Below are 56,608 nucleotides of genomic sequence, written 5' to 3' on the forward strand. Positions count from 1 at the left end.
ATCCGGTTGATGGCGTTCACGCCACCGCCGCCGATGCCGACGACCTTGATGACTGCGAGGTAGTTCTGCGGTGCTGCCACGTCGAAGGCCTCTCGCCTCGAGTTACGTGTCGTCGCCGCACTTTGCGTGTGGACGCCGACTGATGCCGATGGGACGGTCCGTATCGCCGACCCGAACCCTAACGTTGAAGTTTAGGGTTATCTGTGCCTGTGTTCCTTGGTTCCATAGTCCCTTTGGAACGAGACACTAAGTCGACAAGGCGCGCCCGTTCAACGAACACGCCGAACCTCCCGTTTTTCTTTTCACCCTATGTGATCACCCATAGTCGTAGCCATCCAGGGTGCTGGCCTGCGACTTGGTACGTCAACTCCCCGACACCGCAGGGGCGCTGGGGACCGAGACGTCGAAGTGCCGGGCGGCACCGGCCGCTTTCAGCAGCGCGACCAGCACCTTCGCCTTTTCGGCGCCCTGTTCGCGGCTGCCCCAGGCGACCGTGCGTCCGCCGGCCAGTTCGACGCTGATGGCGTCGTATGACCGTACTCGGACCTTGCGTACGTCTTTGCGTACGACTGGGGGCAGATCCTGAGTGACCTCGACTGCGGCGCGCCGCAACCGGTCGATACCGAACCGGTGCGCACTCGGAGAGTCGGAAACGGACATTTCCAGAAGGGGGACACCCTTGGGCGCGGTGCTGACGGTGGCGAACCGGACGCCCTCGACGTCCACTTCGGCAAACTTTCCGCCCGTTTGCATCAGCAGTTCCGGGGTTCTTTCCGTCACTTTGAGACTGATGGTGTGCGGCCAGGACCGTTCCACGTCAACGCTCTTGATGCGCGGCAGCCGGGCCCGCAGCCGGTGTGCGAGGGCGTCGGTGTCCACCGAGATCAGCGGGGCGTTCATCGGGGCGTGCGCCGCCGCGACGACCTCACGCGGGGTCAGGACGTCGGTGCCGGTGGCCCGGACGCGCCCCAGCCGCAGCCAGTCGGAGGCGTAGAGCGCCCAGACGCCGAACGCGCCGAGCAGCACCGCGAGAACCAGGGTGATGATCAGACCGCGGCGGCCCGGCGCGCGACGGGGCAGGCGCACCCAGCGGAGTCTTCGCCCGCACACCTCCGCGGAGGAGGGCGGGCCGGACGGTGACTTCTTCTCGCCTCGCCGGGCGGTTGTCGGTCCGGCCACGCTCCCTGCCTTCTCTCGTGCGCTACTTGCGGTGCTGCTCGATCGCCTCGTACACCATGCCGACCAGCAGCTCGTCGGCGTCCCGGCGGCCGAACTCGGAGGCCGCGCGGGACATCTCGTACAGCCGGTGCGGATCGGCCAGGACCGGGAGCACGTTGCCCTGCACCCAGTCCGGGGTCAGCTGGGCGTCGTCGACCAGCAGGCCCCCGCCGGCGTTGACCAGCGGCTGGGCGTTCAGCCGCTGCTCGCCGTTGCCGATGGGCAGCGGGACGAACGCGGCCGGCAGCCCGACGGCGGACAGCTCGGCGACGGTCATCGCGCCCGCGCGGCAGAGCATCATGTCCGCCGCGGCGTACGCGAGATCCATCCGGTCCACGTACGGTACCGGGACATAGGGTGGCATCCCGGGCATGTTGTCCGCATGCGGCAATTCGTTCTTCGGACCGACCGCATGGAGCACCTGGATGCCGGCGCGCTGGAGGGCCGGCACGGCGGCCTGGATGACCTCGTTCAGCCGGCGGGCACCCTGCGAGCCGCCGGACACCAGCAGGGTCGGCAGGTTCGGGTCGAGACCGAACGCGGCCCGCGCCTCGGGGCGGACCGCGGCCCGGTCGAGGGTGGCGATGGTGCGGCGCAGCGGGATGCCGACGTAGCGGGCGTTGCGCAGCTTGCTGTCGGGGGTGCTGACGGCGACGAAGTGGGCGTACCGCGAACCGATCTTGTTGGCCAGGCCGGGGCGGGCGTTGGCCTCGTGGACGATGATCGGCACCCCGAGCCGCTTGGCGGCCAGATAGCCGGGCAGCGCCACGTAGCCGCCGAAGCCGACCACGCAGTCGGCCTTGGTGCGCTCCAGGATCTGCTCGGCGGCCTTGATCGTGCCGCGCAGCCGCCCGGGGACGGTGATCAGTTCGGGGGTGGGCTTGCGCGGCAGCGGTACGGCCGGGATGAGACCCAGCTCATAGCCGCGCTCCGGGACGAGCCGGGTCTCCAGGCCCTTCTCCGTACCCAGTGCCGTGATCCCCACGGTGGGGTCCTGCCTCCGCAGTGCGTCCGCGAGGGCGAGCGCGGGCTCGATGTGGCCGGCGGTCCCCCCACCGGCGAGTACGACATGCACCGAAATTCACCGCTCTCCGGACGGCCGCTTCTTGACGCGCCGTCTCATCGTCTTCCATCTCACCCCAGCCGGTTTCCTGCCGAAAACCGGCTTCCGCGTAGCCAGCGCGGCCAGCGCCGCCCGTGCGGCGGGCTCGTCACGCGCGAAGGCGATCAGCAGCCCGACGGCGAACATCGTCGGCAGCAGGGCGGAGCCTCCGTAGGAGAACAGCGGGAGCGGGACACCGGCGATCGGCAGCAGGCCGAGCACCGCACCGATGTTGACCACGGCCTGGGCCGTGATCCAGGTGGTCACGCCTCCCGCGGCGTACCGTACGAAGGGGTCCTCCGTGCGTCCGGCCACGCGGATACCCGCATAGCCTAGAGCCGCGAAGAGGGCGAGGACCGACAGCGTCCCCGCCAGACCCAGTTCCTCCCCGGTGATGGCGAAGATGAAGTCGGTGTGCGGTTCAGGGAGTTCACCCCATTTTTCCATACTTGCGCCGAGGCCGGAACCGAAGAATCCGCCGGAGGCCAGGGCGTAGATCCCGTGCACGGCCTGCCAGCACTGATCACCGGGGCCAGGATCGGTCGCGCCGATGCAGGCCAGCCGGGACATCCGGTTGGCGCTGGTCTTGATCAGCAGCGCGCCGATCACCATCGCGGTGCCCAGCACGCCGACGAACAGCCGGGTCGGCGCACCGGCCAGCCACAGCAGCCCGAAGAGGATCGCCGTGAGAATGATCGCGGTGCCCATGTCGCCGCCGAGCATGATCAGGCCGAGCAGCAGGAACGCCACCGGGATCAGCGGCACCAGCAGGTGCTTCCACTGCACCAGCAGCTTCTTGTCGTGCTTGCGGGCCAGCAGGTCGGCGCCCCACAGGACCAGTGCGAGCTTGGCGAACTCGCTCGGTTGCATCTGGAAAGGGCCGCCGAGGTTGATCCAGTTCTGGTTGCCGTTGACCGCGACCCCTATGCCCGGAATCTGCACCAGGCACATCAGGAAGACCGAGACCGCGAGCAGCGGATAGGCCAGCGTACGGTGCAGCCGGACCGGCATCCGGGTGGCGATCAGCAGCAGTCCGCCGCCGAGGACGGCCGCGAGCAGCTGTTTGCGGAAGAAGAACGACGGGGCGAGGCCGGACTGCAGCGCCTTGATCTGGGACGCCGAGTAGACCATCACCAGGCCCAGGACGGTGATCAGCAGACTGCCGCCCAGGATCAGGTAGTACGCGGTCAGCGGACGGTCCCAGGCGCGCTGCAGCCGGTTCAGCAGCCGCCGGGGGCCACCGGCCACCGGACGGCCGCCGCGCGCCGGACGCGCCGTGGCGGGCCGGCGAGGCGGACGCGCCGGGACGGATGATCCCCCGCGCGGTCTCGCGGACGGCCCTCCGCCCGATCTCGCGGACGCTCCCCCGCCCGATCCCGCGGAGGATTTCCCGCGCGATCTCGCGGAGGAGTTCCCGCCCGATCTCGCGGAGGAGTTCTTGCCCGCCCGCCCTGCGTCTGCCGATCGGGCCGTCATCCTCGTCCCCTCCAGGTGAGCTCGCCGCCGGCTGCCGGCGGCCACGGGGAGAAACGGTCTACTGGTCCCTCGCGGTCAGCTCGCGGACCGCGTCGGCGAAGGCGTCGCCCCGCTTGTTGTAATTGACGAACATGTCCATCGAGGCACAGGCCGGGGCCAGCAGGACGGTGTCGCCGGGCTCGGCCAGACGGGTCGCTTCCCGGACGGCCTCGGGCATCGCCCCAGTGTCGGTCCGGTCGAGGTCGACGACCGGGACCTCGGGGGCGTGTCGCGCCAGGGCTTCGCGAATCAGCGCCCGATCGGCGCCGATCAGCACCACCCCGCGCAGCCGGGCCGCCGCCGTCTTCACCAGCTCGTCGAAGGTCGCGCCCTTGGCGAGCCCGCCGGCGATCCACACGATGTGCTCGTACGCCGCCAGGGACGCCTCGGCGGCGTGGGTGTTGGTGGCCTTGGAGTCGTCGATGTAGCGGACGCCGTCGATCTCCGCGATGTGCTGGATGCGGTGCGCCTCCGGGTGGAAGGCGCGCAGTCCCTCACGGACCGCGGCCGGGCGGACGCCGTAGGCCCGGGCCAGCGCGGCGGCGGCGAGGGCGTTGGCGACGTTGTGCGGGGCGGCGGGGCCGGAGCCGGGGGCGATGTCGGAGATCTCGGCGAGCTCCTGGGCCTGCTTCTGCCGGTTCTCGACGAAGGCGCGGTCGACCAGGATGCCGTCGACGACGCCGAGTTCGGAGGGGCCGGGAGTGCCGAGGGTGAAGCCGATGGCGCGGCAGCCCTCCTCGACGTCGGCCTCGCGCACCAGGTCCTCGGTCGCCTTGTCGGCCACGTTGTAGACGCAGGCGACGCGGTTGCCTTCGTAGATCCGGCCCTTGTCGGCGGCGTACGCCTCCATCGAGCCGTGCCAGTCGAGGTGGTCGGGCGCGATGTTGAGGACCGCGGCGGAGTGCGCCCGCAACGACGGAGCCCAGTGCAGCTGGTAGCTGGAGAGCTCGACGGCGAGCACGTCGTAGGGGCGGGCGCCGTCCTTGCCCTGGTTCAGGACCACGTCGACGATCGGGGTGCCGATGTTGCCGACGGCCATGGTGTGCAGGCCCTCGGCCTCCAGGATGGCGGCGAGCATCCGGACGGTGGTGGTCTTGCCGTTCGTACCGGTGACCGCCAGCCAGTCCGCGGAGTCCGGACCGCGCAGCCGCCAGGCGATCTCCACGTCGCCGACGACGTCCACGCCGGCTGCCGCGGCCGCCGCGAACAGCGGGCTGTCGGGCTTCCAGCCGGGCGAGGTGACGACCAGCTCGGTGCCCTCGGGCAGGGTCTCGCCGTCGCCGAGGCGGACGGCGATCCCGGCCGCCTGAAGCTCGCGCGCGGTGTCCTGCTGCTTGGCTCCCGCGCCGCCGTCCACGACGGTGACGCGGGCGCCGAGGCCGGCCAGGGCGCGGGCGGCACTGATGCCGCTCACGCCGAGGCCGGCGACGGTGATCTGCATGCCGGCGAACCCCTCGGGGGTCCGGTCCGGGTCGGGCGTGGTCACTTCGCTGCCTGCCAGCCGCCGTAGAAGATGCCGAGTCCCACGATGACGCACATGCCCTGGATGATCCAGAACCTGACCACCACAAGGACTTCGGACCACCCCTTGAGTTCGAAGTGGTGCTGTAGTGGCGCCATCCGGAAGACCCGCTTACCGGTCATCCGGAAGGATCCGACCTGGATGACCACGGACATGGTGATCAGGACGAACAGACCGCCGAGGATCGCCAGCAGCAGCTCCGTGCGGGAGCAGATGGCCAGACCGGCGAGCGCGCCGCCCAGGGCCAGCGAGCCGGTGTCACCCATGAAGATCTTGGCGGGTGAGGTGTTCCACCACAGGAAGCCGAAGCAGGCACCCATCAAGGCGGAGGCCACGACCGCCAGGTCGAGGGGGTCGCGGACCTCGTAACAGCCCGGTCCGGCGGTGATCTGGTTGGCGCAGGACTCCTGGTGCTGCCAGATGCCGATGAACGTGTACGCGCCGAAGACCATCACCGAGGCGCCGGTGGCCAGGCCGTCGAGGCCGTCGGTGAGGTTCACGCCGTTGGACATCGCCAGGATCATGAACAGCGCCCAGATGACGAAGAGCACCGGGCCGATCTGCCAGCCGAAGTCCTGGGTGAACGACAGCCGGTCCGAGGCCGGGGTCTGTCCGCGCAGGTCCGCGAACTGCAGCGAGAGCACGGCGAAGGCGATGCCGACGATCAGCTGGCCGGCCATCTTCGCCTTGGCCCGCAGGCCCAGCGAACGCTGCTTGACGATCTTGATGTAGTCGTCCAGGAAGCCGACCAGGCCCATCCCCGCGAAGAGGAAGAGCACCAGCACGCCCGAGAACGTCGGGTCGCTGGAGGTGATCACCTTCGTGATGACGTAGGCGATGATCGTCGCCAGGATGAAGGAGATGCCACCCATGGTGGGCGTCCCCTTCTTGCTGCCGTGGGTGCGCGGGCCGTCATCGCGGATGAACTGCCCGTACCCCTTCTTGGCCAGCAGTTTGATCAGCAGCGGGGTGCCGATCAGCGTCAGGAAGAGCCCGATCATTCCGGAGAAGAGGATCTGCTTCATCGAGTTCATCGGGCTGCGGCTCCACCCTCGGCGCCCGCGGCGCCCGACAGCCCTGCGTCATCCAGCAGCGCTGCGGCGACCCGCTCCAGCCCCACCGACCTGGACGCCTTCACCAGCACGACGTCTCCCGGCCGCAGCTCGCTGCGCAACAGGTCGACCGCCGCCCGCGTGTCGGACACGTGCACCGACTCCTCACCCCACGAACCCTCGTTCTTGGCGCCCATGTCGAGCCAGGCCGCTTCCCTGCCGCCGACCGCCACGAGCTTGCTGACGTTGAGCCGGACGACCAGCCGCCCGACCGCGTCGTGTTCGGCGAGTGACTCCTCGCCGAGCTCGGCCATCTCACCGAGCACCGCCCACGTCCGCGCCCCCTTCGCCTTGGCGGCGGCGCCCATCGCGACCAGCGCGCGCAGCGCCGCTCGCATGGACTCGGGGTTCGCGTTGTAGGCGTCGTTGACGACCGTCACGCCGTCCGCGCGCTCGGTGACCTCCATGCGCCAGCGGGAGAGCGTGCCGGCTTCGGAGAGCGCGGTGGCGATCTCGTCTACGGGCATGCCCAACTCATGGGCGACGGCGGCCGCGGCGAGCGCGTTCGACACGTGGTGCTCACCGTACAGCCGCATGGTCACATCGCTGCACCCGGAGGGTGTGTGAAGCGTGAAGGCGGGCTGTCCGAGCTCCGTGAGCCGGACATTCTCGGCGCGTACGGCGGCGTCCTCGGCCTCGCCGAACAGCACCGTGCGGGCCTTGGTGCGGGCCGCCATGGCGCGGACGTACGGGTCGTCGGCGTTGAGGACCGCGACACCGCCGTCCTCGGCGGCGGGCAGCGCCTCGACGAGTTCGCCCTTCGCCTCCGCGATCTGCGCGCGGCCGCCGAACTCCCCGATGTGCGCGGAGCCGACGTTGAGCACCACGCCGATCCGGGGCGGGGTCAGCGCGGCGAGGTAGCGGATGTGGCCGACGCCGCGAGCGCCCATCTCCAGCACGAGGTGACGGGTCGTCTCATCGGCGCGCAGCGCGGTCAGCGGCAGCCCGATCTCGTTGTTGAGGTTGCCCTCGGGCCAGACGGTCGGGCCGTGCCGCTGCAGCAGCTGGGCGATCAGGTCCTTGGTGCTGGTCTTGCCGGCCGAGCCGGTCAGGCCGACGACGGTGGTGCCCAGCCGCTCGACGACGGCGCGGGCGAGCGCGCCGAGCGCGGCGGTGACGTCGTGCACGACGATGGCGGGAACGCCGACGGGACGGGCGGCGAGTACGGCCACCGCGCCGGCCTCGACGGCGCCGGGGGCGAAGTCATGGCCGTCGGCGCGTTCCCCGGCGAAGGCCACGAACAGGCTGCCGGGGCGGACCGCCCGGGAGTCGGCGACGACCGGTCCGGTGACCTGGCGGTCGGCGTCCGGTATGTCGTACTGCTGCCCGCCGACGATGCTCGCGATCTCGGCGAGGGACAGGGAGATCACAGGTCACCCCCGGCGAGCGGCGGTCGGTGACGGGGAATCGGTTGTGCGCGCATGGCGGAGTGTCATCCCTGGTGTTTCGGGTGCGGTGACGTCAAGGAAGCCTCGATGGCCTCGCGCAGCACCTGGCGGTCGTCGAAGGGGCGTACCACTCCGGCGATGTCCTGGCCCTGCTCATGGCCCTTGCCCGCGACGATCACGGTGTCGCCGGGCTCGGCGCGGGCGACGGCGGCGGCGATGGCGGCGGCCCGCTCTTCTTCCACCAGGACCGTGCCGCGTTCGTGGATCGGCACCTCCGCGGCGCCCGCCAGCATGGTGGCGAGGATCGCGAGCGGGTCCTCGCCCCGCGGGTTGTCGGAGGTCAGAACGGCCGTGTCGGCGAGGCGGGCGACCGCGGCGCCCATGGGGGCGCGCTTGTGCGGGTCGCGGTCGCCGCCGCAGCCGAGGACGGCGTGCAGCTTGCCGTCGGTGACCTTGCGCAGCGCGCGCAGCACCGACTCGACGGCGTCGGTCTTGTGGGCGTAGTCGACGACCGCCAGGTACGGCTGGCCGGCGTCGACGCGCTCCAGGCGGCCGGGGACGCCGGGCACCGCGGCGACGCCGTCGGCGGCGGTCTGCGGGTCGATGCCGGCGACGACCAGCGCGGTGATCGCGGCGAGCGCGTTGGCGACGTTGAACGGGCCGGCGATCGGGGAGGCGGCGCGCAGCGTCTGTCCGTCGGGGCCGTGCACGGTGAAGGTGGAGCCGAGCGCGCCGACCTCGACGTCGGAGGCGCGCCAGTCGGCGTCCGGGTGGCCCTCGGCGGAGAAGGTGGTGACCGGGACCTCGGACTCGCCGTCGGCCAGCCGGCGGCCGTACTCGTCGTCGAGGTTGACCACGCCGGCCCGGCTGCGGGCCTTGGTGAACAGCTGCGCCTTGGCCTGGAAGTAGTCCTCCATCCCGGAGTGGAACTCCATGTGCTCCGGGCTGAGGTTGTTGAAGATCGCGACGTCGAAGACGCAGCCGTCGACCCGGCCGAGGACCAGGGCGTGGCTGGAGACCTCCATGGCGAGGGCGCGGACGCCGCGCTCGCGCATCACGGCGAACAGCGCCTGCAGGTCGGTGGCCTCGGGGGTGGTGCGCTCGGACTTGATCCGCTCGTCGCCGATCCGGGTCTCCACGGTGCCGATCAGGCCGGTCAGTCCGCCGTCGGGGCGCTTCGCGGCGGCGGCCCGCAGTCCGCCCTCGATGAGGTAGGCGGTGGTGGTCTTGCCCGAGGTGCCGGTGATGCCGATCTGGAGCAGGTCCTCGCCCGGCGCGCCGTAGATCGAGACGGCCAGGGCGCCCATCCGTCCGCGCGGGTTGTCGACGACGAGGACCGGCAGGCCGGTGGCGGCGGCGCGGTCGGCGCCGGACGGGTCGGTCAGGATCGCCGTGGCGCCGAGGTCGGCGGCCTGGGCGACGAAGTCGGCACCGTGCAGCCGGGCGCCGGGCAGCGCGGCGTAGACGTCGCCGGGGCGGACCGCCCGGGAGTCGTGCGTGATGCCGGTGACGTGGGCCTCTGCGTACTCGGGGGCGAGGGCCGGGGTGCCCAGCTGCTCGGCGAGATCCGCCAGGGGGGTGGGGCGGACGTGGTCAGGGCGCGGCGCTCCCGGGTAGGTACCGGGGCCACCCTTCTGAGCGTGCGGGGCGTTCGGGGACTGATCAGCATGTGACACGGCGGTGAGCGTACCGGGCCGATCGGGCTCGGGGCGAAGTGAGGGCCGTGTGGGGGCGCGGTCGGCGGGCTCGGGGAGACCGTCGGGGGTGATGGTCGTCACGGCGGGATTGCCTCGATTTCATTGGCCTGGCCTGAAGGTGACCGGCAGGCGTGGGGGATTTGCGCCGGTCGGTGGTACCTGGAGGGTCTTCAGCGCGAAGGCCATGACCTGCTGGTAGATCGGGCCGCAGACCTGGCCGCCGAAGTAGCTGCCCTTGGTGGGATTCTGCACCGCGCAATAGACCGTGATGCGCGGTTTGTCCGCGGGGGCGAAACCGGCGAAGGACGCGGTGTAGCCGTGGTAGCGGCCGGTCTTGGGGTCCACCCGGTTGGAGGTGCCGGTCTTGCCGCCGACCCGGTAGCCGTCGATCTTCGCCTTCGCGCCGGTGCCCTCCTCGTCGTCGACCACCGACTCCAGCATGGTGGCGAGGGTGCGGGCCGTCTTCCGGCTGACCACGCGGGTCTTCGCGGGCTTGGGCGCCGGGACGAAGCGGCCGTCCGGCCCGGTGCTGCCGCGGACGAGGGTGGGGGCGATCCGCTCGCCGCCGTTGGCGATGGTGGAGTAGACGGAGGCGGCCTGTACGGCGTTGAGGGACAGCCCCTGGCCGAAGGGGATCGTGTACTGCTGCGAGGTGTTCCAGTCCTGCGGCTTGGCCAGGATGCCGTCGGTCTCGCCCGGGAAGTTCAGCCCGGTCGGCCGGCCGATGCCGAATTTGCGCAGGTAGGAGTAGAGGACGCGGTTGGCCTCGGGCTGGCTCCGGCCGAGCTGGCCGGCCGCGAGGATGGTGCCGATGTTGCTGGACTTGGCGAGGACGCCGTTGAGCGTGAGGTGCCAGGTCTCGTGGTCGACGTCGTCGGCGAAGAGCCGGTCGCCGCGGTGCAGCCGGTTGGGGACGGTGACCCGGGTGGCCGGGGTGGCGACCCCCTCCTCCAGTACGGCGGCCATCGACATCAGCTTGCTGGTGGACCCCGGTTCGAAGGCGTCGGACAGCGCGGCGTTGCCGAGCGCCTCCGGCTCCGCCTCGGCGATGTCGTTGGGGTCGAAGGCGGGGGCGTTGGCCAGGGCCAGGATCTCGCCGGTGCGGGTGTCCTGGACGACGACGTAGCCGCGGTCGGCCCCGGACTTCGCCACCTGTTGGGTGATGGCCTGCTGGGCCGCCCACTGGATGTCGCGGTCGAGGGTGAGCTCCATGTCGGCGCCGGGGACGGCGGGGTGTTCCTGGGTGTCGGCGGTGGGCACCCGGCGGCCGCCGGACTGGGCGTAGACGAGCTTGCCGTCCTTGCCGGCGAGCTGCGGGTCGAGCCGGGCCTCCAGTCCGCCGCCGCCCTTGCCGGCGCTGTTGACGAAGCCGAGGACGCCGGAGGCGAGCTCCTTGTTGGGGTAGACCCGCTTGCTGTGTTTGTCGGCGAAGATCCCGACCAGGACGTCGGGGCGGGGCGCGCTCTTGGGGGCGGCGGCCGCCCGGGCGTCGAGGGTCTTGCGGAGGTCCTTGATCCGCTTCCACACCTGGGGGGTCTGCTGGCGGGCGAGCAGCACGTAACGGGAACCGGGCCGGTCGAGCTTCTCGGTGAGCGCGGCCTTGTCCATGTGGAGGATCGGCGCGAGCAGCGCGGCAGCCCGCTGCGGGGCGTCGTGGATCTTGGTCTTGGCGGGCGCCAGCAGGCTGGGGTCGGCGGTGATGTCGTAGGCGTCCACGGAGGTGGCCAGCGCCACGCCGTTGCGATCGGTGAGGGCGCCGCGCTCGGCGGCCAGCTTGACCGGTACGTAGCGGTTCTCGTTGGCCCGGGCGGCGAACGCCCCGGCGTCCACGGCCTGCACCTGGAAGAGCCGTACGACGAAGACCAGCATGACCAGCGTCAGCCCGAGGGAGACCAGGCGGAGCCGGGGGCGGGGGCTGCCGAGGCGGAGCACCGGGGGGCCGGAGCGGGGCCGGGCCGGTCCGGGGCGGCGGGCGGCCGGGCGGGGCGCCCCGGGCCGCCGGGCGGCGGGCGGGCGGGCGGTGCGGTCCTGGGGCTGACCGCCGCGCCGGGCAGGGCGCGGAACCCGGCGGGGGTCCCTGGGCTCGGTCATACCGCGGTCACCTGCCGGTGGTCGTCGGGGCGGGGGCGGGCGCGGAGCCGGCGGGGCGGGCGGCAGGGGCGGCGGCTCGGGCCGGGGCCGGGTGGCCCGGGGTGGCGCCCGCGCCCGGTGTGCTCTGCGGGCCGAGCGTGCCGGAGCCGGCCGGGACCGGCGGCTGGACGGACGGCGCGACGACCGGCGTGGTCCGGGGTGCGGACCCGGTGGCGCGCCCCTTCTCCGTGGTGGCGCCCAGGAGGGCGGACGCGGACGGCTCGGCCGAGGTGCTCAGCGGCGCGCCGTCGGCGCCGGCCACGCCGGGCTTGCCGCGGACCGTGCCGTCCGGCAACAGGAACGCCGGGGCGCCGCCGGGCACCATCCCGAGCTGCCGGGCGCGCCGCTCCAGGGCGCCCGGCGCGGAGTAGCCGTCCACCTCCTGCTGCAGCGCCTGCTGTTCGTCGGTCAGCTCGTCGGTCTTCTTCTCCAGCCTGCTCAGCTCGAACGAGCCTTGGTTGAGCGCGGAGTTGAGCAGCAGCAGGGTGATCAGCCCGGACCCGAGGAGGACCACGATGAGGAGGACGAAAGGGGTGCGCGCTGCGGTGCCGGGGGCGGTCGCGGTGGCCGGGAACAGCGCGGAGAGCCGTTTCTGCGGGCCGCGCGGCCGCCCCTGGCCTCTCACGGGGTGCCCACAGAGTGGTGGGCGCTCGTGCCGTTCCTGCCGGTCCCGGCGTTCTCGCGGATGCGCTCGGCGCCGCGCAGCCGGGCCGGGGCGGCCCGGCGGTTCTCCGCGATCTCCTCCTCCGTGGGGAGTTCGGCACCGCGGGTGAGCAGTTTCAGCCGGGGCTGGTACTGCTCCGGCACGACCGGCAGGCCGGGCGGTGCGGTGCTGGTGGCGCCGGCCGCGAAGACCTGCTTGACCAGCCGGTCCTCCAGGGAGTGGTACGAGAGCACGGCGATCCGTCCGCCGACCGCGAGCGCGTCCACGGCCGCCGGAATGGCCCGCTCCACGCAGGCGAGTTCGCCGTTGACCTCGATGCGCAGGGCCTGGAACGTGCGCTTGGCGGGGTTGCCGCCGGTGCGCTTGGCGGCCTGCGGAAGCGCGTCCCGGATCAGCTCGACCAGCCGCGCGCTGTTCGTGAAGGGCTCCTTGGCGCGCTCGCGGACGATGGCCGAAACGATCCGCTTGGCCTGCTTCTCCTCGCCGTAGGTGCGCAGGATCCGCACCAGCTCCCCGGGCGCGTAGGTGTTGAGGACCTCCGCCGCGCTGATGCCGGTCGTCTGGTCCATCCGCATGTCCAGCGGAGCGTCCTGGGCGTACGCGAAGCCGCGGTCGGCCTCGTCGAGCTGCATGGAGGAGACGCCGAGGTCGAAGAGCACGCCCTGGACCCGGGGGACGCCGAGCCGGTCGAGCACCTCGGGGAGCTCGTCGTAGACGGCGTGCACCAGGGTGGCGCGGTCGCCGTAGGGGGCGAGCCGTTCGCCGGCGAGCTTCAGGGCGGCCGGGTCGCGGTCGAGGGCGATCAGCCGGACCGCCGGGAAGGCCGTGAGCAGCGCCTCGCTGTGCCCTCCGAGGCCGAGGGTGCAGTCGACGACGACCGCACCGGGCTCGGCGAGCGCAGGGGCGAGCATGTCCAGACACCGCTGGAGCATGACGGGTACGTGGCGGGTATTACTCATGCGCCTTCCGATGGGGTGGGCGGCAGGTGGGTCCCCGGCCGCTGGCTGGGGGATGCCGCACGTACCGCTTGGTCCCCGCCCGCTCTGAAGGGGAAGTGGCCCTCCGGCGACGGGGAAGTGCCGTCGGAAGTCCATGGGAGCGGGAGGAGGCCGAGCCGTACGTACGATGCGCGCACGCGAGGAATTCGGTATCCAAGGAGAGCGTCACGCCTCCCACTTCGCGCCACTTTAGTCCACCGGCTGCCCCGGTCAATCAACTGGTTCCGCGCGTCCTGCGACGGCTTCGCCGGGGCCGTTCCGACGGGCTTGTCACCCGTGTGGCGGCAGCCCGAAGGGAGCTGTGGATTACCTCACAAGGGGTGATGTTGCCCCCTATGCCCGGCCTCCTACGGAGCCGGAACGGCCGGTAACTATTACCGTGAATGCATGCCCATACCTGCCTCGCAGCCGTCGTCCCCGTCCCTCGACAGTTCCTCCGCGCGTTCCGGCGGCACGGTCACCGACCGCCTGGTCGCGGCCAACCAGCGCTACGCCGCCGCCTTCACCGATCCGGGCATGGACGCCCGGCCCGTCCTCAAGGTCGCCGTGGTGGCCTGCATGGACGCCCGTCTCGACCTGCACGCCGCGCTCGGCCTGGAGCTCGGCGACTGCCACACCATCCGCAACGCCGGCGGTGTGGTCACGGACGACATCATCCGCTCCCTGACCATCAGCCAGCGGGCGCTCGGCACCCGCTCCGTCGTCCTCATCCACCACACCGGATGCGGTCTGCTCAATCTGACCGAGGACTTCCGCCACGAGCTCGCGGCCGAGGTCGGCCAGCGCCCGACGTGGGCCGTCGAGGCGTTCAAGGACCTCGACGAGGACGTCCGGCAGTCCATGCAGCGGGTGCGCACCTCGCCCTTCCTGCCGCACACCGACGACGTCCGCGGCTTCGTCTTCGACGTCAAGACGGGTCTGCTGCGGGAGATCGACCCCGAGGACTGACCCTCCCGAGTGCGGGCCGGCCCGGTTTTCCGGGCCGGCCCGTGCCGAAAACGACGGGTTCGCCCGGAACGCCGGGGCGCGGGTGTGTGAGTTGTCCACAGGTCATGACGCCGGAGCGCGCGGGCAGCAAGAATGCGTAGGTGACGTCGTGCCGGCACAGGCCGGACCCGGCGCGCATTTTTGGGGTGGGCCGGTTCCGCACGAGGGGGTGTCGGCCCGTGGCACAGGGCCGAGGAGGGCCGAGTGACGACGTATGACGAACGAGCGAGCCTCACCGATCTGACCACCACCGCGGAGCGGGTTCACCGGTCGGTGGAAGGCGTGATCGAAGGCAAGCCGGAGGTCGTACGGCTCGCGCTGACCGTGCTCCTGGCCGAGGGCCATCTGCTCATCGAGGACGTGCCCGGCGTCGGCAAGACGATGCTGGCCAAGGCGCTCGCCCGCTCCATCGACTGCTCGGTGCGGCGCATCCAGTTCACGCCCGATCTGCTGCCCTCCGACATCACCGGCGTCAGCATCTTCGACCAGCAGCAGCGCGACTTCGAGTTCAAGCCCGGCGCGATCTTCTCGCAGATCGTCATCGGCGACGAGATCAACCGCGCCTCCCCCAAGACCCAGTCCGCGCTCCTGGAGTCCATGGAGGAGCGCCAGGTCACGATGGACGGGCAGACCTACGAACTCCCCAGCCCCTTCATGGTCGTCGCCACCCAGAACCCGGTCGAGATGGAGGGCACCTACCCGCTGCCCGAGGCCCAGCGCGACCGCTTCATGGCCCGGGTGTCGATCGGCTACCCCAGCCCGGCCGCCGAGCTGCAGATGCTCGACGTGCACGGCGGTGCCTCCCCGCTCGACGACCTCCAGCCGGTGGCGCACGCCCACGAGATCGTCAAGCTGATCGACACGGTCCGCGAGGTCCACGTCGCCGAGGCCGTCCGGCGGTACGCCGTCGACCTGGTGTCCGCCACCCGCCACCACCCCGAGCTGCGGCTCGGCGCCTCGCCGCGGGCGACGCTGCACCTGGTGCGCGCCGCCAAGGCCGCCGCGGCCCTCGCGGGGCGGGAGTACGCCCTGCCGGACGACGTCCAGGCGCTGGCGGGGGCGGTGCTGGCGCACCGTCTGCTGCCCACCGCCCAGGCGCAGTTGAGCCGCAGATCGGCCGAGCAGATCGTGGCGGAGATCCTCCAGCGCGTCCCGGTTCCCGAGCCGTCCGCCCAGCCGTGGCGGACGCACGGCCGGCAGCCGCCCGGGGTCCGGGGGTTGTGATGAGCGGAGGGGGGAGCGAGCGGACGCCGGAGCGGGGCGGGCTGCGGGCGGCCCTCGGGGGGATGACGACGCGCGGCCGGTCGTTCCTGGCCGCCGGGGTGGCCGCCGCGGCGTGCTCGTACCTGCTGGGGCAGCCGGACCTGCTGCGGGTCGGGTTGCTGCTCGCCGCGCTGCCGCTGGTGTGCGTCCTGGTCCTGCACCGCACGCGCTACCGCGTCGCGGGCAGCCGTGCGCTCTCGCCCGCCCGGGTACCGGCCGGCGTCGAGTCCCGGGTCCGGCTGCTGATGGAGAACGTCTCCCGGCTGCCGACCGGTGTGCTGATGCTGCAGGACCGGGTGCCGTATGTGCTGGGGCCGCGGCCGCGCTTCGTCCTGGACCGGGTCGAGGCCGGCGGCCGCCGGGAGGTCACCTACCGGGTCCGCTCGGACCTGCGCGGCCGCTATCCGCTCGGGCCGCTGCAGCTGCGGCTGTCCGACCCGTTCGGGATGTGCGAGCTGACCCGCTCCTTCCAGACCTTCGACACCCTGACGGTGGTGCCGCGGGTCGAGCCGCTGCCGGCCGTCCGGCTGGCCGGCGAGGCCGCCGGGTACGGCGACGGTCACCAGCGCTCGCCGGCCCTGGCCGGCGAGGACGACGTCATCCCGCGCGGCTACCGCCACGGCGACGACCTGCGCCGGATCCACTGGCGGTCCACGGCGCGCCACGGCGAGCTGATGGTCCGCAGGGAGGAGCAGCCGCAGAAGGCGCACTGCACGGTCCTGCTGGACACCCGCGACCTCGCCCACCCCGGAGGCGGACCGGACTCGGCCTTCGAATGGGCGGTGTCGGCCGCCGCCTCGACGGCGGTGCACCTGCTGGAGCGCGGTTTCGCGGTCCGCCTGCTGACCGACACCGGCAGCTCGGTACCGGGCCCGGACGGCACCGGCGGCTTCCCGGGGGGCGCCGGCTCCGCCGACACCGCCGGCCTGATGCTGGACACCCTCGCCGTGGTGGAGCACTCCGAGGAGGAGGGGCTGTCGGCGGCGTACGAGGTGCTGCGCGGCGGCGGCGAAGGACTGCTGATCGCCTTCCTCGGCGACCTGGACGCCGAACAGGCGGCGATCGCCGGGCAGATGCGCCGGCGCTGCGGTACGGCGATCGCGTTCGTCCTGGACGGCGACGCCTGGACCCGTGGTCCGGGCGGCATCCGGTTCAGCACCGGCCAGGTGCCGCTCGCCGAGCGGCTGCGGCTGCTGCGGCGGGCGGGCTGGACGGCGCTGCCGGTGACGCCGGGGGACGCGCTCGCCGATCTGTGGCGGGCGGCCGCCGACCAGGCCGGGACGGCGCCGGACTACCTGGAGCCGGGGCCGGGCGACGGCGCCGCGGAGACGGTGACGGGGGGACGGCCATGAACGGGAGCGTGCGGCCGGTGCGGGACCACGACGCGTACGGGGACGGCAGCGGGCGAGGGGAGGCGGACGGATGAGCGGCCGGACGCGACTCGCGCTGTGTGCCGCGGTGGCCACTCTGTGTGCCGCCTGCGCACTGCTGCCGCTGGTGGATCCGATCGGCTGGATCTTCCAGGCGGCGATCCTGCTGGCGATCATGACCGGGGTGGGCGCGCTGGCCCGCCGGGTCCCGCTCGCCGGACCGCTGACCATCGCCGCCCAGCTGCTGACCCTGGTCCTGCTGCTGACCGTGCTCTTCGTGCCGGCCGACGCGGTGCTCGGGCTGCTGCCGGGCCCGGACGCGGCCGCGGAGTTCGGTCGGCTGCTGCGCCACGGTGTCCAGGACGTCGGCCGGTACGCCATCCCCGCCCCGGTCACCCCGGGCATCCGGCTGCTGCTGGTGGCCGGGGTGCTGCTGATCGGCCTGATCGTGGACGCCCTGGCGGTGACGTACCGCAGTGCCGCGCCCGCCGGCCTGCCGCTGCTCGCGCTCTACTCCGTCGCGGCGGGACTGGCCCGGGGCGGGGCGGGCTGGCTGTGGTTCCTGATCGCCGCGGCGGGCTATCTGCTGCTCCTGCTGGCCGAGGGCCGCGACCGGCTCTCCCAGTGGGGCCGGGTCTTCGGCGCCGCGGATCCGGGCCGGCCGGGCGGCGGACCGGCCTCCGGCGCCGGCGGCCCGGCCACCGCACCGGTCCGTACGGGCCGCCGGATCGGCGCCCTGGTCCTGGGCATCGCCGTCGTGGTGCCCGCCGCGCTGCCCTCCCTCGGTGACGGGCTGCTCGTCCCCACCGGCGGCGGCCCGGGCCGCGGCGGCGGGGGCGGCACGATCTCCGCGGTCAACCCGCTGGTGTCGCTCCAGGACAGCCTCAACCAGCCCGAGGACCGGGAGGTCCTCAACTACCGCACCACCGCTGCCGATACGCGCGATCTGTATCTGCGGATCGTCGCCCTGGACCAGTTCGACGGCACGACGTGGAAGCCTTCCGAGCGCACCGTCACGGACGTGCCCGAACGGCTGCCGGAACCGCCCGGCCTCAGTACTGCGGTCGGCCGCGAGCGGATCAACACCTCCATCTCGACCGCCGGGTGGTACGCGCAGAACTGGCTGCCGCTCCCCTACCCCGCGTCCCGCGTGGACATCTCCGGCCGCTGGCGCTTCGAGCCGAAGGGCCGCACGCTGGTCGGCGACCGCGGCCAGAACACCCGCGATCTGCAGTACCAGGTCGAGAGCCTCCAGGTGCGGCCCACCTCACAGCAGCTGGCCGGCGCCCCCGCACCGCCCGGTGAGCTGCTGCGCGAGTACACCAAGGTCCCCGCCTCCCTGCCCCCGGTCGTCCGGTCCACCGCCCGCGATGTCACCCGGGGCGCCTCGACCGCCTACGCCAAGGCCGTCAAGCTCCAGGACTGGTTCGCGCTCTACGGCGGCTTCACGTACAACACCGAGGTCCGGGCGGGCAGCGGCACGGAGGCGATAGCCCGGTTCCTGCGGCAGAAGGAGGGCTTCTGCGTCCACTTCTCGTTCTCGATGGCGGCGATGGCCCGCACGCTGGGCATCCCGGCCCGGGTCGCGGTCGGCTTCACCCCGGGGACGAAGCAGCCCGACGGCACGACGTCGGTCAGCCTCAAGGACGCGCACGCCTGGCCCGAGCTCTACTTCCAGGGCATCGGCTGGACCCGTTTCGAGCCCACGCCGAGCCGCGGCAGCATCCCGGACTACGCCTATCCCGACACCTCGGACACCACCGAGCCGGGCCGCCCGGACCCGGCGCCGGCCCGGCCCGCGCCGCCCAGGAAGGGCCCGTCGGCGACCCCCTCGTGCGAACCGGGCGAGCACCCGGCCGGCAGCGGAACGGTATGTCTGACGTTGCCCGCGCAGTCCGGCGCCCGCCCGTCCAACGGCGGCCCGTCCCCCTGGGCGGTGGCCGCGCTCGGGCTGGTCGCACTGCTCGTCCTGCTGCTGCCCCTGGTCCCGTTGCTGTGGCGGATACGCCTGCGCGCCCGGCGGCTGGCCCTCGGCGTCCCGGGCGGGCACGGCGGGCCGGACGCGGGCGGGGGCGGCACGACGCACGCGGGCGGGGGTGGCGCGGCGGCCGCACTCGCCGCCTGGCAGGAGCTGCTGGACACCGCCTGGGACTTGGGGATCGTCCCGGACGAGTCGCTGACCCCGCGCCGGGCGGCCGCCCGGATCATTCGCGTCGGGGAATTGCAACCGGAGCCGGCCGCCGCTGCACGCCGGATCGCCGAGGCGGTCGAGCAGATCCTGTACGCCCCGCACCCGCGCCCGGTGGCCGGACTGACCGACGACGTCCAGCGGGTGCTGGCCGGGTTGCGGGCCGGTGCGACCCGCGGGCTGCGGCTGCGGGCCCTGTTCGCCCCCCGCTCCGCCGCCCGCCTCCGCCGGGCCGCCGCGGCCCGCTGGGCATCCCTACGCCTCCGCTGCCGCACGAGCCGCCCGGCGACCGCACTGCGGCGTACGACGGCCGCGCTGCGCCGGGGGCGGCAGCGGGCGTAGGGCGGCGTAGGGCGTAGGGCCCAAGAGGCAGGGGGTTGGGGGGCAGGGGGTGGGGCCCCTGGGTGTGCCCGGCAGGCCCGCCTCGTCCGACCGGCCGCGACGCCCCGGCAAGGCCCGCGGCACCCGGTAGCCGGCATTTGGCATCCGGCAACCCGCGACGCCCGGCAAGAACGCCGTGAGGCCCTGCCTTGCAAGACCGTGGTGAGGTCCTGCCCTGCAATTGCCGTCGTGAGGCCCTGCAAGGCCGTCGTGCCGTCCGGCAGGGCCGTAGCGGCCGGCACGACGGCGCAGCCGGTGGAAGAACGTAGGGGGAAGAACGCCGGCGGAAGAACGAAGAACGTGCTGGCGGCAGAACGTCTGGTGGCGGAACGTTCTGGTGGCAGAACCTGCTGGCAGCAGAACCTGCCGGGGCAGAAAGCAGCAGAACCTGCCGGGGCAGAAAAACGTGCTGTGGCCGCCCGAGGGTATCGGGCGGCCACAGCACGAAGACGAAGACCGGGACGCGGCGACGGCGCGTCACGGGGCGGACGTTCGGGGCGGGGTCAGTGGCCCTGCTGTTCGTCGCGGCGGCGCTGCCAGCGGTCCTCGATGCGGTTCATCATCGAGCGCCGCTGCCGGGCTTGACGCCGCGCCGGGCCTTCGGCACCGACGCGCTGTTCCCCGGGCTTGGGCGCCTTGCGCCACCCGGTGACCGCGAGCACGGCACACCCGAGCATCACGAGGAATCCGACCACGCTGATCCAGATCTGCTGCGCGACCATGCCGGCCATGAGCAGGGCGATACCCACCAGGAAGCCCGCGACCGCTTGGTAGACCCGTCGCCGGGTGTACGTACGCAGCCCGCTTCCCTCAAGCGCTGTCGCGAACTTGGGATCTTCGGCGTACAGCGCTCGCTCCATTTGCTCGAGCATGCGCTGCTCGTGCTCCGAGAGCGGCACGGAGTCCTCCTACTCGTCGGTCGCGGGGGGCGACCGGGGTGCGACCCTTTCAGGATAGGCAGGGAATCGCCCCCGTGAAACCCGCCCCTCGACGCCAGTTCACTGTCCGGGCCGCCGTGGCGGCCGGTGGTGATGCTGCCTGCATTCCCCACCGGCCTGTCCGTCATGCCGGAACGTCGTACACCGATCATACGGGGCGAAGGGGCTGATCGGGTGGCCTGTGGCCGACTGCACGCGGCCGGCCGGACCTGCTCCGCGGGTCAGTCGCGCTCGGCGAGGACGTGGAGCTGGGTGGCGACCGAGTGGAAGGCGGGCTGTTCGGCGGCGGCCGCCTCCAGCTTCAGCAGGGCGTCCATGGCGCCCGGCTCGGTGTCGACGAGTACGCCCGGGACCAGGTCGGCGAAGACCCGGACGCCGTGCACCGCGCCGACCTCCAGGCCGGTGGCGGAGACCAGGTCGGTGAGCTGTTCGGCGGTGAACCGGCGGGGCACCGGGTCGCCCTCGCCCCAGCGGCCGGCCGGGTCGGTGAGGGCCTGGTGGGCCTCGGTGAAGTGGCCGGCCAGGGCACGGGCGAGCACGGCACCGCCGAGGCCGGCGGCGAGCAGGCTGAGGGTGCCGGCCGGGCGCAGCGCGTCGACGGCGTTGCGGATGCCCTCGGCGGGGTCGTCGACGTACTCCAGCACGCCGTGGCAGAGCACGGCGTCGTAGCCGCCGCGCTCGACCACGTCGAACAGGCCGTGGGCGTCGCCCTGAACGCCTCGGATCCGGTCGGCGACGCCGGCCTCCGCGGCCCGCCGCTCCAGGGCGAAGAGGGCGTTGGGGCTGGGGTCGACAACCGTGACGTGGTGGCCGAGGCGGGCGACCGGCACGGCGAAGTTGCCGGTGCCGCCGCCGGTGTCGAGGACGTCCAGGGCGTCGCGCCCGGCCGCCTTGACCCGGCGCTCCAGGGCGTCCTTCAGGACGTCCCAGACCACGGCGGTACGAAGGGATGCGCGCGGGCGCAGCGGGTCAGACACGGCGGGTGGCTCCTCGGCGGGGGCATGAACATCCAGTCGTCCACCACCCTATTCCGTCCCGCGCCGTCCGCCGCCCACGGAGTCCCGCGGAGCGGGTGACGGCCTGCTCACCCTGCCTCGCGGAGCGTGCGCCGACCCTGCTCACCCTGCCCCGCGGAGCATGTGCCGACCTGCTCACCCTGCCTCGCGGAGCATGCGCCGACCTGCTCGACGACCTGGTCGCGGAGCCGTTCGGAGCGGGTGACGACCGGCCCCCACCCCGCGGAGCGTGACGCCACGGTCACTCACCCGCGGGCCCGGCGCTTCCCCTGCGGCTGCCCGCTCAGCCTGCCCGCTGGGGCGGCAGCGGGGGCTGGAGGAGGAGCATCCGCTCGACCAGGCGCAGGAACATGGCGACGTCCCGCAGGAGGTCGTCGGCGTCCCGGGTGCTGGCCGCGCCGGCTATGCCGGCCTCGGCCCGGGCCCGGCGGGCGGCGCCGGAGGCGAACAGGGCGCTCCACTCGGCGAGTTCGGGCGCGACCTCGGGGAGGAGGTCCCAGGCACTGCGTATGCTCTCCCGGCGGCTGCGCCGCGGAGCGGCGCCCGGCCTGCGGCGTAGGGTGGCCTCCGGACGGGCGCGCACGGCGAGGACCGCGGCGGCGGTGCGCAGCGCGGCCAGATGGGCGGTGGCGAAGCGCTCGTTGGGGGCTTCCAGGGTGCGCGCTTCTTCGAGGCCCTGCCGGGCCTGGGCGAGCAGGGCCAGGGCGGCGGGTGGTGCGGCCGCCCGGCGCAGGACGGGGTGGACATCACTCGGGGGACCGTACGCAGCGGAGCTGCCCCCGCTGGGACGAGCTGCCATGACGAACCTCCTGTCGTCACATGCCGGTTCGGGACCGAACGCTGATTCGGCCCGTCTGACCCCATCGTGCGGCACACCACTGACAATCGGCTCTGACCTGCACTTTCACCGGACAGCCGGCGGATTTCGCGCGGAGGGGCAGGGCGGCGATTCCAGGCGTCTCGGACCGGGCGGCTCCCGCCCCCCGGCGTGGCCGGTTCACGCCTCCCCGGCGTGGGCGGTTCATGCCTCCCCTGCGTGGCCGGTGCACGCCTCCCCGGCGTGGGCGGTTCGCGCCTCCCCGGCATGCCGGTTCACGCCGCGCCACCTCCCCGCCATGGGCGGGCGATGCACGGGCCGCGAACCGATTCGCCGTACCCCCTTGCGTAACGCGGGGTGGGATGCGGCATACTTTTTGTACTGACCAGTCAGTGCAAGGGAGGGATCGTGGACAGCACCCCGCGCGGGGCGGCGGTCACGGCCGAGCGTTTCGGGGTCAAGGGCCCCCGCGGCTGGGCGTTCCGGAACGTCGGCATCTCGGCCGGACCCGGCTCGCTGATCGCCGTACAGGGCCCGTCGGGCTCGGGCCGTACGTGTCTGCTGCTCGCGCTCACCGGCCGGATGAAGTCCGCCGAGGGCACCGCCGAGATCGGCGGGCTGGCGCTGCCCAAGAAGAAGGCCGCGGTCCGGTCGGTCACCGCACTCGCGCATGTGCCCGGGATCGCCGACCTCGAACCTTCTCTGACCGTAGGTGAGCATCTGCGGGAACGCGCCCTGTTGCAGGGCCGGTTCGGCGGTTCGCTGCGCGCCCTGCTGCGGCCGCGCCGGGAGCGCCGGGCCGAGGCCCGCGCCCTGGTGGACGACGCGCTGGCGGCGGCCGGACTCGACCTCGCGGCGCTGCCCAAGGGGATCCGTACCTCGGTGCGTGACCTGGAGCGGCTGGAGGCGCTGCGGCTCTCCGTGGCGCTCGCGCTGATCGGCCGGCCACGACTGCTGGCCGTCGACGACACCGATCTGAAGCTCTCCGACGAGGAGCGAACTGCCGCCTGGGCGATGCTGCGCGGCCTCGCGGCGGCCGGCACGACGGTCCTCGCGGTGTGCAGCGAGCCGCCCGGGGACGGCGAGGACGTGGTGCTCGTCCGGACCGGCAACCGCCCGGAGGCGGCCGGTGGGCAGGGGTCCACGGGTGCTCAGGACATTGGCGAGCAGGGCCCCGAGGACACGCAGGACACGGGCACGCAGGAACCCACGCAGGGTCCGGCCGCCGGGGACGGCACGGACCCCGGGGACGACACGGACCCGGGGGCCGCACGGGGCGCTGGGGACAGCACGAACCCCGGGGACGGCACGGACGCCGGGGACGGCAACGACGGGGCGAAGGACGACGAGGAGGGGGCGGCCGATGCGCTCGCCGAAGCTGGCCGCGCTTGAGCTGAAGCGGTTCGGGAGGGGGAAGCTGCCGCGCGCCGCGCTGGCCGCGCTGCTGCTCCTGCCGCTGTTGTACGGCGCGCTGTACCTGTGGTCCTTCTGGGACCCGTACGGGCGGCTGGACAAGATACCGGTCGCGCTGGTCAACGAGGACAAGGGCGCCGAGGCCGGCGGGAAGCACCTCTCGGCGGGCGACAGCATCGTCGACGGCCTCGCGGACAGCCACACCTTCGACTGGCACCCGGTGGACGCCGCGGAGGCCGCCCGGGGCGTCGAGGACGGCACGTACTACCTGTCGCTGTCCATCCCGAAGGACTTCAGCCGGCGGATCGCCTCCAGTTCGGGTGACCACCCGGAGACCGGCGCCCTCAAGGTGCGCACGAACGACGCGAACAACTACATCGTCGGGCAGATCTCCCGGACGGTGTTCTCCGAGGTGCGCGCGGCGGCCTCGGCGAAGTCGTCGCGTGCCTTCCTCGACAAGATCTTCGTCTCGTTCTCGACGCTGCACGGGAAGACCGAGCAGGCCGCGGACGGCGCCGACCGGCTCAAGGACGGCATCGGGCAGGCCAAGGACGGCGCCGGCAAACTGGCCGACGGTCTGGGCAGCGCCAAGAACGGCAGCGGCAAGCTCGTCACCGGTCTCGGTGACCTGAACGCGGGCGCCGGGCGGCTCTCCCGAGGGAGCGGCGACCTCGCCCGCGGCGCCGGTACGGCCGCCGACGGCTCGCGCCAACTGGCCGACGGCGCCGGGCAGGTGGCCGACGGGACGCAGCAACTGGCCGACACCGTCAACGGCGTCGTCGGCAAGGTGGGGCCGTTCGTCCGGGCGCACGGCAAGGAGATCGGCGAGGCCGCCCAGCTCGTCGCGGACGGCTCACAGGCGGTCCGCGACCACCTGGACAAGCTGCCCGCGGCGGCCGCCACGGGGGCCAAGCTCTCCCGGGGCATCTCCGACCACCTCGCCACCTACTACCGGCTGCGCTGCGAGAACGGGGTCAGCCTCGACACCTCCTGCGCCGAGCTGAAGCGCATCAAGGACCAGGCGGCCACCGCGGCGGACAAGGCCGAGGAGGTCAGCGGCTACGTCCATGACCAGAAGAACCTCGACCGGCTCGGCCGGGACCTGGACACCCTGCACTCGCTGGCGAGCGAGCTGGCGCGGCGCGGTCCCACCCTGGGCGCCGACATGGACGCCGCGGTCAAGAAGATCAACGACCTCAACGACGGTGCGCACAAGGTGTCCGCGGGCGCCCGCAAGCTGGCCGCGGGCAATGCGAAGCTGGCCGCCGGCGCGGACCGGCTCAACGACGGCGCGCACCGACTGCACGACGGCACGGGCCGGGCCGCGGCCGGTATGCACGACCTCGACTCCGGGGTGGGCAAGCTCAAGGACGGCGCGCAAACCCTGGACGGCGGCATGTTCAAGCTCTCCGACGGCTCGCAGAAGCTGGCCGGCGGGCTGCACGACGGGGCGAAGCGGATCCCCGACTACGGCAAGAAGGAGCGCGACGCCCGCACCCTGGTGATGTCCGACCCGGTGCAGCTGGCCTCCGGAGCCGCCCACAAGGCGCCCAACTACGGCACCGGTTTCGCGCCGTACTTCATCCCGCTGTCGCTGTGGGTCGGCGCCATGGTGGCGTACATGCTGATCCAGCCGCTCAACAGGCGGGCGCTGGCGATGGGCGCCTCCTCCTGGCGGGTGGCGGTCTCCGGCTGGCTGCCGGTGGTCGGCGTGGGCGTGCTGCAGACCGCGGCCCTGATGGCCGTACTGCACTTCGGGCTCGGCCTCCAGATGGCCAGGGCGGCCGGCACGCTCGGCTTCCTGGTGCTGGTCACGGCGTGTTTCTCGGCGATCGTGCAGTGGCTGAACGCACAGTTCGGGCCGGCCGGCCGGATCCTGGTGCTGGCGCTGCTGATGCTCCAGCTGACCTCGGCGGGCGGTACCTACCCGGTGCAGACCAGCCCCGGCTTCTTCGGCGCCATCCACCCGTATCTGCCGATGAGTTACATCGTGGAGGGGCTGCGCCGGCTCATCACCGGCGGCGACCTCGCGCCCGTGTGGCAGGGGGGTGCGGTGCTGGTGGCCTTCACCGTCGGCGCGCTGATACTGACCTCGCTGACCGCCCGCGGCCGCCAGGTGATTCGGATGAAGGACCTCCACCCGGAGCTGAGCCTGTGAACACAAAGACTGCCGCGACCGGCACAATCGCCCCCATGGACAGCTCCAACACACGCCGCGACGCCACCCGGCGCAAGCTCTTCGAAGCCGCGGTCACACTCATCGCCGAACAGGGCTTCTCCTCCACCACGGTGGACGAGATCGCCGAGCGGGCGGGGGTCGCGAAGGGCACGGTCTACTACAACTTCGCGAGCAAGAACGTCCTCTTCGAGGAGCTGCTGCGGCACGGCATAGAGCTGCTGGCGACCTCCTTGCAGGCGGCCGCCGACGAGGTCGCCGACCGGGGCGGCAGCCGGATCGACGCACTGGACGCGATGATCCGGGCCGGGCTGGACTTCATCTCCCGTTACCCCGCGCTCACCCAGCTCTACGTCGCCGAACTGTGGCGCACCAACCGCGCCTGGCAGTCGACGCTGATGGTGGTGCGCGAGCGGGCCATCACGGTCGTGGAGAACGTGCTGCGCGAGGCGGTCGCCAATGAGGAGCTGAGCGAGGAGATCGACATTCCGCTGACCGCTTCGGCACTGTTCGGGATGGTCCTGGTGGCGGCCCTGGACTGGCAGTCGTACCAGCCGGACCGGTCGCTCGACGATGTGCACGCCGCGCTGTCGCGGCTGCTCCAGGGGCGGGTGACCGGCCGCCCCGCGGAAGACCGGTGACGACCGGCCACACATTCGGTACCGGCACCGCGGACGAACGCGGCAGAAAATGACGAGTGCGCGCCGTATTGGTCAGGTACGGCGCGCACCCCATTTGTGTTCCCCCGCGGGCCCGCACCGGAGAGTGCGCCACCCTGGCGCGGATCGTTCCCCCATCGATCCGACCAGGGCGGCGTTTCCCCCGTGCTCCCCCGTGGAGCCCCCGTACTCCCCCGTACTCCCCCGTCTTCCCCCGTCACGGTGGGGAGCCGCGCCGTTCCGCCGCCCCGTGTCGGCGGTGCGGCGCCGCTTCCCTTCCGTGGCCCTTACTCTTCCGTCCGGGCGGCCGCCGGCCCATCCGCGTACCTACTCATCTGGCCGTCTGAGTACGGATACTCAAAACTGAGCACGGCGCCCCAGGGGCGGCCTACCATCTGCGGCGTGTCCGTACTTCCCTTGGTTTTCACCAGTGGCTGGGCGAGCGGGATCAACGCCTACGCCGTCGTCCTGCTCCTCGGACTGCTCGGCACGGCCGGTGTCACCGACGACGTGCCCGCCGCGCTGCAGCGCCCCGACGTGCTGATCGTGGCCGGGGTGCTCTTCCTCATCGAGGCGATCGCCGACAAGGTCCCGTACGTCGACTCGGTCTGGGACGCGGTGCACACGGTCGTCCGGCCGGTCGCGGGCGGCGTGGTGGCGGCGCTGCTGGCCGGGCACGACGGGTCGCTGCCCCAGTTGGCGGCGGGCGCGGTGGGCGGCTCCACGGCGCTGCTGAGCCATCTGGTCAAGGCGGGCACCCGGATCGCGGTGAACACCTCGCCGGAGCCGGCCAGCAACATCGTGCTGAGCCTGCTGGAGGACCTGGGCGTGGCCGGCATCGTGGTCGTCGCGGTGTTCCACCCGGTGATCGCGGCGTCCATCGCGGCGCTGCTGCTGCTCACGGGCATGGTGCTGGTGGCCGTGCTGTGGTCGCGGATCCGCCGCTACCTGCGCCGTCGTCGGGCCCGGCGGGCGGAGAAGCGGCTGGCCGCGGCGGGCGCCGGGGTGCCGCCGGCGGGCTGAGCGGGGTATGGCCTGCGGCCTGAGCGGGCCGTCGGCCGCGGGCGCACCCGCCCGTGCCGGCGTTGTCAGTGGCGGCGGATAAAGTCGCAGGCATGGCACGGATTGCGGTGATCGGCGCCGGGATGGGCGCGATGGCGGCCGCCGCCCGGCTGGCCGTCGCGGGCCACCGGGTGGCGGTGTTCGAGCGTGCCGCGACGCATGGCGGCGCGGTGCGGCAGCTGGCACGGGACGGTTTCACCTTCGACACGGGACCGGGCCTGCTGCATCTGCCCGCGGTCTACCGCGACCTGTTCCTCAAGACCGGCCGCGAGCCGCTGGAGAGCTGCCTGGAGCTGTCCCAGGTCGATCCCGCAAGCCGCCATGTCTTCGCCGACGGTACGGCGGTCTCGCTGCCCAACGCCTCGCGGGCCGGCGTGCTCGCGGCGCTGGACGAGGCGCTGGGCGCGGGGGCCGGCGAGCGCTGGAGCGAGCTGGTGGGCCGCGCCCGGGACGCCTGGGACGCCGCCCGCCGGCCGCTCCTGGAGGAGCCGCTGTGGCAGGACTGGCAGGTGCTGGGCCGCGATCCGTATCCGGCGGTGCGCCGGCGCGGGCTGTTCGGCCGGCGCGACAAGGGGCCGACGACGGCCACCCTCGCCGAGATCGCCCGCCGCGAGCTGGCCGACCCCCGGCTGGTCGCCCTGCTGGAGAGCCATGCGCTGGCGTACGGCCTGGACCCGCGGAGCGCACCGGCGAGCGCCGCGGTGCTGCCGTACATGGAGCAGACCTTCGGCAGCTGGTATCCGCGCGGGGGTGTGCGGGCGCTGGCCGACGCGCTGTACGAGCGCTGTCTGGCCCGCAAGGTGGAGTTCACCTTCGGTGCGGAGGTGACCGGGATCGCCGAGAAGGACGGCCGGGTGGCGGGCGTCGAGCTGGCCGACGGCCGGCTGGAGGAGGCCGCCTTCGTGGTCGCGGGCGTCGATCCGGCCCGGCTGCCCGGGCTGCTCGGCGGACGTGAGCCCTACGGCGCGGACGCGGTGCGGCCGCGGACCGGCCCGGCGGACCGCGCCCCAGGGCGTCTGACGGTCTGTCTGGCCCTGCGCGGGGCCCGCGAGGCGGGCGCGGCGCACCGCACGGTGGTGCATGCGGCCGACCGCGCGGCGGAGCTGGCCGGGGTGTTCGGGGACGGCAGCGGGGGGCTCGGGACGCCCTGTGCGCGGCCGACGGTGACGGTGCTGCGCCCGGACGACCCCACGACGCGGCCCGACGGGGAGCACGAGGCGGTGACGCTGTCCGCGACGGTCGCGCCGCACGGCCCGGTGGACCGGCCCGACGGTCCGGCCGTCGAGGAGGAGGCCGACCGGCTGGTGGCGGTGGCCGAGGCCGCGGTGCCGGGGCTGCGCGAGCGGGTGCTGTGGCGCGAGGTGCTGCCGCCGGCGGACGAGGAGCTGGTACCGGCCCCCGCGCTTCCGGGCCAGGAGGGCCGTTTCCTGCGGCCCGGCAACCGCACCCGGATACCGGGGCTGTACGTGGCCGGCGGCTGGTCCCATCCGGGCGGCGGCCTGGCGCACGCGGGAATGTCCGGGGCGCTCGTCGCGGGCCTGATCGTGCACGGCGACGACTGGCACGGCTCCACGTAGGGCCGGTCCGGGGGAGCCGGGGACGGTCGGCTCAGTAGCGGTACGGCTGGCCGTCGTAGCCCTGCTGCTGGTACGGCGGGTAGGGCTGCTGCTCGGGCGGCAGGTCGTCGCCGCGCTGCTGGGGGACCCAGAGCCCGCCGGGCGGGGTCTCGCCGTAGCCCTGGCCGGGGTTCGGTCCCGCCGGCTGGTCCTGGCCGTCGTACGACTGCCCGCCGTAGGACGCCTGGCCGTAGGGGTCGGGCTGGGCGTAGGGATCGGGCTGGGCGTAGGGGTCGTAGGGCGCGGCGTACTGCTGGCCGCTGTAGGAGTCGGAGTAGCCGGCCTGGCCGGAGCCGTCGCCGTAGGCCGCGTACGGGTCGCCGTAGGTGTCCTGACCGGCCGCGGGCGAGCCGTAACTGCCGTCGTAGCCATAGCCGTTGGCGTCCGCGGCGCCGCTGCCCGCCGTGGTGTCCGCGGTGGTGTCCGCGGTGGCACCGTACGCGTCGTAGCCGGAGTAGCCGCTGTTCTGCGGGGCACGGGCATCCGGGCTGTAAACGCCGTATTGACCGGTTTCCTCGGGCATCGGCTGCGGCGCGTAGACGGTGGTGGTGTCGAAGGGCTGGGTGTCGAAGGACTGGGTGGCGAACACGCTGCGGTCCTGCGGGTCCTGGTACGGGTCCGGGCCGCCGTAGCCACCCGTGCCGTACCCGTCGGCCGCGTAGTCGTAGGAAGCCTGACCGGCGTAGGTGTCCTGACCGGCGTAGGTGTCCTGACCGGCGTAGGTGTCCTGACCGGCGTAGGTGTCCTGGCCTGCGTAGGTGTCCTGACCGGCGTAGGTGTCCTGGCCGCCGTAGCCGTCCTGGCCGGGGAAGCCGGGGCTCTGGAAGCCGCCGGTGCTCTCGAAGGTGTCCGGGCCACCGTCCGGACCGCCGTCCAGACCCCGGCCGGGACGGGCCTGGGGGACGTCGGCGGGACCGGCGCCGGGGCCGTCGGCGGGCGGCACCGCCTCGATGCCGGAGACCTCCAGGGACGGTTCGGCGGCGGGCGGACCGGACCGGCGGCCGCGGCGCCGCCGGCTCTCACCGGGTTTCCTGCCGCCCAGCGTCCAGCCCTCGGTGAAGCCGCGCTTGAAGGAGAGCGTCACATTGGTCTGGCCGACGGCGAACGCGATCAGACCGGCCCCGATCACGATCACCGAGGGGATGACGACGCCGACGACCACGCCGAGGAAGCCGGCGAAGGCGAGCAGTCGCCAGCGCAGCCGGGCCTTGTACTGGAGCAGCACCTCGCCCAGCAGCCACAGGGCGACCAGGCCGAACGCGATGTAGAGGATCGTCCAGCCCATATACGCCCCTCTTCCGCCGCTCGCCGGCCACCGTGATCAGGGCCGCTGATGCAGCCCTAGATTCTCGTAGATTTCCAGAGTCGCCGTGGAGTGGTTGAGGGTAATGAAGTGCAACCCGGGCACGTCCTCGGCCATCAAGCGCGAACACAGCTCGGTCGCGTACTCGATGCCAATGGAGCGTACCGCCGCCGGGTCATCCTTGACGGCCAGGATGCGCTCGGCCAGTTCGGGCGGGAACGCGGCATTGCTGAGCTGCGCGAACCGCTCGATCTGACGGACGTTCGTGACCGGCATGATCTCCGGAATGATGGGTGTCTGGCAACCCGCCGCCGCGACCCGGTCGCGGAGCCGGAAGTAGTCCTCCGGGTAGAAGAACATCTGGGTGATGGCGAAGTCCGCGCCGGCCCGGCACTTGGCGACGAAATGGGTCACGTCGGTGTCCCAGTCCGTCGAGCGCGGGTGCATCTCGGGGAAGGCGGCGACGCCGACGCAGAAGTCGCCGGACTCCTTGATCAGCCGGACCAGGTCGGCGGCGTAGGAGACGCCGTCCGGATGCTTGACCCACTCGCCCATGGGGTCGCCCGGCGGGTCGCCGCGCAGGGCGAGCATGTTGCGGATCCCGGCGTCGGCGTACTGGCCGATGATGTTGCGCAGGTCCGCGGTGGAGTGGTTGACCGCGGTCAGATGGGCCACCGGGGTGAGGGTGGTGTCCGTGGCGATGCGCTCCGTGGCGCGCACCGTGCCGTCACGGGAGGTGCCGCCGGCGCCGTACGTCACGGAGACGAAGGTCGGGGAGACGGCCTCGATCCGACGAATGGCGTTCCACAGGGTCCGCTCACCCTTCTCGGTCTTCGGGGCGGCGAACTCGAAAGAGTAGGACTGCTTGCCGGAGGCGAGCAGTTCACGCACGGTCCGTGCGCGATCAGTCCTGGTGGAAGCTGTACCTAGGGCCATACGGGCAGGTTAACCAGCAGCCGGTCACACACCAACCGTCATCGGCGTTATGCCTGGTTGGTCCGCTTCATGTCCAGTGGGTGGACATTTTGCGGCCCGACGGGCCCGGAAATCCGCGCCGGGAGCAGGTCCGTCCCGGTCAGGCGTCCCAGCTGCGGATGCGCTTGGCGAGTGCGGCGGTCGCCGCGCCCGGGTCGTCCGCCTCCGTGATCGCGCGGACCACCACGACCCGGCGGGCGCCGGCCGCCAGCACCTCGTCGAGGTTGCCGGCGTCGATCCCGCCGATCGCGAACCAGGGGCGCTCGGGGGCGCGCGCCGCGGCGTACCGGACCAGGTCCAGGCCGGGGGCGTGCCGGCCGGGCTTGGTGGGCGTCGGCCAGCAGGGGCCGGTACAGAAGTAGTCCACGCCCGCTTCGGCGATCGCGGCGTCCACCTCGGCCTCGGCGTGCGTGGAGCGGCCTATCAGGACGTCCGGGCCGAGCAGCGCGCGGGCGGCCGGGACCGGCAGGTCGCCCTGGCCGAGGTGCAGCACGTCGCCGGCGGCGGCGTGCGCCACGTCCGCCCGGTCGTTCACGGCCAGCAGCTTGCCGTGCCGCCGACAGGCGTCCGCGAAGACCTCCAGGTGCCGCAGCTCCTCGCCGGCCTCCATGCCCTTGTCGCGGAGCTGGACGATGTCGACCCCCGAGGCGAGCACCGCGTCCAGGAACTGCGGGAGGTCGCCCTGCTTCTTGCGGGCGTCCGTGCAGAGATAGAGCCGGGCGTCGGACAGGGCCTGTCGTGTGGTGTTCATGGGCGGCTTCCCCCCAGGTCAGGGGCGTACGGACCGGGTCTTCCGGTCCGTACGCCCCGAAGGCGGTGATGGATCGAGGTGGCTGCGGAGGCCGCCGCGGCTGCCGGGGCGGCCGCGGCGGCGGGGACGTCAGACGGCGAGCGCCTGGGCCCGGCGCTTGACTTCCGTGCCGCGGTTCTCGCGCAGCGCCTGGACCGGGGTGCCGGGCAGGCTCTCATCCTCGGTGAACAGCCACTCCAGCATCTCCTCGTCGGTGAAGCCGTCGTCCTTGAGGAGGGTGAGCGTGCCGACGAGGCCCTTGACCACCTTGTCGTCCTTGATGAAATCGGCGGGCACCTGGAGCACCCGGTTCTCGCCGCGGCGCACCGCGATCAGCTGGCCCTCCTTGACCAGCTGCCGGATACGGGTCACCTCGACGCCGAGCCGTTCGGCGATGTCGGGGAGGGTGAGCCAGGCGGGAACGAGTCCATCGATCTTTGCGTCAATCTCGGTCACAGGACAAGCCTGCCACCTCGCACTGACAGCCGGTAGCCGGGCATCCCCATCAGGGGTTTCCGGCACACCGGAGAGTGACGACGCGCCCGGGGCACGCCCGCCGGTGCGCCTGCCGTGCCCCGCCGCCCCGATGCCCCGATGCCCCGATGCCCCAGGCTCCCGCCGGTTACTGCGCCGCGGCCTTCAGCGGCACCGCCGCGTTCGACGCCCGCTCCCGGTCCAGTGCCACGCCCCGCTCGATGAGCTTGCGTCCCTGGGCGAGGTCCCGCGGCCGCCCGACGGCGAGCAGCGCGACCAGCCGGCCCGCCGGGCTCCCGCCGGCCGGTGTCCCGCCCGGACCTCCGGCGCCGCGCAGCCAGAGCACCGACCAGGCCGCCCCCGACGGGTCGCCGCGCCACACCAGCTCGTCGGTGTCCACGTGGTGGCCCACGTACTGCACGAACCGGCCGAACTGCTCGGACCAGAAGTACGGGACGGGGTCGTAGACCAGCCCCTCCGATCCGGCGCGGGCGATGTTCTCGGCGACCGTGCGGGGACCCTGGAGGGCGTTGTCCCAGTGGTGGACCAGCAGGCGGGTGCCGTAACGGGTGGAGGGGAAGGAGGCGCAGTCGCCGACCGCGTACACATCGGGGACGGAGGTGCGCAGCTGTTCGTCGGTGAGGACGGAGCCGTCCTCGACGGAGACCTCGACGCCCGAGCCGGCCAGCCAGGCGGTGGCGGGGCGGGCGCCGATCCCGACGACCACCGCGTCGGCGGGCAGCATTGTGCCGTCGGCCAGGGTGACCGCTCCGGAGGTGACGGACGCGACCCGGGCCCCGAGCCGCAGCTCGGCGCCGGCGTCCGCGTACCAGCCGGTCATGTGGGCGGCGACCTCGGCGGGCAGCGCGCCGGCCAGCGGCCGGTCGGCGGCCTCGACGACGGTGACCGAGCAGCCCGCCTCCCGGGCCGCGGTCGCGAACTCCGCGCCGATCCAGCCGGCCCCGACGACCACGATCTCGTGCTGGGCGGCGAGCACCGGCCGCAGCCGTTCGGCGTCGTCGAGGGTGCGCAGCAGGTGGACGCCGGGCAGCCCCTCGCTGCCGGGCAGCGTGATCGGGTCGGCGCCGGTGGCGATCACCGCGTGGTCGTACGGCACCCGGCCCTCATCGGTCTCGACCACGCGCTCCTCCGGGACCAGGGCGGTGACCCGGCGGCCGAGGTGGAGGTCGATGCCCAGTCCGGCGAAGTCGACGTCGAAGGCGGAGCCGTCGGCCTTGCCCAGCAGGACCGCCTTGGACAGCGGCGGGCGGTCGTAGGGCTGGTGCGGCTCGTCGCCGATCAGCGTGATCGTGCCGGGCCAGCCCTGTTCGCGCAGGGCGACCGCGGTCTGCACGCCCGCGATTCCGGCGCCGACGATCACCACACGCGGCGTGTGGTCCGGGGCCTGGGGGGACTTGCTCTGCTCGCTCACCCGATCACTCTAGGACGGTCGGCGACGCGGCTCGCAGCAGCGCGCAAGGAGATCTCTGACACACCGTCATGGACCGCCGTCCGGGTCCGGCGGGGCACCGCGCCGGACCCGCGGTCCCTTACGGCCCGTCGCGGCCCCGTACTAGGGTGACGGGTACACGCACTCGCGGGAGCCCGGGCGTACCGGGCTGAGAGGGAGGCTGGCCGGCCTCCGACCGTACGAACCTGATCCGGGTCATGCCGGCGAAGGGAGGGGCTGGACGCCCATGCATCCACCAGCCACAGCAACCACAGGCCACCCCGATGTGCTCGTCATCGGGGGCGGCATCATCGGGCTGGTCACCGCCTGGCGGGCGGCCGGCCGCGGACTGACCGTCGCGGTGGCCGATCCGGCACCGGGCGGCGGAGCGGCGTACGTCGCGGCCGGGATGCTGGCCGCGGTCACCGAGCTCCACTACGGCGAGCAGACCCTGCTGGGCCTCAACCTCGCGTCGGCACGCCGCTATCCGCGGTTCGTCGAGGAGCTGGAGGAGGCCGCCGGGCAGCCGACCGGCTACCGGCGGTGCGGCACCCTGGCCGTCGCCCTGGACGCCGACGACCGGGCCCATCTGCGCGAACTGCACGCCCTGCAGACCCGCTCCGGACTGGACTCCCAGTGGCTCGCGGGCCGGGAGTGCCGCCGTCTGGAGCCGATGCTGGCCCCCGGCGTACGCGGCGGGCTGCGGGTCGACGGCGACCACCAGGTCGATCCGCGCCGGCTGGCCCACGCACTGCTGGTGGCCTGTGAGCGCGCCGGGGTGGTCTTCCACCGCACCCGTGCGCAGCGGCTGACGGTCGACGCCGGGCGGGCCACGGGTGCCCAACTCGCCGACGGCACACGGCTGTCGGCCGGGCGGACCGTACTGGCGGCGGGCAGCCACAGCGGCCGGCTGGCCGGGGTGCCCGAGGAGGTACGGCCGCCGGTGCGGCCGGTCAAGGGCCAGGTGCTGCGGCTGCGGCTGCCGGACATGCCGGCCGGTTCGCCCGCCTTCCTGTCGCGCACCGTACGGGCCGTCGTCCGCGGCAACCCGCTCTATCTGGTGCCGCGGGAGAACGGCGAACTGGTCGTCGGCGCCACCAGCGAGGAACTGGGCTGGGACACCACGGTCACCGCGGGCGGCGTCTACGAGCTGCTGCGGGACGCGCACGAGCTGGTCCCCGGCATCACCGAACTGCCGCTCGTGGAGAGCTGCGCCGGGCTGCGCCCCGGCTCCCCCGACAACGCCCCGCTGCTCGGCCCGACCGAGCTGCCGGGCCTCCACCTGGCCACCGGCCACTTCCGCAACGGTGTGCTGCTGACCCCGGTCACCGGTGACGTGATGGCCGACCTGCTGACCACCGGGAGCCTCCCCGACGAGGCCCGCCCCTTCAGCCCCGCGCGTTTCACCGCCACCTCTGAGGCCGCGCGCCCCCGTCTCCTCCAGGAGCAGCCCGTATGAGCGCCCCCAACCCCACCGTCTCGGTGTCCGTCAACGGCGAACCCCGCGAGATCCCCGGCGGACTCACCCTCGACCGGCTCGTCGCGACCCTGTCCTCGGCACCGTCCGGGGTGGCCGCCGCGGTCAACGAGGTCGTGGTGCCGCGTACGCAGTGGCCCGCCACCCCGCTCGGCGACGGCGACCGCGTCGAGGTCCTCACCGCGGTGCAGGGAGGCTGACCCGGCATGACCGAAACCGACCTCTCCCCCGACACGCGCGCCGACGCCTCCCCCCGCCTCTCCGACCCCCTGACCATCGCCGGCACCACCTTCACCTCCCGCCTGATCATGGGCACCGGCGGCGCGCCCAGCCTCGACGTTCTGGAACGGGCGCTGCTCGCCTCCGGTACGGAGCTGACCACGGTCGCGATGCGGCGGCTGGACCCCACCGTGCAGGGCTCGGTGCTCTCCGTCCTGAACCGGCACGGGATCCGGGTGCTGCCCAATACGGCGGGCTGCTTCACCGCGGGCGAGGCGGTGCTCACCGCCCGGCTCGCCCGGGAGGCGCTCGGCACGGACTGGGTCAAGCTGGAGGTCGTCGCTGACGAGCGCACCCTGCTGCCCGACCCGATCGAACTGCTGGACGCCGCGGAGACCCTGGTGGACGACGGCTTCACGGTGCTGCCCTACACGAACGACGATCCGGTGCTGGCCCGCAAGCTGGAGGACGTGGGCTGCGCCGCGATCATGCCGCTGGGCTCGCCGATCGGCTCCGGCCTCGGCATCCGCAATCCCCACAACTTCCAGCTGATCACCGAGCGGGCCGGCGTCCCGGTCATCCTGGACGCCGGCGCCGGCACGGCCTCCGACGCGGCCCTCGCGATGGAACTGGGCTGCGCGGCGGTCATGCTGGCCTCGGCGGTGACCCGCGCGCAAGAGCCTGTTCTGATGGCCCATGCGATGCGCCATGCGGTCGCGGCGGGCCGCCTGGCGCACCGCGCCGGGCGGATCCCTCAGCGCCATTTCGCGGTGGCGTCCTCCCCTACGGACGGGGTGGCCGCACTCGACCCGGAACGGCCGGCGTTCTAGCCGCCCCCGCACGCACCTGTCTGTCCCGCGAAGGGCCACGGCGCAGCAGCCAGGTACGTGGGGCGCCGCGAAGCGGAACGGCGGGCCAGACGGCTACGTGGGACGAATACACTCGGCTGCCGTGGATACGACGCTCCAAGACCCGCTCGTGGGTCAGCTGCTCGACGGCCGCTACCGCATCCAGGCGCGCATCGCCGCAGGGGGGATGGCCACGGTCTACCGGGCCGTGGACACCCGCCTGGACCGGGTGCTCGCGCTGAAGGTGATGCACCCGGGCCTCGCCGAGGACGGTGCGTTCGTCGAGCGCTTCATCCGGGAGGCGAAGTCCGTCGCGCGGCTGTCGCACCCGAATGTGGTGGGCGTCTTCGACCAGGGCACGGACGGTACGTACGTCTATCTGGCGATGGAGTACGTCGCCGGCTGCACCCTGCGGGACGTGCTGCGCGAGCGCGGTGCCCTGCAGCCGCGGGCCACGCTGGACATTCTGGAGCCGATCCTGGCCGCGCTGGGGGCCGCGCACCGGGCCGGGCTGGTGCACCGCGACATGAAGCCGGAGAACGTCCTCATCGGCGACGACGGCCGGGTCAAGGTCGCCGACTTCGGACTGGTGCGGACGGTCGACACGAACACCACCGCCTCGACGGGCTCGGTACTGGGCACGGTCTCCTACCTGGCGCCCGAGCAGCTGGAGCACGGCACCGCGGACGCCCGGGTCGACGTCTACGCGTGCGGCGTCGTGCTCTACGAGATGCTGACCGGCACCAAGCCGCACACCGGCGGTTCCGTGGCGCAGGTGCTCTACCAGCACCTGCACGAGGACGTGCTGCCGCCGTCCGAGCAGGTGCCGGGGCTGGCCGGGCAGCTGGACGAGCTGGTCGCGCTGGCCACCGCCCGCGATCCGCAGGCCCGTCCGCAGGACGCGGTGGCGCTGCTGTCGCAGACCCGGGCGGTCCGGGCGGCGCTGACCGACGAGGAGCTGGACGTCGTCCCGCCCGGCGCCAAGGAGGTGCCGGCGGACTCGGACCCCGAGGCCACGGACGTGATACCGCGGCCCGGTGGCGTCCAGCCGCCGGGGGCGGACGAGGCGGCGCTGAACCGCACCAGCCGCCTGGAGGTCCCCCCGGTGCCGGAGGAGCAGACGACCCGGCTGCGTCCGGCCGCGGCGCCCCCTGCGGCCGGCGGGCTGCTGCAGCGGCGCCGGCTCGCCACGATCATCGCGGCCGTGCTGCTGGTCCTCGGCGTCGGCACCGGCGTCTGGTACATCACCTCCGGCCAGTTCACCACCGTCCCCGCGGTGCTGGACATGCCGCAGGCCAAGGCCGTCAAGACGCTCCGGGACGCGGGGCTGGGGGTCAAGATCGTGCGCGGCTTCAGCTCCAACGTGGAGCGCGGGCACGTGATGAAGACCGCCCCGGCGACCGGTGGGCGGATCCGCGGTACGGGGACGGTCACGATCACGGTCTCCCGCGGTCCGGACCACGTCGCCGTACCGGACCTGTCCGGCACCCCGCTCGCGGACGCCAAGCGCAAGCTGCGCGACCGCGGGCTGAGGCCGGGGGCGGTGACCAAGGCGTTCGACGAGGAGGTCGCCAAGGGCTCGGTGATCCGTACCGACCCGGCCGCGGGCAGCCAGCGGCAGCCCGACACGGCGGTGGCGCTGACCGTCAGCCGGGGCGCCCAGATCGACGTGCCCAGCGTCATCGGCAGCGACCGCGCGGACGCCGAGGCCGCGCTGCAGGCCAAGGGGCTGCACGTGAAGTTCGCCGAGGAGCCGGTGAACTCGCCGCAGGACAAGGGGACGGTGGCCCAGCAGTCCCCGGCGGCGGGCAAGCCGCTCGGTACCGGCGACACGGTCACCCTCACGCTCTCCAAGGGCCCGGAGATGGTCCCGGTGCCGGACGTCACCGGCAAGAACGTCGAGGACGCCAAGAAGGAGCTGACCGGACTCGGCTTCCGGGTCGAGGTGAAGAAGCCGTTCCTGTTCCCGCAGGACGAGGTGGACACCCAGTCCGTCGACCCGGGCGAGAAGGCGCCGAAGGGCAGCACGATCACGATCAAGCTGAAGGGCGCCCTGTAGCGGGCTGCCCCTCAAGGCGGTGGGCCGTCCGGCGCCTGGCACCCTTGGAGGGTGAGCGAAACCCCCTCCCCCCAGGACGCCGGACGGTCCGCCCGGGCCCGTCATCCGGTCGGCGGCCATGTGCCGGTGGCCGGCGGGCTGGCGAAGACCGGTATCAGCTACGCCCGCGAGATGGGCGCCGAGGCCGTGCAGGTCTTCGTGGCCAATCCGCGCGGCTGGGCGACACCGCCCGGCAACCCCGAGCAGGACGAGGCGTTCCGGGCGGCCTGTGCGCTGCAGGGCCTGCCGGCGTACGTCCATGCGCCGTACCTGATCAACTTCGGTTCGCACACCGAGGCCACCGTGGAGAAGTCGGTGGAGTCGCTGCGGCACTCGCTGCGGCGCGGGCGGGCGATCGGGGCGCTCGGGGTGGTCGTGCACACCGGCAGTGCGACCGGCGGCCGGGAGCGGGCCGTGGCCCTGAAGCAGGTGCGTGAGCACATGCTTCCGCTGCTCGACGAACTCACCCACGACGACGACCCGTATCTGCTCCTGGAGTCGACGGCCGGGCAAGGCGCCTCGCTCTGCTCCCGGACCTGGGACTTCGGGCCGTACTTCGAGGCGCTGGACGCCCATCCGAAGCTGGGGGTCTGCCTCGACACCTGCCACATCTTCGCGGCCGGGCACGACCTGACCGGGCCGAGCGGGATGCACCAGACGCTCGACCTGCTGGTCGGCACGGTCGGTGAGGGGCGGCTGAAGCTGATCCACGCCAATGACTCCAAGGACGTGGTGGGCGCCCACAAGGACCGGCACGCGAACATCGGCGCCGGCCACATCGGCGAGGACGCGTTCCGGGCGCTGATGACGCACCCGGCCACCGAGGGCGTCCCGTTGATCATCGAGACGCCGGGCGGCAAGGAGGGGCACGCGGGGGACGTCGAGCGGTTGAAGAAGCTCCGGGACGGCTGACGGCACGACGGCCCACACCCTTGGGAATACCCCCGTGGGGTATACGGTTCCCGTGGACGCAGGGACCGTTACCCGACGTTGGGGGCTTCTCATGCGGCACGACACCGAACACGGCGCGCAGGCCGGGCACGTCCGCCACGAGGCGCACGACCACGGCCCGGGCGGGGTCAGCTGGGCCACGGCCGCCCGGGCCACCCTGCACTGCCTGACCGGCTGTGCGCTCGGCGAGATCCTCGGCATGGTGATCGGCACCGCGCTGGCCTGGCCCAACGTGCCGACGATGGTGCTGGCGATCGCACTGGCCTTCGCGTTCGGCTATGCGCTCACCCTGCGCGGCGTACGGAAGGCGGGCGTCGACTTCGGTACGGCGTTCCGGGTGGCGCTGGCCGCGGACACGCTCTCCATCGCCGTGATGGAGCTGATCGACAACGGGGTCATCGCGCTCTGGCCGAGCGCCATGGACGCCCAGCTGTCGGACCGGCTCTTCTGGGGCGCGCTGGCGGCCTCGCTGGCGCTCGCGTTCGCGGTGACCACACCGGTCAACCGGTGGATGATCGGCCGCGGCAGGGGGCATGCGGTGGTGCACCGGTACCACCGCTGACCGGGCCGGGCCGGAGCGGGCCGGCCCGGGGTCAGAGCTCGGGGCCGTCCCCGGGCTCCTCCTGGTAGGAGTAGCGCTGCTCCCGCCACGGGTCGCCCAGGTTGTGGTAGCCGCGCTCCTCCCAGAAGCCGCGGCGGTCGGCCCGCATGTATTCGATGCCGCGGACCCATTTGGGGCCCTTCCAGGCGTAGAGGTGCGGCACGATCAGCCGGACCGGGAAACCGTGCTCGGCGGTGAGCAGTTCACCCGAGCGGTGCGTGGCGAAGATGCAGTTCTCGGCGGCAAAATCCGCCAGCCGGAGATTCGAGCTGAAGCCGTATTCGGCCCACACCATCACATGGGTGACGTCGGGCGCGGGCGGTGCGAGATCCAGAATGGTCCTGGTGAGTACCCCGCCCCATTCGGCGCCCAGCATGCTGAATTTCGTCACGCAGTGCATGTCGGCGACGACCGTGGCGTACGGCAGTGCCGTGAATTCCTCGTGCGACCAGCAGCGTTTCGCGCCGTCGGCGGTGGCGCCGAACGCGCGGAACTCCCAGCGTTCGGGGCGGAACTTCGGGACCGGGCCGTAATGCGTCACCGGCCAGCCCCGCTGGAGCCGCTGTCCCGGAGGCAGCTGAGGATGCTCCTCTTCGCGGCTTTCCGGCTGACCCATGCCCTCCATGTTGTCAGACCCGAAGGGGTGCCGATGACCAGGGAAGGGAGAGAATCGGGCAACTCGGACTAAGCGTGTACTTACTGGACGGTCCGCGGAGGGCGGTGCGAGGATGCGCGGCACCTGCCCAGTTCTCGCGTGGAAGGAGCCCGCAGCCATGCAGGGCGACCCCGAGGTCATCGAATTCCTCAACGAGCAGCTGACCGCCGAGCTGACCGCCATCAACCAGTACTTCCTGCACGCCAAGATGCAGGAGAACTTCGGCTGGACCAAGCTCGCGAAGTACACCCGCGCCGAATCGTTCGACGAGATGAAGCACGCGGAGGTGCTGACCGACCGGATTCTCTTCCTCGAAGGGCTGCCGAATTACCAGCGGCTGTTCCACGTACGGGTCGGCCAGACCGTCACCGAGATGTTCCAGGCGGACCGGCAGATCGAGGTCGAGGCCATCGACCGGCTCAAGCGCGGTATCGAGCTGATGCGCAACAAGGGCGACATCACCTCGGCGAACATCTTCGAGGACATCCTCGCGGACGAGGAGCACCACATCGACTACCTCGACACCCAGCTGGAGCTGGTGGAGAAGCTCGGGGAGGCGCTCTACCTCGCCCAGGTGATCGAGCAGCCGAGCTGACGGCTACGCGGCCTCCGGGAGCGCCGCGGGCCCCGCGGCGTCCTCCTCCGCGTCCGCCGGCGACAGCCCGGACGGCGTCCGCCCGGCCGCCAGCGGGTCGGCGCCGTTCCCGATGAGGTCCCGGCGCGGGCAGGCGCCCCGGCCGAGCAGCGCCTGGATGCGGCGCACGCAGTTGCCGCAGTCGGTGCCGGCCTTGCAGGCGGAGGCGATCTGGCGGGGCGTGCAGGCGCCCGTGGCCGCGTGCTCGCGGACCTGCTGCTCGGTGACCCCGAAGCAAGAGCAGACGTACACGCGGTGTCTCCTCCGTGAGGGGCGGCTTGGGGCGGTTCCGGCGACTCGTCGGCGGAAGGGCCTCGTCGACCGGTCCAGCCGATCTTGAGTGAGGTTATCCTTACCTTACCTGGCGCGTCCCGGCTCCACAACGCCCGGCGGGCCCTGACAACGTGAGTGGGGCGCGGATCACAGATCCGCGCCCCCTTCACGTTCACCGGCGATCACTGATCGCGGTACATCTCCGCCACCAGGAAGGCCAGGTCCAGCGACTGGCTGCGGTTGAGCCGCGGGTCGCAGGCGGTCTCGTAGCGCTGGTGCAGGTCGTCGACGAAGATCTCGTCGCCGCCGCCCACGCACTCGGTGACGTCGTCACCGGTCAGCTCGACGTGGATGCCGCCCGGGTGCGTGCCGAGGCCCTTGTGGACCTCGAAGAAGCCCTTGACCTCGTCCAGCACGTCGTCGAAGCGCCGGGTCTTGTGCCCGGAGGCCGCCTCGAAGGTGTTGCCGTGCATCGGGTCGCAGATCCAGGCGACCTGCGCGCCGGAGGCGGTGACCTTGTCCACCAGCTCGGGGAGCTTGTCGCGGATCTTGTCCGCGCCCATGCGGGTGATGAAGGTCAGCCGGCCCGGCTCGCGCTCCGGGTCGAGGCGCTCGATGAGGGTGAGCGCGTCCTCCGCGGTGGTCGTCGGGCCCAGCTTGACGCCGATCGGGTTGCGGATCCGCGAGGCGAACTCGATGTGGGCGTGGTCCAGCTGCCGGGTGCGCTCGCCGATCCAGAGCATGTGCCCGGAGACGTCGTAGAGCTTGCCGGTGCGGGAGTCCACCCGGGTCAGCGCCGACTCGTAGTCGAGCACCAGCGCCTCGTGGGAGGAGTAGAACTCCACGGTGCGGAACTCCTCGGGGTCCACCCCGCAGGCGTTCATGAAGTTCATCGCCCGGTCGATCTCGCGGGCCAGCGCCTCGTAGCGCTGCCCCGAGGGCGAGGACTTCACGAAGTCCTGGTTCCAGGCGTGCACCTGCCGCAGGTCGGCGTAACCGCCGGTGGTGAAGGCGCGCACGAGGTTCAGGGTCGCCGCGGAGGCGTGGTACATCCGCTTCAGCCGCTGCGGGTCCGGGATCCGGGCCGCCTCGGTGAACTCGAAGCCGTTGACGGAGTCGCCGCGGTACGTCGGCAGGGTCACGCCGTCACGGGTCTCGGTGGGCTTGGAGCGCGGCTTGCTGTACTGGCCGGCGATCCGGCCGACCTTGACCACCGGCACCGAGCCGGCGTAGGTCAGGACGGCGCCCATCTGCAGGAGGGTCTTGAGCTTGTTGCGGATGTGCTCGGCGGAGACGGCGTCGAAGGCCTCCGCGCAGTCGCCGCCCTGGAGGAGGAACGCCTCACCACGGGCGACGGCTCCCAGGCGCTCACGCAGCTGGTCGCACTCGCCCGCGAAGACGAGCGGCGGATAGGACTCAAGCTCCGCGATCACATCGCGCAGAGCCTCTTGGTCCGGCCAGTCAGGCTGCTGCGCCGCGGGAAGGTGTCGCCAGGTGTTGCCACCGGCGTGGGTTTCAGCGTTCACGGTCACATGCCCCACATTACGGGGTCCGGTCGGGGTGTCCGTCCGGCATCCGGACTGTGAGACGCCGGCACCCGGAGGGTCCGGTAGGGTGCGCCCCATGTGCACGCGACCGATGCCGACCATGAACTGGTGGTGGACCGCTCATCCGGCGGCCCACTGATTCGCGCGCACATCCCACACTCCGCGAAGGCCGCCCGAGGGGCGGCCTTCGGCGTTTGCGGCGGTCGTCCCCCCTCGTGCCCGGCCCTCCGGCCACCCGGAAGGAACCGCCATGCACCGCGTACGACCCGACGTCCACCCCGATGCCGCCGCGCTCGTCCGGCGGCTGCTCGACCCCGCCGGCCCCCCGTTCGCCCTGCTGCGCCGCCGCTCCCCCGGCCGGGAGGCGGGCGACACCGTCGAGGTGCTGATCGGCGAGGTCACCGAGGTCGAGCGGCTGGCGGACATCCCACTGGGTGAGACGGCACCCGGCGCGCCGGTGACCGACGCGCTCGCGCTGGTCCCGTTCCGGCAGATCCGCGAGCGCGGCTTCCGGGCCCATGACGACGGCACCCCGCTGGCCGTGCTGCGCCCCAGCGAGAGCTGCGAGCTGCCGCTGGCGGAGGTGCTGGCGGCGCTGCCGGCGCACGACGTCCGGGTCACCGACGGGGCGTTCGACGTGTCCGACGAGCGGTACGCACAGATCGTCGAGCGGGTGGTGCGGGAGGAGATCGGCACCGGCGAGGGCGCGAACTTCGTCATCCGCCGGACCTTCGAGGGCTCGATCGCGGACTTCTCGGCGGCCGACGCGCTGGCGCTGTTCCGGCGGCTGCTGGCCGGCGAGCGCGGCGCGTACTGGACGTACGTCGTGCACCGCCCCGGGGTGCGCACGCTGGTCGGCGCCAGCCCGGAGGTGCACGTCCGGATGACCGGCGGGACGGTCGTGATGAATCCGATCAGCGGCACCTACCGGTACCCGGCCGGCGGCCCCACCCCGGAGAGCCTGCTGGCGTTCCTCGGCGACCGCAAGGAGGTCGAGGAGCTGTCCATGGTGGTGGACGAGGAGCTCAAGATGATGTGCACGGTCGGCGACCAGGGCGGGGTGGTGGTCGGGCCCCGGCTGAGGGAGATGGCGCATCTCGCGCACACCGAGTACGAGCTGCGCGGCCGGTCCACCCTCGATGTGCGCGAGGTGCTGAAGGAGACGATGTTCGCGGCGACGGTCACCGGGTCGCCGGTGCAGAACGCCTGTCGGGTCATCGAGCGGCACGAGCCGGTCGGCCCGGACGGCCGGGGGCGCGGCTACTACGCGGGCGCGCTGGCGCTGATCGGCCGGGACGCGGGCGGTGCGCAGACCCTGGACTCGCCGATCCTGATCCGGACCGCGGACATCGCGGCCGACGGCCGGCTGCGGGTGCCGGTCGGCGCCACGCTGGTGCGCGCCTCCGACCCGCACGGCGAGGTCGCCGAGACCCATGCGAAGGCGGCGGGCGTGCTGACCGCGCTGGGCGTACGGGAGGCGGCGGCGGGCCCGGCGGACGGCGGGCGGCCGCCGCGGCTGGCCGACGATCCGCGGGTGCGGGCCGCCCTGGACGCCCGCCGGGCGGACCTGGCGCCGTTCTGGCTGCGGATGCAGACCACCGCGCCGACCGCCGAGCTGAGCGGGCACGCGCTGGTGATCGACGCGGAGGACACCTTCACGGCGATGCTGGCGCATCTGCTGCGGACGTCCGGGCTGACCGTGACGGTGCGCCGGTTCGACGAGCCGGGGCTGCGCGCGGCCGCCCTGGCGCACCAGGGCCCGGTGGTGCTGGGCCCGGGGCCGGGCGATCCGTCGGACCCGGCCGACCCGAAGATGCGTTTCCTGCGGTCGCTCACCGCGGAGCTGGTCGCCCGACACCGGCACGGCCTGTTGGGGGTCTGCCTCGGGCACGAACTGCTCGCCGCGGAGCTGGGGTTGGAGATCGTCCGCAAGGAGGTGCCCTTCCAGGGCGCGCAGGAGCGGATCGACTTCTTCGGGCGCCCCGAGACGGTCGGCTTCTACAACACCTTCACGGCCCGCTGCGACGACCGTACGGAGGCCGAACTCGCCATGCACCGCGTGGAGTTGAGCCGGGACGCGGAGTCCGGCGAGGTGCATGCGCTGCGCGGTCCGGGCTTCGCGGGGGTGCAGTTCCACCCGGAGTCGGTACTGACCCTGGACGGGGCCGCGGTCACCGCGCGGCTGCTGGCAGCTGTCCTCGTGTGACCAGCATGTTCTCGTTGGTGCGGTGGGCGAGGTAGTCCTCGACGTTGGCCACGGTGGCCTCGGTGATCTGGCCCACCGCATCCGCGGTGAAGTACGCCTGGTGCGAGGTGACCAGCACGTTCGCGAAGGTCATCAGGCGGGCGAGGGTGTCGTCGTCGATGACGTCCAGAGACCGGTCGTAGTAGAAGAGCCCGGACTCCTCCTCGTAGACGTCCAGCGCGACGCCGGTGAGCCGGCCGGCCTTGAGGGTGCGGACCAGGGCCGCGGTGTCGACCAGGCCGCCGCGGCTGGTGTTGACCAGGAGGGCGTCGTCCTTCATGGCGGCCAGCGCGGCGGCGTCGAGGATGTGCCGGGTGTCGTCGGTCAGCGGCAGGTGCAGCGTGACCAGGTCGGCCTCGGCGAACAGCCGCTCGCGGGGGACGTACTTCATGCCCAGCGCGGCGCAGCGGGGGTTCTCGGCGATGTCCCAGCCCAGCAGGTTCATGCCGAAACCGTGGGCGATCCGGGTGAAGGCCTCACCGATCCGGCCGGTGCCGAGCACACCGGCGGTGCGGCCGCGCAGGTCGCGGCCCATCAGACCGTCCAGCCGGAAGTCGAAGTTGCGGGTGCGCTGGGCGGCCCGCACGATCTTGCGGTTGACGGCCAGCGCGAGCGCCCAGGCGAACTCCGCCACCGCGTAGGGGGAGTAGCGGGAGACCCGGCCGATGCTCATCCCGAGATCGGCCGCGGCCTCCAGATCGATGTTGTTGAAGCCCGTGGAGCGCTGGGCGACCATCTTCGTCCCGCCGGCCGCGAGGGTCTGCAGGACGTCCGCGCCCAGGTCGGCGTTGACGTCGGAGCTGACGACCTCGTAGCCGTGGGCGATCGGGGCGGTGTCGCGGTTGAGGACCACGTCCAGGGTGCGGACCTGGTGGCGGCCGGCGAAGGCCCGTTCCAGGAACGGCCGCTCGTCCGTCTGCACGCCGAAGGCGATGATCTCCACGTTCCCTCCCACCGGTATGTGCTCACCGGGAGCGATGGGCCGGATATGTCGCGTACGCCGAATATACGGCCCCTCGCCCGGCGGTGTCGCCCGGAGCGGCGCCCTTCGGTCAGCCGAAGAACACGCCGGCCTCGGCGTAGAGCGCCGGGTCGACGGTCTTCAGCTTGGCGGTCGCCTCGGAGATCGGCACCCGGACGATGTCGGTGCCGCGCAGTGCGACCATGGTGCCGAAGTCGCCGTCGTGCACCGCCTCGATGGCGTGCAGTCCGAAGCGGGTGGCCAGCCAGCGGTCGAAGGCGCTGGGCGTACCGCCGCGCTGGGTGTGGCCGAGGACGGTGGTCCGGGCCTCCTTGCCGGTGCGCGCCTCGATCTCCTTGGCCAGCCACTCCCCCACGCCGGAGAGCCGGACGTGGCCGAAGGAGTCCTTGGAGTCGTCCTTCAGCACCATCTGGCCGTCCTTGGGCATCGCGCCCTCGGCGACCACCACGATCGGGGCGTAGCGCACCGTGAAGCGGGACTCGATCCATCCGCAGACCTGCTCGACGTCGAAGCGCTGCTCGGGGATGAGGATGACGTTGGCGCCGCCGGCCAGGCCGGAGTGCAGCGCGATCCAGCCCGCGTGCCGGCCCATGACCTCGACGACCAGGACCCGCATGTGCGATTCGGCGGTGGTGTGCAGCCGGTCGATGGCCTCGGTGGCGACGCCCACGGCGGTGTCGAAGCCGAAGGTGTAGTCCGTGGCGGAGAGGTCGTTGTCGATGGTCTTCGGGACGCCGACGCAGGGGACGCCGTACTCGCCGGACAGCCGGGTCGCCACGCCCAGGGTGTCCTCGCCGCCGATCGCGATCAGCGCCTCGACCTCCTGCTTGGCGAGGGTCTCCTTGATCCGGCGGACGCCGTCCTGTGCCTTGAAGGGGTTGGTCCGCGAGGAGCCGAGGATCGTGCCGCCGCGGGGCAGGGTGCCGCGCACCGCAGGGATGTCCAGCGGCACCGTGTCGTTCTCCAGCGGCCCGCGCCAGCCGTCCCGGAAGCCGAGGAAGTCGTAGCCGTATTCCTGGGTGCCCTTGCGGACGATCGCCCTGATCACCGCGTTCAGTCCGGGGCAGTCGCCGCCGCCGGTCAGTACTCCGACCCGCATCGCTGCAATCACCTACATCCCGTCAGTGGCCGCGCACGGCCGTGGTTGAGCTGACGCCGGTCACGCTAATGGTGATCTGGGTCACTCCGAGATGCCGGAAGCAGCGATTCCGGTGAATTGTGCGGGAGTTGGCGCCCCGTCTTCACCCGTACGAGCGGATCGATCATGGCCGCCCGCGGTCCCCCGCTCCGGGGAGCCGGCCCGGGTGCGGCTCAGCCCTCGTCGAGGCCGCGCTCTATCGCGTACCGCACCAGCTCGACGCGGTTGTGCAACTGCAGCTTGCCGAGGGTGTTCTGGACGTGGTTCTGCACCGTGCGGTGCGAGATGACCAGCCGCTCGGCGATCTGCTTGTACGAGAGGCCCTTGGCGACCAGGCGCAGCACCTCGGTCTCCCGCTCGGTCAGCCGCGGGGCGCCCGGCTCGTCCGCGGTGGCCGGGGCCGGATCCGTGGCCAGCCTGCGGTACTCGCCGAGCACCAGCCCGGCCAGGCCCGGGGTGAACACCGCGTCCCCGGCGGCCGTGCGCCGCACCGCGTCGAGCAGCTCCTCGGTGCTCGCCGACTTCAGCAGATAGCCGGTCGCACCGGACTTGACCGCCTCCAGCACATCGGCGTGCTCCCCGCTCGCCGACAGCACCAGCACCCGCAGCGCCGGATTGGCGCCGACCAGTTCCTTGCAGACCTGTACGCCGGGCAGGCCCGGCAGATTGAGGTCCAGGACCAGCACGTCGGGCGAGGCGGCCTGCGCCCGGCGGACCGCCTGGAGGCCGTCCCCGGCCGTCGCCACCACCTCGAACCCGGCCTCGGCCAGATCCCGCGCGACCGCGTCGCGCCACATCGGGTGGTCGTCGACCACCATCACCTTCAGGCCCGTCTGCTCCGTCATGCCCGGGTCTTCCCCCGCCTTCCGCCCTCGGGCGCCGTGCCCTTGGGGACCGTCAACTCCACTTCCGTGCCCTGGCCGGGGACCGAGACCCACTCCGCGGTGCCGCCGAGGTCGCGCAGCCGGCCGCGGATCGACAGGGCCACCCCCAGGCGGCCCTCGCGCTCGGCGTCCGCGAGCCGGCCCTCGGGGATGCCCGGGCCGTCGTCGCGGACCGTCACGATCACCGCGTGCGGTTCGTCCTCCACCAGGATCCATGCCTGGGCTCCGTCCCCCGCATGGACCCGGACATTGTCCAACGCGGCACTGACAGCGGCCGCGAGCTCCGCCGCCGCGGCGGCCGGCAGCTCGACCGGCGCGCCCGGCTCGGAGAAGGTCACCCCGGCCCCGGCGTACGGCGCGAGCAGCGCCCGGACGTCGCAGGGCCCGGCGCCGGCCGGCGGCGGGGGCGGCACGGGCACCGCGGCCGGCTGCGGCGCCGGCGCCGGGACGGCCGGCCGCAAGACCGGGCCGCCGGAGACCAGGGTGCGCAGCGCCACCTCCTGCTCGCCCGCCATCCGGCCCAGTTCCGCCGCCTCGCCGCCGATCGCGGCACCGCGCCGCTGCACCATCGCCAGGACCTGCAGCACGCTGTCGTGGATGTCGCGGGCCAGCCGCTCCCGTTCACGGGTGGCGGCCTCGACCTGCAGGGCCCGGGCGAGGGTGCGCTCACTGGCCCGGGCGACCTCGACGACGTAACCGAGGCCGACGCTGGCCACCCACACGAGGATCACGTTGTGGAGGGTGTCGCGGGCCAGCACCTCGCGTTCGACGAGGTTGGCGGCCGCGACCGCGCTGGAGGCCACCGCGGCCCAGCGCCAGCCGCCCTTGATCGCGAAGCCGAGGACGGCGCCGGCCGCCCAGATGGAGGGCAGCGTGGGCGAGCCGCCCATGATGCGCGCATGGCTGTCGACCAGCGTCGTCAGCAGGATCCCGCCCACCGCGAAGCCCAGGTCGGCGATGAGGAACCGGCGGGTGCAGCGCTCCGGCGAGGTCGTCCGCCGCCAGGTCAGCGCCATCCAGACGGTGAGCGCGCCCAGGTAGGCGGCGGCGCCCAGCGGGTGTTCGTACTTGCGGTACGACATCGCGTCCAGGGCCAGGACGTAGACGAGGGTGAGGATCCGGTAGCCGGTGAGCGCACGCCACAGCGGCAGCTCGACGGACATCCGCAGCACCTTCGGCGGGCGCTTGCCGTGGCGCCGGGCGGCGGCCATGCCGCCGGTCACCGTCCGTATGTCCGCATCCGTCATTGCCGGCCCCCACCCCTCACCGGACGCGCCCGCGCCCGGCCTCGGCCCTGCCCGTCTTTGTCGGCCTATTCGGCGGCGGCCTTCGTGGCCTGCTCCGCCTCGGCCTTCTTCTTCGCCTCCGCGGCCTTCGCCGCCTCCGCGATCTGCCGCTTGGCGGCGGTCGCGTAGATGTCCACGTACTCCTGGCCGGAGAGCTTCATGATCTCGTACATCACCTGGTCGGTGACCGACCGCAGGATGAAGCGGTCGCCCTCCATGCCCTGGTAGCGGGTGAAGTCCAGCGGCTTGCCGATGCGGATCCCCGGCCGGATCATCTTCGGCACGACCTTGCCCGGCGGCTGCACCTTCTCGGTGTCGATCATCGCCACGGGGATGACCGGCGCGCCGGTGGCGAGCGCCACCCGGGCCAGACCGCCCGGCTTGCCGCGGTAGAGCCGGCCGTCCGGGGAGCGGGTGCCCTCCGGGTAGATGCCGAACAGCTCACCGCGCTTGAGGACCTCTATGCCGCTCTTGATCGCCGCCTCGCCCGCGCCGCGGGCGCCCGAGCGGTCCACCGGCAGCTGGCCGACGCCCTTGAAGAACGCGGCGGTCAGCTTGCCCTTGACGCCCGGGGAGGTGAAGTACTCCGACTTCGCGATGAAGGTCACCTTGCGGTCGAGCACCGCGGGCAGGAAGAACGAGTCCGAGAAGGACAGGTGGTTGCTCGCGAGGATCGCCGGACCCTCGGCGGGAACGTTCTCGATGCCTTCCACCCAGGGCCTGAAGGCAAGCTTCAGCGACCCGCCGATGGAAAACTTCATTGCGCCGTAGATCAACCGACTGCCTCCTGTGTGTGACGCAAAGACCTTAACCTGCCCGGGTGGCACGCTCGCCCCGACCGGGCGTTCAAGGGCTCCGGCAGCTGGTGCACGCCCGCTTGCGGACCGCCTGTGGGCCCGCGGGCGCCGTCGGGCGGAGATGAGGGAGCACCGGCCGGTCCGGCCGGGCCGCACGCGCCGTCGGACCTATCCGCCCGCCGTCACTTTGCGTACCCTGGGGTAACCCGCCAGGTCCCCTCATCGATCGGAGTCCCCCGGTGCCGCTCCTTCCCGGAGCCGAGCCGTTCCGCCGCGACGGCGGAGAGGTCGGCGTCCTTGTGTGCCACGGCTTCACCGGCTCCCCCCAGTCCCTGCGCCCCTGGGCCGAACATCTGGCCGACCGGGGGCTGACCGTCTCCCTTCCGCTGCTGCCCGGTCACGGCACCCGCTGGCAGGACCTGCAGATCACGACCTGGCAGGACTGGTACGCCGAGGTCGACCGCGAACTGCGGGCGCTGACCGAGCGCTGCTCGAAGGTCTTCGTCTGCGGCCTGTCGATGGGCGGCGCGCTGGCGCTCCGGCTCGCCGCCAAGCACGGCGCCGCGGTCAGCGGGGTGGTCGTGGTCAACCCGGCCAACAAGGTCCATGATGCCGCGGCGCCGCTGCTTGTGGTGCTGCGCCATCTGGTCCGGACGACCAAGGGGGTGTCCAACGACATCGCCAAGCCCGGTGCCGAGGAGCTGGCCTACGCCCGGGTGCCGCTGCACGCGGCGTACTCGCTGCGCCGGTTCTTCCAGCAGGTGGACTCCGAACTCCCGGCCGTCACCCAGCCGTTGCTGGTGATGACCAGCCCGCAGGACCACATCGTCCCGCCGGTGGACTCCGAGCGGATCCTCGCCCGGGTCTCCTCGACGGACGTCCGGCAGACCCTGCTGGAGCGCAGCTACCACGTCGCCCCGCTCGACCACGACGCGGAGAAGATCTTCGAGGACACCTTCGCCTTCATCTCCCGGCTCGCGCCGGAGGCGGGGGCCAACGCCGTGGAGGCGGCCCGGAAGGGGACAGCGGCCAGTGGCGGAGCGTAGCCCCCGCGACCCCCGGGACCCGCTGGACGAGGAAGCCGCCTGGGCGGAGATCGTCGCGGGCTACGGCGAGCAGCCGTCGTTCCCGGCGGACGACGACGCGCCCGCCAAGGGGACGGACGAGAACGGCGGCCAGGCCAAGGACCGCACGGGCGGGCCCGGGGATCCCGGGAAGGCCGGCGCCGACCGCCCGGGCAGCTTCGTGGTCTACGCACCGGGCGTCGGGCCCCGGGACTGGAGCGCCGCCGAGCCGTCCGACGACGACTTCGACGAGACCGACGAGGGCCACTTCACCCCGCCCGAGCCGCCTCCGCTGCCGAAGGCCGACACCACCACGAAGTTCGCCTGGATCGCGGTGCTCGGCGGTCCGCTGCTGCTGATCGCCCTGGTGGTCTTCGAGCAGCCGGTGACGTGGTGGAGCACGGTCCTGGGCATCGGCGGTTTCCTGGGCGGCTTCGCCACGCTCGTGGCCCGGATGAAGAACGACGACGAGGACGACGACCAGCTGCCGGGCGGCGGCGCGGTGGTGTGAGTCAGTCCCCGGCCGGCACCCGCAGGGCGGCCAGCACCGGCAGGTGATCCGAGGCGGCCAGCAGGTCGGCCTCCCGTACGCCGGGGAGCCCGTGCGGCACCCCGCAGCCCAGCACCTCGACGCCGTCCGTGGTCAGGACGGCGTCGATGCGCTGCACCGGTGCGTGGGGCGTGGAGGTGTGCTCCCCGCCCCACGGTTCGGCCGCCCAGGCGTCCGTGAGCCGGTCCGCCAGCCGCCGGAAGCTGCGGCCCTCCGGCCGGTCGTTGAGGTCGCCGCCGACGACCGCGTGCCGCGTCCCCAGGGCGGCCAGCCGCTCCAGCAGCAGCCCGGCCTGCTCGTACCGCTCCCGGTCGGCGAGGCTGAGGTGGCAGCTGACGACGCCGAGCCGGGCCCCGCCGATCCGGACCACGGCGGTGGCCAGACCGCGCTGGTGCAGGCCCGGCGTGCGGGGCAGCAGGACGTCCTCGGTGCGCTCGACGTGCGCGCGGAGCGTGGACAGGATCATCGGGCCCGCGGTCGTCCCGCCGCCGGTGACATAGACCAGGCCGGCCGACCGGGCCAGTCGTTCGGCGGCCTTGCGCCAGCGGAAGAACCGCGGCGCCTCCTGGATCAGCACGAGATCGGGGGCGCAGGCCCGGATGACCCTGGCCAGCGCCGCCCGGTCGTCGCGCATCGAGCGGATGTTGTAGCTGAGCACGCGGACCCGTACGGCGTCCTCCTCGGTGCCGGACGCCGGGAGTCCGGGGTGCTCGGCCACCACCGCGGTCAGCCCTGGCGCGCCAGGTCGGCCGCACCCACCAGTCCGGCCTTGCCGCCGAGCTGGGCGGCGAGGACCTGGGCGTGCGGCCGGTACTGGTTGCCGACCAGCCAGCGGCGGAACGACTTGCGGATCGGTTCGAGGACCAGCTCGCCCTCGTCCGAGACGCCGCCGCCGACGATGAAGGCCGACGGGTCGAACAGCGAGGCCAGGTCGGCGAGACCGGCACCGGCCCAGCGGGCCAGCTCCCGGAACGAGTCGATGGCCACCGGGTCGCCCTGGCGGGCGGCCTCGCTGACGTGCCGGCCCTCGATGCCCTCGGAGGTGCCGTCGCCGAGCGAGAGCAGGATCTGGGCGTTCTCGGGGGTGGCGAAGGCACGCTGCTTGGCGTAGCGCAGCAGGGCGCGGCCGGAGGCGTACTGCTCCCAGCAGCCCTGGCTGCCGCAGCCGCACAGCAGGCCGTCCGGCACGACCCGGATGTGCCCGAACTCCGCCGCGACGCCGAAGCGGCCGCGGCGCAGCTTGTTGCCGATGATGATGCCGCCGCCGAGGCCCGTGCCGAGGGTGATGCAGATGACGTCGCTGTGGCCCTGGCCGGCACCGAAGCGGTACTCGCCCCAGGCGGCGGCGTTGGCGTCGTTCTCGACGACGACGGGGAGGCCGACGCGCTGTTCGACCTTGTCCTTCAGTGGTTCGTGGCGCCAGTCGATGTTCGGTGCGAACAGGACCGTGGCGCGCTTCTCGTCGACGTAGCCGGCGGCACCGATGCCCACTGCCTCGATGCGGTGGCCGGCACCTACCGTGCGGACCGCGTCCGCGATGGCCTCGGTCAGGGCATCGGTGGCCTGCGGGGTCGGTACCTTGCACGTCTCAAGGATCGAACCCTCTTCGTCGACCACGCCGGCCGCGATCTTCGTGCCGCCGATGTCGACGCCGATGGTGAGTCCCATGTGTCCCTCAGTTTTTCGCTCGAACCCCGCCGGGACCCACCGTACCGGAGCCCGGGTCAGTCGAGATCGATTCGCTCGGTGCCGGTGGGACCGTCGTCGTCCCGCGGGTCGTCGGCGCGGCCGGTGCCGGGCCGGTCGGTGGGGTCCTCGCGGGTCCAGCGGCGCTCGCTGCGCTCGACGGCGGAGCGGTAGGCGGCGACGAGTTCGGAGCCGGCCGCGGCGAGGTGGTCGAAGACGTCGGGGTTGCGCTCGATGACCGGTTCGACGGCGGCCCGGGCCTGCTTGAACAGCTGGCTCACGGCGCTCTGCGCGGCCGTCCCGCCGAGCGCGCCGGGCAGCTGGATGCCGGCGAGCTTGTCGGTGACCGCCTCGGCGAGCTTGCGCAGTTCCTCGGCGGCGCTGCCCGGCTGGGGGCCGTAGTCGGACCGGCGGCGGGCCTTCTCCGCGGCGAGGTCCTCGGCGCAGGCCCTCTCCCAGGCGTCGGCGTCGGGGCCGGCCGCGCGGTCGGCGGGGCGCTCGGTGGCATCGCTCATGGTGAACTCCGTGGACTGCTGCGGCGGGGCGGTACGGCGAGTCTGGTCCGGGACGGGCGCGCGCCGGGGCGGGCACCTGGCCCACCCCCGACGTTACCCGAACGGTGGTACCGCGTTCAGTCGCTCTTGGGCCACAGGCCGGGATCCGGGGTGAAGCGGATCTCCAGGACACCGTCGCGGAGGCCGGCGCCGGAGACGGAGCAGCGGCGGAGCGCGGAGGGCAGGGTGCGGATCCGGCGGAAGCGGCCGACCGTCACCACGATCTCGTCGCCGCGGCGTACCAGGCCGAGGCCCCGGCGCTCGGCGCCGGGCAGCGGCACCCGCCAGACCAGGATGCCGTCGGTGGCGAGCCGGTCCTCGACGGTCCAGGGGTCCCGGCGGTCCGCCGCGGCGGGGGCCGGCACGCCGATCCCGCCGTCCGGCCCGCCGATCAACTCGTCGAGTTCCGCGACGCCCTGCGGGTCGTGGCCCAGGTGCGGCACCTCGTGGACGGGGACGTCGGGGAACTCCTGGCGCAGCGCCTTGAGGGCGGTCTGCTGGCTGCCGGAGAGCGCGGCGAGGAAGGGGTCGGCGGAGCCGGTGGGCAGCAGCCGGTTGACGACCACGCCGTCGGTCCGGCGGCCGTGCAGGGCCAGGCCGGCGCGGATGGTGCGCAGGTTGGCGGCGGCGACCGGGCCGGCCTCGGTGACCAGGCGGACGGAGGTGCCGGGGTCGTCGATCGCCTGCTGGACGGCGGCGAGTTCGCTCTCCCAGCGGCCGGCGGCGTCGTACAGCTTCTGGGCCGGCATCGGGACGCCGGCGAGCTGGGCGAGGACCGGGCGCAGCGCGCGGGCGGCCTGGCGCTCGGGTGGCAGCAGCCGGCGGAGGTAGCGGCGGACCTGGGCGGGGAGCGCCAGCAGCCGGATCGTTTCGGCGGCCGAGGGCATGTCGACGACGATGAGGTCCCAGTCGTCCGAGGCGTGTTCGGCGCGCAGCGCCTGGAGCAGGGCGAAGTCCTCGGCGCCGGGGAGTTCGGTCAGTTCGTCCTCGTCGAGGGGCGTGGCGCCCAGCAGGTCGAGGGCGGCGCCGGCGCGCTCCTGGAAGGCGAGGAACTCCCGGCGGAAGCGGTCGCCGGGGTCGATGCGCCGGGCGTGCAGGCCGGGCGCTATCGGGGTGGGCCGCTCGGCGCCGAGGGGGGTGCCCAGCACCGTTTCGCAGGCGTTGCTCTCGGTGGTGAGCAGCAGGGCCCGGGCGCCTTGCCGGGCGCCGGCCAGGGCGGTCGCTGCGGCGAGCGTGGTGCGGCCCGCGCCGCCGGGGCCGGTGACGAGGACGGTGCGCACGCTCAGATCTTCTTGGCCTCGTCGGCGGGCGCGGCCTCGTCGGCGGGCGCCGGGTCGGCGTCGGGGTGGCTCTCGACGCGCCGCTTCAGCCCTTCCAGGGCCCGCTCGATGATGACCTTCTCGGCCTTGCGCTTGATCATGCCGAGCATCGGGATCTTGACGTCGACGGTGAGCTGGTACGTGACCTCGGTGGCGGTGCCGCCCTTGAGCGCGGCGAGGCGGTAGGAGCCGTCGAGGGCGCGCAGCATCTGGGACTTGACCAGGGACCAGCTGACCTCGTCGGCGCCGGTCCAGGTGTAGGCGAGGGTGTGGTCGTCCTTGATCGCACCGGCGTCGAGCAGCAGCCGGACCTGTACCGCGCGGCCCTGGTCGTCCGTGGCGAGCACCTCCGCCTCCTTGACCTCTCCGGTCCACTCCGGGTAGCGGTCAAAGTCGGCGATCACTCCCATCACTTCGGCGGGTGCCGCCTCGATCGTGATGCTAGAGCTGGTGTGTTCGGCCATCGCCGTGACTCCTCCATGCCGATTCGTGCCGGTCCGCCGACGCTCACGCGGTGTCCGCAAGGTGCTGTCTGTGCTGCTGAAGGCTACCGCGCGGGAGAACCGCGGCGGACGC

The 56,608-nt window shown here is 72.9% G+C and carries 51 protein-coding genes and 1 riboswitch (1 of these 52 running past the window's edge); of the genes, 19 read left to right on the top strand and 32 right to left on the bottom strand.

What is annotated here, in order from left to right; genetic code table 11:
- From ftsZ to rsmH, 11 genes are all read right to left on the bottom strand, one after another.
- A protein-coding gene (gene ftsZ / locus AB0G35_RS01270; protein ID WP_360941733.1) for a cell division protein FtsZ crosses the window boundary here: on the bottom strand, positions 1 to 80 show its 5' end (the start). Its footprint begins 1,174 nt before the window's first position; 80 of the gene's 1,254 nt are visible here — the first part of the coding sequence; it begins with the start codon at positions 78 to 80; the stop codon falls past the left edge of the window.
- A gap of 283 nt (positions 81 to 363) precedes the next feature.
- Entirely contained in the window at positions 364 to 1,179 is an 816-nt protein-coding gene (locus AB0G35_RS01275; RefSeq protein WP_360941736.1) for an FtsQ-type POTRA domain-containing protein, read from the bottom strand.
- 22 nt (positions 1,180 to 1,201) lie between these two features.
- The gene (gene murG / locus AB0G35_RS01280; protein ID WP_360941739.1) at positions 1,202 to 2,293 is read right to left on the bottom strand and encodes an undecaprenyldiphospho-muramoylpentapeptide beta-N-acetylglucosaminyltransferase; all 1,092 of its coding nucleotides are present in this window, start codon (positions 2,291 to 2,293) and stop codon (positions 1,202 to 1,204) included.
- Positions 2,294 to 2,299: 6 nt separating this feature from the next.
- Positions 2,300 to 3,568, bottom strand: a complete 1,269-nt coding sequence (gene ftsW / locus AB0G35_RS01285) for a putative lipid II flippase FtsW (RefSeq protein WP_360941742.1) — start codon at positions 3,566 to 3,568, stop codon at positions 2,300 to 2,302.
- A 286-nt stretch (positions 3,569 to 3,854) separates the two neighbouring features.
- Positions 3,855 to 5,276, bottom strand: coding sequence for a UDP-N-acetylmuramoyl-L-alanine--D-glutamate ligase (murD, locus tag AB0G35_RS01290; RefSeq protein WP_360942076.1), 1,422 nt, complete (start codon positions 5,274 to 5,276; stop codon positions 3,855 to 3,857).
- Between the two features lie 41 nt (positions 5,277 to 5,317).
- On the bottom strand, positions 5,318 to 6,382 hold the full coding sequence (gene mraY / locus AB0G35_RS01295) for a phospho-N-acetylmuramoyl-pentapeptide-transferase (RefSeq protein ID WP_360942079.1): 1,065 nt from the start codon (positions 6,380 to 6,382) through the stop codon (positions 5,318 to 5,320).
- A 5-nt stretch (positions 6,383 to 6,387) separates the two neighbouring features.
- Complete coding sequence (murF, locus tag AB0G35_RS01300; RefSeq protein ID WP_360941745.1) at positions 6,388 to 7,839, bottom strand: UDP-N-acetylmuramoyl-tripeptide--D-alanyl-D-alanine ligase; 1,452 nt, start codon at positions 7,837 to 7,839, stop codon at positions 6,388 to 6,390.
- A gap of 62 nt (positions 7,840 to 7,901) precedes the next feature.
- Positions 7,902 to 9,635 (bottom strand): UDP-N-acetylmuramoyl-L-alanyl-D-glutamate--2,6-diaminopimelate ligase, encoded by a 1,734-nt coding sequence (locus AB0G35_RS01305; RefSeq protein WP_360941748.1) that lies wholly within the window; start codon positions 9,633 to 9,635, stop codon positions 7,902 to 7,904.
- An 18-nt stretch (positions 9,636 to 9,653) separates the two neighbouring features.
- A complete protein-coding gene (locus AB0G35_RS01310) occupies positions 9,654 to 11,645 on the bottom strand; it encodes a penicillin-binding protein 2 (protein WP_360941751.1) in 1,992 nt (663 codons plus the stop codon).
- Positions 11,646 to 11,652: 7 nt separating this feature from the next.
- On the bottom strand, positions 11,653 to 12,309 hold the full coding sequence (locus AB0G35_RS01315; protein ID WP_360941754.1) for a septum formation initiator family protein: 657 nt from the start codon (positions 12,307 to 12,309) through the stop codon (positions 11,653 to 11,655).
- Entirely contained in the window at positions 12,306 to 13,307 is a 1,002-nt protein-coding gene (gene rsmH, locus AB0G35_RS01320) for a 16S rRNA (cytosine(1402)-N(4))-methyltransferase RsmH (RefSeq protein WP_360941757.1), read from the bottom strand. The genes AB0G35_RS01315 and rsmH overlap by 4 nt, the downstream gene beginning before the upstream one ends.
- A 426-nt stretch (positions 13,308 to 13,733) precedes the next feature.
- Here rsmH and AB0G35_RS01325 point away from each other — a divergent pair, with 426 nt between their 5' ends.
- The 4 genes from AB0G35_RS01325 (at position 13,734) to AB0G35_RS01340 (ending at position 19,496) form a co-directional block, all read left to right on the top strand.
- Positions 13,734 to 14,294: a carbonic anhydrase gene (locus AB0G35_RS01325; protein WP_360941760.1), complete on the top strand. Its 561-nt coding sequence runs from the start codon at positions 13,734 to 13,736 to the stop codon at positions 14,292 to 14,294.
- 243 nt (positions 14,295 to 14,537) lie between these two features.
- Positions 14,538 to 15,557 carry a MoxR family ATPase gene (locus AB0G35_RS01330; RefSeq protein WP_360941763.1) on the top strand — a complete coding sequence of 340 codons (1,020 nt, stop codon included), beginning with the start codon at positions 14,538 to 14,540 and terminating at the stop codon, positions 15,555 to 15,557.
- A complete protein-coding gene (locus AB0G35_RS01335) occupies positions 15,557 to 16,948 on the top strand; it encodes a DUF58 domain-containing protein (RefSeq protein WP_360941766.1) in 1,392 nt (463 codons plus the stop codon). Before AB0G35_RS01330 ends, AB0G35_RS01335 begins: the two co-directional genes overlap by 1 nt.
- A gap of 70 nt (positions 16,949 to 17,018) precedes the next feature.
- A complete protein-coding gene (locus AB0G35_RS01340; RefSeq protein WP_360941769.1) occupies positions 17,019 to 19,496 on the top strand; it encodes a DUF3488 and transglutaminase-like domain-containing protein in 2,478 nt (825 codons plus the stop codon).
- 542 nt (positions 19,497 to 20,038) lie between these two features.
- Here AB0G35_RS01340 and AB0G35_RS01345 read toward each other — a convergent pair.
- The 3 genes from AB0G35_RS01345 to AB0G35_RS01355 form a co-directional block, all read right to left on the bottom strand.
- Positions 20,039 to 20,434: a DUF3040 domain-containing protein gene (locus AB0G35_RS01345; protein WP_360941772.1), complete on the bottom strand. Its 396-nt coding sequence runs from the start codon at positions 20,432 to 20,434 to the stop codon at positions 20,039 to 20,041.
- Between the two features lie 260 nt (positions 20,435 to 20,694).
- Positions 20,695 to 21,450 (bottom strand): methyltransferase, encoded by a 756-nt coding sequence (locus tag AB0G35_RS01350; RefSeq protein WP_360941775.1) that lies wholly within the window; start codon positions 21,448 to 21,450, stop codon positions 20,695 to 20,697.
- A gap of 322 nt (positions 21,451 to 21,772) precedes the next feature.
- Positions 21,773 to 22,288 carry an SAV_6107 family HEPN domain-containing protein gene (locus tag AB0G35_RS01355; RefSeq protein ID WP_360941777.1) on the bottom strand — a complete coding sequence of 172 codons (516 nt, stop codon included), beginning with the start codon at positions 22,286 to 22,288 and terminating at the stop codon, positions 21,773 to 21,775.
- A gap of 426 nt (positions 22,289 to 22,714) precedes the next feature.
- On the opposite strand from AB0G35_RS01355, the gene AB0G35_RS01360 reads away from it, so the two are divergent.
- From AB0G35_RS01360 to AB0G35_RS01380, 5 genes are all read left to right on the top strand, one after another.
- Positions 22,715 to 23,698: an ATP-binding cassette domain-containing protein gene (locus AB0G35_RS01360; protein WP_360941779.1), complete on the top strand. Its 984-nt coding sequence runs from the start codon at positions 22,715 to 22,717 to the stop codon at positions 23,696 to 23,698.
- Positions 23,670 to 25,877: a YhgE/Pip domain-containing protein gene (locus tag AB0G35_RS01365; protein ID WP_360941782.1), complete on the top strand. Its 2,208-nt coding sequence runs from the start codon at positions 23,670 to 23,672 to the stop codon at positions 25,875 to 25,877. The genes AB0G35_RS01360 and AB0G35_RS01365 overlap by 29 nt, the downstream gene beginning before the upstream one ends.
- Before the next feature lie 35 nt (positions 25,878 to 25,912).
- A complete protein-coding gene (locus tag AB0G35_RS01370) occupies positions 25,913 to 26,536 on the top strand; it encodes a TetR/AcrR family transcriptional regulator (RefSeq protein WP_360941785.1) in 624 nt (207 codons plus the stop codon).
- Between the two features lie 420 nt (positions 26,537 to 26,956).
- Positions 26,957 to 27,577, top strand: a complete 621-nt coding sequence (locus AB0G35_RS01375) for a DUF4126 domain-containing protein (protein ID WP_360941788.1) — start codon at positions 26,957 to 26,959, stop codon at positions 27,575 to 27,577.
- 92 nt (positions 27,578 to 27,669) lie between these two features.
- Positions 27,670 to 29,193, top strand: coding sequence for an NAD(P)/FAD-dependent oxidoreductase (locus tag AB0G35_RS01380; RefSeq protein ID WP_360941791.1), 1,524 nt, complete (start codon positions 27,670 to 27,672; stop codon positions 29,191 to 29,193).
- Between the two features lie 31 nt (positions 29,194 to 29,224).
- On the opposite strand, the gene AB0G35_RS01385 is transcribed toward AB0G35_RS01380, so the two are convergent.
- The 5 genes from AB0G35_RS01385 to AB0G35_RS01405 form a co-directional block, all read right to left on the bottom strand.
- Positions 29,225 to 30,517, bottom strand: coding sequence for a hypothetical protein (locus AB0G35_RS01385; RefSeq protein ID WP_360941794.1), 1,293 nt, complete (start codon positions 30,515 to 30,517; stop codon positions 29,225 to 29,227).
- 36 nt (positions 30,518 to 30,553) lie between these two features.
- Complete coding sequence (gene metF / locus AB0G35_RS01390; protein WP_360941797.1) at positions 30,554 to 31,471, bottom strand: methylenetetrahydrofolate reductase [NAD(P)H]; 918 nt, start codon at positions 31,469 to 31,471, stop codon at positions 30,554 to 30,556.
- 139 nt (positions 31,472 to 31,610) lie between these two features.
- Positions 31,611 to 32,261, bottom strand: coding sequence for a thiamine phosphate synthase (thiE, locus tag AB0G35_RS01395; RefSeq protein WP_360941800.1), 651 nt, complete (start codon positions 32,259 to 32,261; stop codon positions 31,611 to 31,613).
- Between the two features lie 129 nt (positions 32,262 to 32,390).
- On the bottom strand, positions 32,391 to 32,756 hold the full coding sequence (locus AB0G35_RS01400) for an Rv2175c family DNA-binding protein (protein ID WP_360941803.1): 366 nt from the start codon (positions 32,754 to 32,756) through the stop codon (positions 32,391 to 32,393).
- A gap of 166 nt (positions 32,757 to 32,922) precedes the next feature.
- A complete protein-coding gene (locus AB0G35_RS01405) occupies positions 32,923 to 34,206 on the bottom strand; it encodes an FAD-dependent oxidoreductase (protein ID WP_360941806.1) in 1,284 nt (427 codons plus the stop codon).
- Between the two features lie 155 nt (positions 34,207 to 34,361).
- A riboswitch (TPP riboswitch) is annotated at positions 34,362 to 34,474 on the top strand.
- Here AB0G35_RS01405 and thiO point away from each other — a divergent pair.
- The 6 genes from thiO to AB0G35_RS01435 all read left to right on the top strand — a co-directional run bounded on the left by thiO (position 34,472) and on the right by AB0G35_RS01435 (position 40,379).
- Positions 34,472 to 35,683, top strand: a complete 1,212-nt coding sequence (gene thiO, locus AB0G35_RS01410; protein ID WP_360941809.1) for a glycine oxidase ThiO — start codon at positions 34,472 to 34,474, stop codon at positions 35,681 to 35,683. (Overlaps the previous riboswitch by 3 nt.)
- On the top strand, positions 35,680 to 35,901 hold the full coding sequence (gene thiS, locus AB0G35_RS01415) for a sulfur carrier protein ThiS (RefSeq protein WP_360941812.1): 222 nt from the start codon (positions 35,680 to 35,682) through the stop codon (positions 35,899 to 35,901). Before thiO ends, thiS begins: the two co-directional genes overlap by 4 nt.
- A 6-nt stretch (positions 35,902 to 35,907) precedes the next feature.
- Positions 35,908 to 36,750: a thiazole synthase gene (locus AB0G35_RS01420; protein WP_360941815.1), complete on the top strand. Its 843-nt coding sequence runs from the start codon at positions 35,908 to 35,910 to the stop codon at positions 36,748 to 36,750.
- A 121-nt stretch (positions 36,751 to 36,871) separates the two neighbouring features.
- Complete coding sequence (pknB, locus tag AB0G35_RS01425; RefSeq protein WP_360941818.1) at positions 36,872 to 38,827, top strand: Stk1 family PASTA domain-containing Ser/Thr kinase; 1,956 nt, start codon at positions 36,872 to 36,874, stop codon at positions 38,825 to 38,827.
- A gap of 51 nt (positions 38,828 to 38,878) precedes the next feature.
- On the top strand, positions 38,879 to 39,778 hold the full coding sequence (locus AB0G35_RS01430) for a deoxyribonuclease IV (RefSeq protein ID WP_360941821.1): 900 nt from the start codon (positions 38,879 to 38,881) through the stop codon (positions 39,776 to 39,778).
- A 91-nt stretch (positions 39,779 to 39,869) separates the two neighbouring features.
- Positions 39,870 to 40,379, top strand: a complete 510-nt coding sequence (locus AB0G35_RS01435) for a DUF4396 domain-containing protein (protein ID WP_360941824.1) — start codon at positions 39,870 to 39,872, stop codon at positions 40,377 to 40,379.
- A 31-nt stretch (positions 40,380 to 40,410) separates the two neighbouring features.
- On the opposite strand, the gene AB0G35_RS01440 is transcribed toward AB0G35_RS01435, so the two are convergent.
- On the bottom strand, positions 40,411 to 41,043 hold the full coding sequence (locus tag AB0G35_RS01440) for a sulfite oxidase-like oxidoreductase (protein ID WP_360941827.1): 633 nt from the start codon (positions 41,041 to 41,043) through the stop codon (positions 40,411 to 40,413).
- 148 nt (positions 41,044 to 41,191) lie between these two features.
- Between AB0G35_RS01440 and bfr the strand changes: the two genes are divergently transcribed.
- Positions 41,192 to 41,668 (top strand): bacterioferritin, encoded by a 477-nt coding sequence (gene bfr, locus AB0G35_RS01445; protein ID WP_360941830.1) that lies wholly within the window; start codon positions 41,192 to 41,194, stop codon positions 41,666 to 41,668.
- A gap of 3 nt (positions 41,669 to 41,671) precedes the next feature.
- Here the strand turns inward: bfr and AB0G35_RS01450 are convergent, their stop codons facing one another.
- Both AB0G35_RS01450 and AB0G35_RS01455 read right to left on the bottom strand, forming a co-directional pair.
- The gene (locus AB0G35_RS01450; RefSeq protein WP_360941833.1) at positions 41,672 to 41,959 is read right to left on the bottom strand and encodes a (2Fe-2S)-binding protein; all 288 of its coding nucleotides are present in this window, start codon (positions 41,957 to 41,959) and stop codon (positions 41,672 to 41,674) included.
- A gap of 203 nt (positions 41,960 to 42,162) precedes the next feature.
- A complete protein-coding gene (locus AB0G35_RS01455; RefSeq protein WP_030415481.1) occupies positions 42,163 to 43,512 on the bottom strand; it encodes a class II 3-deoxy-7-phosphoheptulonate synthase in 1,350 nt (449 codons plus the stop codon).
- A 265-nt stretch (positions 43,513 to 43,777) separates the two neighbouring features.
- Here AB0G35_RS01455 and AB0G35_RS01460 point away from each other — a divergent pair, with 265 nt between their 5' ends.
- Positions 43,778 to 45,733, top strand: a complete 1,956-nt coding sequence (locus AB0G35_RS01460; RefSeq protein WP_360941837.1) for an anthranilate synthase family protein — start codon at positions 43,778 to 43,780, stop codon at positions 45,731 to 45,733.
- On the opposite strand, the gene AB0G35_RS01465 is transcribed toward AB0G35_RS01460, so the two are convergent.
- The 5 genes from AB0G35_RS01465 to AB0G35_RS01485 form a co-directional block, all read right to left on the bottom strand.
- Positions 45,699 to 46,715, bottom strand: coding sequence for a 2-hydroxyacid dehydrogenase (locus AB0G35_RS01465; RefSeq protein WP_360941840.1), 1,017 nt, complete (start codon positions 46,713 to 46,715; stop codon positions 45,699 to 45,701). The genes AB0G35_RS01460 and AB0G35_RS01465 overlap by 35 nt on opposite strands.
- A gap of 109 nt (positions 46,716 to 46,824) precedes the next feature.
- Positions 46,825 to 47,853 (bottom strand): 6-phosphofructokinase, encoded by a 1,029-nt coding sequence (locus AB0G35_RS01470; protein WP_360941843.1) that lies wholly within the window; start codon positions 47,851 to 47,853, stop codon positions 46,825 to 46,827.
- Positions 47,854 to 48,065: 212 nt separating this feature from the next.
- Complete coding sequence (locus AB0G35_RS01475; protein WP_360941846.1) at positions 48,066 to 48,737, bottom strand: response regulator transcription factor; 672 nt, start codon at positions 48,735 to 48,737, stop codon at positions 48,066 to 48,068.
- Positions 48,734 to 49,939: a DUF5931 domain-containing protein gene (locus tag AB0G35_RS01480; protein WP_360942082.1), complete on the bottom strand. Its 1,206-nt coding sequence runs from the start codon at positions 49,937 to 49,939 to the stop codon at positions 48,734 to 48,736. Before AB0G35_RS01480 ends, AB0G35_RS01475 begins: the two co-directional genes overlap by 4 nt.
- A gap of 149 nt (positions 49,940 to 50,088) precedes the next feature.
- Positions 50,089 to 50,823: a lysophospholipid acyltransferase family protein gene (locus AB0G35_RS01485; RefSeq protein ID WP_360942085.1), complete on the bottom strand. Its 735-nt coding sequence runs from the start codon at positions 50,821 to 50,823 to the stop codon at positions 50,089 to 50,091.
- Positions 50,824 to 51,098: 275 nt separating this feature from the next.
- On the opposite strand from AB0G35_RS01485, the gene AB0G35_RS01490 reads away from it, so the two are divergent.
- Together AB0G35_RS01490 and AB0G35_RS01495 are read left to right on the top strand one after the other, a co-directional pair.
- A complete protein-coding gene (locus AB0G35_RS01490) occupies positions 51,099 to 51,905 on the top strand; it encodes an alpha/beta fold hydrolase (RefSeq protein ID WP_360941849.1) in 807 nt (268 codons plus the stop codon).
- Positions 51,892 to 52,434 carry a hypothetical protein gene (locus AB0G35_RS01495; RefSeq protein ID WP_360941852.1) on the top strand — a complete coding sequence of 181 codons (543 nt, stop codon included), beginning with the start codon at positions 51,892 to 51,894 and terminating at the stop codon, positions 52,432 to 52,434. Before AB0G35_RS01490 ends, AB0G35_RS01495 begins: the two co-directional genes overlap by 14 nt.
- 1 nt (position 52,435) lies before the next feature.
- Here the strand turns inward: AB0G35_RS01495 and AB0G35_RS01500 are convergent, their stop codons facing one another.
- From AB0G35_RS01500 to AB0G35_RS01520, 5 genes are all read right to left on the bottom strand, one after another.
- Positions 52,436 to 53,191, bottom strand: coding sequence for an endonuclease/exonuclease/phosphatase family protein (locus AB0G35_RS01500; protein ID WP_360941855.1), 756 nt, complete (start codon positions 53,189 to 53,191; stop codon positions 52,436 to 52,438).
- 8 nt (positions 53,192 to 53,199) lie between these two features.
- Positions 53,200 to 54,141, bottom strand: coding sequence for an ROK family glucokinase (locus AB0G35_RS01505; protein ID WP_360941858.1), 942 nt, complete (start codon positions 54,139 to 54,141; stop codon positions 53,200 to 53,202).
- A gap of 56 nt (positions 54,142 to 54,197) precedes the next feature.
- Positions 54,198 to 54,674: a DUF5304 domain-containing protein gene (locus AB0G35_RS01510; RefSeq protein ID WP_360941861.1), complete on the bottom strand. Its 477-nt coding sequence runs from the start codon at positions 54,672 to 54,674 to the stop codon at positions 54,198 to 54,200.
- Between the two features lie 116 nt (positions 54,675 to 54,790).
- Entirely contained in the window at positions 54,791 to 55,993 is a 1,203-nt protein-coding gene (locus AB0G35_RS01515) for an ArsA-related P-loop ATPase (RefSeq protein WP_360941864.1), read from the bottom strand.
- A gap of 2 nt (positions 55,994 to 55,995) precedes the next feature.
- Positions 55,996 to 56,496: an SRPBCC family protein gene (locus AB0G35_RS01520; RefSeq protein WP_360941867.1), complete on the bottom strand. Its 501-nt coding sequence runs from the start codon at positions 56,494 to 56,496 to the stop codon at positions 55,996 to 55,998.
- Between the last annotated feature and the right edge of the window lie 112 nt (positions 56,497 to 56,608).

The organism is Streptomyces sp. NPDC021749 (genome assembly GCF_040640655.1).
Taxonomy (GTDB): Bacteria; Actinomycetota; Actinomycetes; order Streptomycetales; family Streptomycetaceae; genus Streptomyces.

Bases quoted from the DNA above. Each gene is read 5' to 3' on its own strand.
- murD (WP_360942076.1), bottom strand. From the start codon at position 5,276: ATGCAGATCACCGTCGCCGGCCTCGGCGTGAGCGGCATCAGTGCCGCC.
- mraY (WP_360942079.1), bottom strand. From the start codon at position 6,382: ATGAAGCAGATCCTCTTCTCCGGAATGATCGGGCTCTTCCTGACGCTG.
- AB0G35_RS01310 (WP_360941751.1), bottom strand. From the start codon at position 11,645: ATGACCGAGCCCAGGGACCCCCGCCGGGTTCCGCGCCCTGCCCGGCGC.
- rsmH (WP_360941757.1), bottom strand. From the start codon at position 13,307: ATGAGTAATACCCGCCACGTACCCGTCATGCTCCAGCGGTGTCTGGAC.
- AB0G35_RS01325 (WP_360941760.1), top strand. From the start codon at position 13,734: ATGCCCATACCTGCCTCGCAGCCGTCGTCCCCGTCCCTCGACAGTTCC.
- AB0G35_RS01335 (WP_360941766.1), top strand. From the start codon at position 15,557: ATGAGCGGAGGGGGGAGCGAGCGGACGCCGGAGCGGGGCGGGCTGCGG.
- AB0G35_RS01340 (WP_360941769.1), top strand. From the start codon at position 17,019: ATGAGCGGCCGGACGCGACTCGCGCTGTGTGCCGCGGTGGCCACTCTG.
- AB0G35_RS01355 (WP_360941777.1), bottom strand. From the start codon at position 22,288: ATGGCAGCTCGTCCCAGCGGGGGCAGCTCCGCTGCGTACGGTCCCCCG.
- AB0G35_RS01365 (WP_360941782.1), top strand. From the start codon at position 23,670: ATGCGCTCGCCGAAGCTGGCCGCGCTTGAGCTGAAGCGGTTCGGGAGG.
- AB0G35_RS01370 (WP_360941785.1), top strand. From the start codon at position 25,913: ATGGACAGCTCCAACACACGCCGCGACGCCACCCGGCGCAAGCTCTTC.
- AB0G35_RS01380 (WP_360941791.1), top strand. From the start codon at position 27,670: ATGGCACGGATTGCGGTGATCGGCGCCGGGATGGGCGCGATGGCGGCC.
- AB0G35_RS01385 (WP_360941794.1), bottom strand. From the start codon at position 30,517: ATGGGCTGGACGATCCTCTACATCGCGTTCGGCCTGGTCGCCCTGTGG.
- metF (WP_360941797.1), bottom strand. From the start codon at position 31,471: ATGGCCCTAGGTACAGCTTCCACCAGGACTGATCGCGCACGGACCGTG.
- thiE (WP_360941800.1), bottom strand. From the start codon at position 32,261: ATGAACACCACACGACAGGCCCTGTCCGACGCCCGGCTCTATCTCTGC.
- thiO (WP_360941809.1), top strand. From the start codon at position 34,472: ATGCATCCACCAGCCACAGCAACCACAGGCCACCCCGATGTGCTCGTC.
- thiS (WP_360941812.1), top strand. From the start codon at position 35,680: ATGAGCGCCCCCAACCCCACCGTCTCGGTGTCCGTCAACGGCGAACCC.
- AB0G35_RS01420 (WP_360941815.1), top strand. From the start codon at position 35,908: ATGACCGAAACCGACCTCTCCCCCGACACGCGCGCCGACGCCTCCCCC.
- AB0G35_RS01435 (WP_360941824.1), top strand. From the start codon at position 39,870: ATGCGGCACGACACCGAACACGGCGCGCAGGCCGGGCACGTCCGCCAC.
- AB0G35_RS01440 (WP_360941827.1), bottom strand. From the start codon at position 41,043: ATGGAGGGCATGGGTCAGCCGGAAAGCCGCGAAGAGGAGCATCCTCAG.
- bfr (WP_360941830.1), top strand. From the start codon at position 41,192: ATGCAGGGCGACCCCGAGGTCATCGAATTCCTCAACGAGCAGCTGACC.
- AB0G35_RS01460 (WP_360941837.1), top strand. From the start codon at position 43,778: ATGCACCGCGTACGACCCGACGTCCACCCCGATGCCGCCGCGCTCGTC.
- AB0G35_RS01470 (WP_360941843.1), bottom strand. From the start codon at position 47,853: ATGCGGGTCGGAGTACTGACCGGCGGCGGCGACTGCCCCGGACTGAAC.
- AB0G35_RS01475 (WP_360941846.1), bottom strand. From the start codon at position 48,737: ATGACGGAGCAGACGGGCCTGAAGGTGATGGTGGTCGACGACCACCCG.
- AB0G35_RS01480 (WP_360942082.1), bottom strand. From the start codon at position 49,939: ATGTCCGTCGAGCTGCCGCTGTGGCGTGCGCTCACCGGCTACCGGATC.
- AB0G35_RS01485 (WP_360942085.1), bottom strand. From the start codon at position 50,823: ATGAAGTTTTCCATCGGCGGGTCGCTGAAGCTTGCCTTCAGGCCCTGG.
- AB0G35_RS01505 (WP_360941858.1), bottom strand. From the start codon at position 54,141: ATGGGACTCACCATCGGCGTCGACATCGGCGGCACGAAGATCGCGGCC.
- AB0G35_RS01510 (WP_360941861.1), bottom strand. From the start codon at position 54,674: ATGAGCGATGCCACCGAGCGCCCCGCCGACCGCGCGGCCGGCCCCGAC.
- AB0G35_RS01520 (WP_360941867.1), bottom strand. From the start codon at position 56,496: ATGGCCGAACACACCAGCTCTAGCATCACGATCGAGGCGGCACCCGCC.